Annotated in this window: 50 protein-coding genes, 1 tRNA gene and 1 pseudogene (2 of these 52 cut by a window edge); 18 read left to right on the forward strand and 34 right to left on the reverse strand. The window is 59.7% G+C overall.

Annotated features, from left to right (window positions below; all coding sequences use genetic code 11):
- The 11 genes and pseudogenes from pqqB to rpsU form a co-directional block, all read right to left on the reverse strand.
- On the reverse strand, positions 1-699 hold the 5' portion of the coding sequence (gene pqqB, locus BT199_RS21425) for a pyrroloquinoline quinone biosynthesis protein PqqB (protein WP_014720194.1). It extends 213 nt beyond the left edge of the window; only the first 699 of its 912 coding nucleotides appear in the window; the start codon lies at positions 697-699; its stop codon lies off the left edge, out of view.
- 71 nt (positions 700-770) lie between these two features.
- On the reverse strand, positions 771-845 hold the full coding sequence (gene pqqA / locus BT199_RS21430; protein ID WP_003194766.1) for a pyrroloquinoline quinone precursor peptide PqqA: 75 nt from the start codon (positions 843-845) through the stop codon (positions 771-773).
- A gap of 158 nt (positions 846-1,003) precedes the next feature.
- A complete protein-coding gene (pqqF, locus tag BT199_RS21435) occupies positions 1,004-3,379 on the reverse strand; it encodes a pyrroloquinoline quinone biosynthesis protein PqqF (RefSeq protein ID WP_072435430.1) in 2,376 nt (791 codons plus the stop codon).
- A 48-nt stretch (positions 3,380-3,427) separates the two neighbouring features.
- Positions 3,428-4,222, reverse strand: coding sequence for a carbon-nitrogen hydrolase family protein (locus tag BT199_RS21440; protein WP_072435431.1), 795 nt, complete (start codon positions 4,220-4,222; stop codon positions 3,428-3,430).
- A gap of 10 nt (positions 4,223-4,232) precedes the next feature.
- Positions 4,233-5,936, reverse strand: a complete 1,704-nt coding sequence (locus BT199_RS21445; protein WP_014720191.1) for a flavin monoamine oxidase family protein — start codon at positions 5,934-5,936, stop codon at positions 4,233-4,235.
- A 147-nt stretch (positions 5,937-6,083) separates the two neighbouring features.
- A complete protein-coding gene (locus tag BT199_RS21450; protein WP_072435432.1) occupies positions 6,084-6,530 on the reverse strand; it encodes an Lrp/AsnC family transcriptional regulator in 447 nt (148 codons plus the stop codon).
- A 111-nt stretch (positions 6,531-6,641) separates the two neighbouring features.
- Positions 6,642-6,718, reverse strand: a tRNA-Ile gene (locus BT199_RS21455).
- Between the two features lie 15 nt (positions 6,719-6,733).
- Positions 6,734-10,479: pseudogene (locus tag BT199_RS21460) on the reverse strand (EAL domain-containing protein).
- A 135-nt stretch (positions 10,480-10,614) separates the two neighbouring features.
- Entirely contained in the window at positions 10,615-12,462 is a 1,848-nt protein-coding gene (gene rpoD / locus BT199_RS21465; protein ID WP_020302171.1) for an RNA polymerase sigma factor RpoD, read from the reverse strand.
- 67 nt (positions 12,463-12,529) lie between these two features.
- Complete coding sequence (gene dnaG, locus BT199_RS21470; protein WP_014720188.1) at positions 12,530-14,500, reverse strand: DNA primase; 1,971 nt, start codon at positions 14,498-14,500, stop codon at positions 12,530-12,532.
- Positions 14,501-14,942: 442 nt separating this feature from the next.
- Entirely contained in the window at positions 14,943-15,158 is a 216-nt protein-coding gene (gene rpsU, locus BT199_RS21475) for a 30S ribosomal protein S21 (protein ID WP_002551877.1), read from the reverse strand.
- A 203-nt stretch (positions 15,159-15,361) separates the two neighbouring features.
- On the opposite strand from rpsU, the gene tsaD reads away from it, so the two are divergent.
- Positions 15,362-16,387, forward strand: a complete 1,026-nt coding sequence (tsaD, locus tag BT199_RS21480; protein WP_003194748.1) for a tRNA (adenosine(37)-N6)-threonylcarbamoyltransferase complex transferase subunit TsaD — start codon at positions 15,362-15,364, stop codon at positions 16,385-16,387.
- 31 nt (positions 16,388-16,418) lie between these two features.
- Here the strand turns inward: tsaD and plsY are convergent, their stop codons facing one another.
- Positions 16,419-16,988 (reverse strand): glycerol-3-phosphate 1-O-acyltransferase PlsY, encoded by a 570-nt coding sequence (plsY, locus tag BT199_RS21485; protein WP_014720187.1) that lies wholly within the window; start codon positions 16,986-16,988, stop codon positions 16,419-16,421.
- A 74-nt stretch (positions 16,989-17,062) separates the two neighbouring features.
- Here plsY and folB point away from each other — a divergent pair, with 74 nt between their 5' ends.
- Complete coding sequence (gene folB, locus BT199_RS21490) at positions 17,063-17,416, forward strand: dihydroneopterin aldolase (RefSeq protein WP_032895029.1); 354 nt, start codon at positions 17,063-17,065, stop codon at positions 17,414-17,416.
- The gene (gene folK, locus BT199_RS21495) at positions 17,407-17,925 is read left to right on the forward strand and encodes a 2-amino-4-hydroxy-6-hydroxymethyldihydropteridine diphosphokinase (protein WP_014720185.1); all 519 of its coding nucleotides are present in this window, start codon (positions 17,407-17,409) and stop codon (positions 17,923-17,925) included. Before folB ends, folK begins: the two co-directional genes overlap by 10 nt.
- A 72-nt stretch (positions 17,926-17,997) precedes the next feature.
- Here the strand turns inward: folK and BT199_RS21500 are convergent, their stop codons facing one another.
- The 11 genes from BT199_RS21500 to BT199_RS21550 form a co-directional block, all read right to left on the reverse strand.
- Positions 17,998-19,230: a multifunctional CCA addition/repair protein gene (locus BT199_RS21500; RefSeq protein WP_072435433.1), complete on the reverse strand. Its 1,233-nt coding sequence runs from the start codon at positions 19,228-19,230 to the stop codon at positions 17,998-18,000.
- A 63-nt stretch (positions 19,231-19,293) separates the two neighbouring features.
- Positions 19,294-20,859 carry a SpoVR family protein gene (locus BT199_RS21505; protein WP_003194736.1) on the reverse strand — a complete coding sequence of 522 codons (1,566 nt, stop codon included), beginning with the start codon at positions 20,857-20,859 and terminating at the stop codon, positions 19,294-19,296.
- On the reverse strand, positions 20,856-22,127 hold the full coding sequence (locus tag BT199_RS21510; protein WP_003194735.1) for a YeaH/YhbH family protein: 1,272 nt from the start codon (positions 22,125-22,127) through the stop codon (positions 20,856-20,858). Before BT199_RS21510 ends, BT199_RS21505 begins: the two co-directional genes overlap by 4 nt.
- A gap of 113 nt (positions 22,128-22,240) precedes the next feature.
- A complete protein-coding gene (locus tag BT199_RS21515) occupies positions 22,241-24,163 on the reverse strand; it encodes a PrkA family serine protein kinase (RefSeq protein ID WP_003194732.1) in 1,923 nt (640 codons plus the stop codon).
- A gap of 285 nt (positions 24,164-24,448) precedes the next feature.
- The gene (gene glpE / locus BT199_RS21520; RefSeq protein WP_014720183.1) at positions 24,449-24,778 is read right to left on the reverse strand and encodes a thiosulfate sulfurtransferase GlpE; all 330 of its coding nucleotides are present in this window, start codon (positions 24,776-24,778) and stop codon (positions 24,449-24,451) included.
- A 9-nt stretch (positions 24,779-24,787) separates the two neighbouring features.
- Positions 24,788-25,639 (reverse strand): symmetrical bis(5'-nucleosyl)-tetraphosphatase, encoded by an 852-nt coding sequence (locus BT199_RS21525; RefSeq protein ID WP_014720182.1) that lies wholly within the window; start codon positions 25,637-25,639, stop codon positions 24,788-24,790.
- Positions 25,639-26,019 carry a Co2+/Mg2+ efflux protein ApaG gene (gene apaG / locus BT199_RS21530; protein ID WP_003194726.1) on the reverse strand — a complete coding sequence of 127 codons (381 nt, stop codon included), beginning with the start codon at positions 26,017-26,019 and terminating at the stop codon, positions 25,639-25,641. The genes BT199_RS21525 and apaG overlap by 1 nt, the downstream gene beginning before the upstream one ends.
- 237 nt (positions 26,020-26,256) lie before the next feature.
- The gene (gene rsmA / locus BT199_RS21535; RefSeq protein ID WP_072435434.1) at positions 26,257-27,069 is read right to left on the reverse strand and encodes a 16S rRNA (adenine(1518)-N(6)/adenine(1519)-N(6))-dimethyltransferase RsmA; all 813 of its coding nucleotides are present in this window, start codon (positions 27,067-27,069) and stop codon (positions 26,257-26,259) included.
- On the reverse strand, positions 27,066-28,055 hold the full coding sequence (gene pdxA / locus BT199_RS21540) for a 4-hydroxythreonine-4-phosphate dehydrogenase PdxA (RefSeq protein ID WP_003194722.1): 990 nt from the start codon (positions 28,053-28,055) through the stop codon (positions 27,066-27,068). The genes rsmA and pdxA overlap by 4 nt, the downstream gene beginning before the upstream one ends.
- Positions 28,052-29,386 carry a peptidylprolyl isomerase gene (locus BT199_RS21545; RefSeq protein WP_137271085.1) on the reverse strand — a complete coding sequence of 445 codons (1,335 nt, stop codon included), beginning with the start codon at positions 29,384-29,386 and terminating at the stop codon, positions 28,052-28,054. Before BT199_RS21545 ends, pdxA begins: the two co-directional genes overlap by 4 nt.
- A complete protein-coding gene (locus tag BT199_RS21550; protein ID WP_072435435.1) occupies positions 29,367-32,141 on the reverse strand; it encodes an LPS-assembly protein LptD in 2,775 nt (924 codons plus the stop codon). Before BT199_RS21550 ends, BT199_RS21545 begins: the two co-directional genes overlap by 20 nt.
- A gap of 130 nt (positions 32,142-32,271) precedes the next feature.
- On the opposite strand from BT199_RS21550, the gene BT199_RS21555 reads away from it, so the two are divergent.
- Genes BT199_RS21555 through BT199_RS21565 form a run of 3 tightly spaced genes read left to right on the forward strand, consistent with a single transcriptional unit; the run spans position 32,272 to position 34,737 of the window.
- Entirely contained in the window at positions 32,272-33,297 is a 1,026-nt protein-coding gene (locus BT199_RS21555; protein WP_072435436.1) for an aminoglycoside phosphotransferase family protein, read from the forward strand.
- On the forward strand, positions 33,294-33,968 hold the full coding sequence (gene murU / locus BT199_RS21560; RefSeq protein ID WP_014720176.1) for an N-acetylmuramate alpha-1-phosphate uridylyltransferase MurU: 675 nt from the start codon (positions 33,294-33,296) through the stop codon (positions 33,966-33,968). The genes BT199_RS21555 and murU overlap by 4 nt, the downstream gene beginning before the upstream one ends.
- A 1-nt stretch (position 33,969) precedes the next feature.
- On the forward strand, positions 33,970-34,737 hold the full coding sequence (locus BT199_RS21565) for a TerB family tellurite resistance protein (RefSeq protein ID WP_014720175.1): 768 nt from the start codon (positions 33,970-33,972) through the stop codon (positions 34,735-34,737).
- A gap of 76 nt (positions 34,738-34,813) precedes the next feature.
- Here BT199_RS21565 and BT199_RS21570 read toward each other — a convergent pair whose 3' ends face one another.
- The gene (locus BT199_RS21570) at positions 34,814-35,788 is read right to left on the reverse strand and encodes an alpha/beta hydrolase family protein (RefSeq protein ID WP_019817794.1); all 975 of its coding nucleotides are present in this window, start codon (positions 35,786-35,788) and stop codon (positions 34,814-34,816) included.
- A 213-nt stretch (positions 35,789-36,001) separates the two neighbouring features.
- Between BT199_RS21570 and BT199_RS21575 the strand changes: the two genes are divergently transcribed.
- The 4 genes from BT199_RS21575 (at position 36,002) to trpE (ending at position 40,272) form a co-directional block, all read left to right on the forward strand.
- Complete coding sequence (locus BT199_RS21575; RefSeq protein WP_014720173.1) at positions 36,002-37,150, forward strand: iron-containing alcohol dehydrogenase; 1,149 nt, start codon at positions 36,002-36,004, stop codon at positions 37,148-37,150.
- An 84-nt stretch (positions 37,151-37,234) separates the two neighbouring features.
- On the forward strand, positions 37,235-37,909 hold the full coding sequence (gene rpe / locus BT199_RS21580) for a ribulose-phosphate 3-epimerase (RefSeq protein ID WP_003194703.1): 675 nt from the start codon (positions 37,235-37,237) through the stop codon (positions 37,907-37,909).
- Entirely contained in the window at positions 37,906-38,724 is an 819-nt protein-coding gene (locus BT199_RS21585) for a phosphoglycolate phosphatase (protein ID WP_044269436.1), read from the forward strand. The genes rpe and BT199_RS21585 overlap by 4 nt, the downstream gene beginning before the upstream one ends.
- Before the next feature lie 66 nt (positions 38,725-38,790).
- On the forward strand, positions 38,791-40,272 hold the full coding sequence (trpE, locus tag BT199_RS21590; protein WP_019817793.1) for an anthranilate synthase component I: 1,482 nt from the start codon (positions 38,791-38,793) through the stop codon (positions 40,270-40,272).
- Between the two features lie 132 nt (positions 40,273-40,404).
- On the opposite strand, the gene estP is transcribed toward trpE, so the two are convergent.
- A complete protein-coding gene (gene estP / locus BT199_RS21595) occupies positions 40,405-42,327 on the reverse strand; it encodes an esterase EstP (protein WP_072435437.1) in 1,923 nt (640 codons plus the stop codon).
- Between the two features lie 412 nt (positions 42,328-42,739).
- Between estP and BT199_RS21600 the strand changes: the two genes are divergently transcribed.
- From BT199_RS21600 to BT199_RS21615, 4 genes are all read left to right on the forward strand, one after another.
- The gene (locus BT199_RS21600) at positions 42,740-43,333 is read left to right on the forward strand and encodes an aminodeoxychorismate/anthranilate synthase component II (RefSeq protein WP_014720169.1); all 594 of its coding nucleotides are present in this window, start codon (positions 42,740-42,742) and stop codon (positions 43,331-43,333) included.
- Positions 43,334-43,342: 9 nt separating this feature from the next.
- A complete protein-coding gene (gene trpD / locus BT199_RS21605) occupies positions 43,343-44,392 on the forward strand; it encodes an anthranilate phosphoribosyltransferase (RefSeq protein WP_003194694.1) in 1,050 nt (349 codons plus the stop codon).
- Entirely contained in the window at positions 44,389-45,225 is an 837-nt protein-coding gene (gene trpC / locus BT199_RS21610) for an indole-3-glycerol phosphate synthase TrpC (protein WP_014720168.1), read from the forward strand. The genes trpD and trpC overlap by 4 nt, the downstream gene beginning before the upstream one ends.
- 143 nt (positions 45,226-45,368) lie before the next feature.
- The gene (locus BT199_RS21615; RefSeq protein ID WP_072435438.1) at positions 45,369-46,064 is read left to right on the forward strand and encodes a lipoate--protein ligase family protein; all 696 of its coding nucleotides are present in this window, start codon (positions 45,369-45,371) and stop codon (positions 46,062-46,064) included.
- Here BT199_RS21615 and crp read toward each other — a convergent pair.
- A complete protein-coding gene (crp, locus tag BT199_RS21620) occupies positions 46,061-46,705 on the reverse strand; it encodes a cAMP-activated global transcriptional regulator CRP (RefSeq protein ID WP_014720166.1) in 645 nt (214 codons plus the stop codon). The genes BT199_RS21615 and crp overlap by 4 nt on opposite strands.
- A 245-nt stretch (positions 46,706-46,950) precedes the next feature.
- Here crp and BT199_RS21625 point away from each other — a divergent pair, with 245 nt between their 5' ends.
- On the forward strand, positions 46,951-47,373 hold the full coding sequence (locus tag BT199_RS21625; RefSeq protein WP_003194686.1) for an OsmC family protein: 423 nt from the start codon (positions 46,951-46,953) through the stop codon (positions 47,371-47,373).
- 46 nt (positions 47,374-47,419) lie between these two features.
- Here the strand turns inward: BT199_RS21625 and coq7 are convergent, their stop codons facing one another.
- The 6 genes from coq7 to hemJ form a co-directional block, all read right to left on the reverse strand.
- A complete protein-coding gene (gene coq7 / locus BT199_RS21630; RefSeq protein WP_014720165.1) occupies positions 47,420-48,067 on the reverse strand; it encodes a 2-polyprenyl-3-methyl-6-methoxy-1,4-benzoquinone monooxygenase in 648 nt (215 codons plus the stop codon).
- A gap of 85 nt (positions 48,068-48,152) precedes the next feature.
- Positions 48,153-48,491, reverse strand: coding sequence for a histidine triad nucleotide-binding protein (locus BT199_RS21635; RefSeq protein ID WP_003194682.1), 339 nt, complete (start codon positions 48,489-48,491; stop codon positions 48,153-48,155).
- Between the two features lie 45 nt (positions 48,492-48,536).
- Entirely contained in the window at positions 48,537-49,325 is a 789-nt protein-coding gene (locus BT199_RS21640) for an SDR family NAD(P)-dependent oxidoreductase (protein WP_003194680.1), read from the reverse strand.
- Between the two features lie 61 nt (positions 49,326-49,386).
- Complete coding sequence (locus tag BT199_RS21645) at positions 49,387-50,343, reverse strand: DUF805 domain-containing protein (RefSeq protein ID WP_032903899.1); 957 nt, start codon at positions 50,341-50,343, stop codon at positions 49,387-49,389.
- A 68-nt stretch (positions 50,344-50,411) separates the two neighbouring features.
- On the reverse strand, positions 50,412-51,374 hold the full coding sequence (locus tag BT199_RS21650) for an NAD(P)H-dependent flavin oxidoreductase (protein ID WP_038451719.1): 963 nt from the start codon (positions 51,372-51,374) through the stop codon (positions 50,412-50,414).
- Between the two features lie 24 nt (positions 51,375-51,398).
- Positions 51,399-51,827 carry a protoporphyrinogen oxidase HemJ gene (gene hemJ, locus BT199_RS21655; protein ID WP_003194674.1) on the reverse strand — a complete coding sequence of 143 codons (429 nt, stop codon included), beginning with the start codon at positions 51,825-51,827 and terminating at the stop codon, positions 51,399-51,401.
- 134 nt (positions 51,828-51,961) lie between these two features.
- Between hemJ and argC the strand changes: the two genes are divergently transcribed.
- The gene (gene argC / locus BT199_RS21660) at positions 51,962-52,996 is read left to right on the forward strand and encodes an N-acetyl-gamma-glutamyl-phosphate reductase (RefSeq protein WP_072435439.1); all 1,035 of its coding nucleotides are present in this window, start codon (positions 51,962-51,964) and stop codon (positions 52,994-52,996) included.
- Between the two features lie 165 nt (positions 52,997-53,161).
- Positions 53,162-53,512: an iron-sulfur cluster insertion protein ErpA gene (erpA, locus tag BT199_RS21665; protein ID WP_014720161.1), complete on the forward strand. Its 351-nt coding sequence runs from the start codon at positions 53,162-53,164 to the stop codon at positions 53,510-53,512.
- Positions 53,513-53,577: 65 nt separating this feature from the next.
- On the opposite strand, the gene BT199_RS21670 is transcribed toward erpA, so the two are convergent.
- Positions 53,578-54,669: an anhydro-N-acetylmuramic acid kinase gene (locus BT199_RS21670; protein WP_014720160.1), complete on the reverse strand. Its 1,092-nt coding sequence runs from the start codon at positions 54,667-54,669 to the stop codon at positions 53,578-53,580.
- 3 nt (positions 54,670-54,672) lie between these two features.
- A complete protein-coding gene (locus BT199_RS21675; protein ID WP_014720159.1) occupies positions 54,673-56,085 on the reverse strand; it encodes a peptidoglycan DD-metalloendopeptidase family protein in 1,413 nt (470 codons plus the stop codon).
- A gap of 209 nt (positions 56,086-56,294) precedes the next feature.
- Between BT199_RS21675 and tyrS the strand changes: the two genes are divergently transcribed.
- Positions 56,295-56,956, forward strand: partial view of a tyrosine--tRNA ligase gene (gene tyrS, locus BT199_RS21680; protein ID WP_072435440.1) — the 5' portion only. Its footprint extends 538 nt past the window's final position; the window shows 662 of its 1,200 coding nt (coding positions 1-662); the start codon lies at positions 56,295-56,297; its stop codon lies off the right edge, out of view.

The raw sequence follows: 56,956 nt of genomic DNA on the forward strand, positions 1-56,956 counted from the left end.
GCCACGGCGCTGCATTTCATCGTCGTCCCACATCGTGCCGTCCACCAGCAGGCAGTCACTGCCGGCCATGATGTCCAGCAGCGGTGCGTCGACCTTGCCCAGGCCCGGGGCGTAGAACAATTTGCCGCCGGTGCGCAGGTCTTCGACGATCAGGCCAATGTTGTCACCGGGGTGCGGGTCGAAACGGTGCGGCGAATAGGGCGGTGCGGCGCTGCGCAACGGCAGCGGGGTGAAGCGCAGGTTGGGGCAGGCCGGGATGGTGAAGCTAGCGTCCAACTCGATGCGGTTCCAGGCCAGGCCACCGTTCCAGTGGGTCAGCATGGTGAACAACGGGAAACCGGTGCTCAGGTCTTCGTGGACCATGTCGGTGCACCACACCTGGTGCGGGCAGCCTTCGCGCAGGCTCAGCAGGCCAGTGGTGTGGTCGATCTGGCTGTCCATCAGGATGATTGCGCTGATGCCGGTATCGCGCAGGGCGCGGCCCGGTTGCATGGGCGCAAAGCCCTGGAGTTGCGCGCGGATATCCGGCGAGGCATTGCAGAGCACCCAATTCACGCCATCGTCGGAGATCGCGATGGACGACTGGGTACGCGCGTGGGCCCGCAGGCTGCCATCGCGAAAACCTGCGCAGTTCACGCAGTTGCAGTTCCACTGCGGGAAGCCACCGCCGGCGGCGGAACCTAGAATCTGGACAAACATGATCGCTCCATCAAGCACAGCTCAAAACAAAAACGCCCCGGGCGAACCGAGGCGTTGTATCACTCAGCCAATCAACGGCTGGCGAAGTACATGGTGACTTCGAAACCAATACGCAGATCAGTGTAAGCAGGTTTGGACCAGGTCATATTCTTACTCCTATCAAGGGATGGGACGTTCACTACCAAGTAATACATATAGTCCACCTCCTGTTGGAGATGTTCAGATATTGCTGCGCAATGTTACGCAATTTTATTCAAGTTAGCGCTGTCTCGGTGGAGAAAGCCTGTTGCAGGGTTGGCAATGATCACGGCGCTGCTTGCCAGTCGTCGCTGATACGCGGCCCGTTGGCCACGCATTGCCAGCCGCCTGCGGCGTCATTGAGTTGTTGCGCGGCGCGCTGCACATCCTCGCGTGTGCACGCTTGGATCAACTGTTGAAGCTGATCCAGATAACCCGACGAATGACCTGCCAGGTGCGCATGCCACAGCAAGTCGGCAGCTTCGTTGATGGGCAGCGTCTGGGCCGCGAACTGCTGTGCGAGGGCCTGGTTACCCAAGTCGGGGCTGCGTTCGATCAACGACGGCAGTTGCCCCAGGAAGGCCTGCAACTGTTGGACGATGCCGTCCAGGGAGGCGCTCGGCGATTGCACCCCAAACAGCAGGCCGGTTTGGCCGTTGATCTGTCGGATGCCGCTGAACACGGCGTAGCCGATTTGCAGTTCGACTCTCAAACGCTGGTAGAACGGCCCCTGGAGCACGTGCCCGAGCAACCGCCAGTGGGCTTCATCGGCGAGGGATTGAGTCGGCGTTGGGCAAAATAGCAGTAGCGCTGCTTCGCTGGATTCGGTGCTGACTGCGTGCCAGCGCTTTCGTCCGTCAAGGGACTGAGGTGTAGAAGGCACGCTTGCCGGTTGCCCAGGCAGCCGGACCGCTGCGGCTTTGATCGCGGCTTCACAGGCGGGTGGCAGGCCTGCGCCCAGCGCCTGCCAGCGCGCGGTAGCCCATGATGCTGTCGTCTCCTGAGGCTGGGGCTGAACACCCGCGCAGCAAGCGGGCAACGCCTTGAGCAGTTCCCGGATGGCGATCATCGGCACGGGAGCGGTCGGTGGCAAAGGTTCATCTGAGTCACTCAGACACCGCGCCAACGCTTCGAGCACCGCCGGCATGGGCTCGTGGAGGCCGTGCATCTTCACCTGCCAATCCGTGGCGCAGGTTTCGCAAGACAACTCGACGCCGGCCTGGCGTGCCTGCTCGCGCAACGGCCGCAACAGACTTTCCAGCCCGCTGGGTACCGCCGAGTCAAACCGCCAGTGCAGGTACAGCGCGCCTTCGCCAGTGTCATCCGCCAACGCCTGGCTGAAGGTCAACGCTGACAGCTCCCGTCGGCCCCGTGAGCGATCCTGGGCAAAGGTGCGCAAGCCACGGTGGGCGCTGGTTTGGCCACGAATCAGGCCAGCGCGTTCTTCCTTGGCGGGCGCACGAAGCAAGGGGTTATTGGGCGGCAGTTGCCAAGGGTGCCGGGAGGCGGGCAGGTGCAGTGAATCGAGCATGGCCTTGAGGGCTACGACGCCTTGTTCCGACAGGTCTTGGGCATCGTTGCGCGCCAACGCCAGGGCGCCTTGGACCTGTTGCTGGCGAGCATTGAGCAAGGCGAACTCTTCGCGTAACGCTGTCCAGTCGCTGTGTGCGAAGAAACCCAGCCAGTCGTGCAGCAACTCTTCAATCTGCGTAGCCGGTTCGCGTTCGCTGGCGAGGGTGAAGTTTATATCCAGCACGGCTTGATCCGCGAATTGGTACAGCACGGATGCCTGCAGCGCGGTGGCTAGTCGTCGCGCTTGCAGTTCAGCGAGCAACCCGCCGGGGGCCGAGGCGTTGAGCCAGGTGCAGAGAAACGCCAGCGCTTCCCGTGGCGCGTTACACGTAATGACCTGATGCAGGTGTTGGCCGGCGACGTGTTGATAGCTGCGTGCCGAGCCATGCATCAAGGCCGGTGGAGCGGCCTGCGGGTGCAATGGTCCGGGCGTCAGTTGGTCACTGAACTGCTGGGCCAAGGCCTGCAGGTCGGCCAGCGATTGTGGACCGGCGAGGCTCAGGGTCATCTGCCCGCTTTGATAAAAGCGTGCGTGGAACCCTCGCAAGGCGTGCTGAAACTCGTCGCTTTCCACCGGCAGGCTGTCGCGGTTGCCGGCATGAAAACCTCGTAGAGGATGATCCGCCGCCAAGCCTTGCAGCAGCGCCACTTGCTGTTGGGCCTTGGCATCCTGGGACCAGGCGATGAACTCCGCCTCCAGCACTTCGCGTTCACGTTGTTGATCGTCGAGGGCCAGGCGCGGGTGAGCCAGCATATCCGCCAAACGCGCCAGCCCGTCTGCAAAAGCCGGCACCGGCAGTTCAAAGAAGAACTCGGTGGTGCGCTCACGGGTGCTGGCGTTGACCTGCCCACCGTGGCGCTGCACGTAGGCCATCAGCCCTTCGCCGACTGGGAAACGTTCGGTACCGAGAAACAACAAGTGCTCAAGAAAATGCGCCAGGCCAGGCCAGGCCAATGGCACGTCATGGCTGCCGGCAGCCACGTGTAAAACGGCGGCGCAGCGCTTCAAGCGTGGTGCATGGCGCAGGCAAACCCGCAGGCCATTAGCGAGAGTCAGGTGAAGGGGATGAGGGTGAACCGGCGCAGGCATGGGCACTTCCGAGGCGTGGGAAGTGCCTATGCTAGCAAACCCAATGGGTCAGGGCTTGTGCAGTGCGCCGTAGAGTTCGGCGCGACGGTCTTGCAGGTAGTGGTTGGCGGCGCGGGCGTCGACGATAGATTGGCGATCCAGGGTGCCGACGATCAAGGCTTCATCCAGGCCGGCCTGGGCAATTCGCTGGCCGTCCGGCGCGGCAATGCTGCTTTGCCCGCAGTAGTGAATCTCGCCTTCGTGCCCGCAATAGTTGGCATAGGCCACGAAGCATTGGTTTTCAAAGGCTCGCGCCCGCACGGTGACGTCGGCAACGAAGTCGAACGGCACCATATTGGCGGTGGGCACCAGAATCAGTTCGGCACCGGCGAGGGCCAGGCGCCGGGTGTTTTCCGGAAACTCCAGGTCGTAGCAAATCAGCATGCCCACCTTCCACCCGTTCAATTCCACCACCGGGAAATCATCGGGGCCGGCGCTGAACATTGAGTGGTCAAGATCGCCAAACAAGTGGGTCTTGCGGTAGTTGCACAGGCGCTTGCCCTGGGCGTCGATCAACTGCACGGCGTTGTAGACCTGGCCGTCTTCGGCCCGCTCCGGGTAGCCATACAGGATCGCCAGCCCGGCACTTTGCGCCAGTTGGGCAATCGCCTGCGCCGATGGCCCATCCTGTGCCTCTGCCAGTGCGCCAACGGCTTCGGCGCCAATGTTATAGCCGCTGAGAAACATCTCTGGCAGCACCAGCACATCGGCGCCGTGTGCCTCATGGGCCAACTGGTGCAGGCGCTGCAGGTTAGCGGCCACATCCAGCGGCAGCGGCGGGCATTGGTACAGGGCGACACGCATGCTCAACTCCTTATTCTGCCAGGGCGATTGGCCCTATTTCATCGAATACGTCGCCTGGGCCTGGGTTCTCCGGGTGGGTGCTGCCACCGAAGTGATTCATGATGCCCCATACCGCGTTGAGCGAGGTTTGTACCGCGCCTTCGACCCAGGCGGGCGTCCACGATACATCATCACCCGCGATGAAGATCCCGCGTTGTTCGGCGGGCATATCCTTCTGCATGAAGTGCGCATACATCCGCTGGTTATAGCGATAGTGACCGGGCAAGGCGCCTTTGAAGGCCCCGAGGAAATGCGGATCGGCCTCCCAGGACACGGTGATCGGGTCGCCGATGATGCGCGCCTTGATATCAACGTTGGGGTAGATCTTCTTCAGCGCATCGAGGGCCAGTTTCACCCGCTTGTCGATAGGCTGGGGCAGCATCTTCAGTGCGTCGCTCATCCACGAGTAGGACAGGCAGATCACCCCCGGCTTGTCGTCACCGTTATCGAACAGGTAGGTGCCCCGGGTCAGGCGGTCGGTGAGGGTCATGCTCATCAGGTCGCGGCCGGTTTGCGGGTCTTTGTCTTTCCAGAATGGGCGATCAACCATCACGAAGGTTTTCGATGACTGCATGTAGCGAGTGCGATCCAGGGCCATCCACATTTTTTGTGAGAACAGGGTTTCGTCGCATTCGATCTGGGTGGTCAGCAACCAGCTTTGGCAGGTGGTCAGCACCGCTGCGTATTCACGGGTGTCGCCATAGTTGTCGGTAACGGCGAAGCGGCCATCGGCGGCGTGGGCAATGCGCTTCACGCCTGCCCGTGGTGCGCCTCTATGCAACGAGCTCAGGCTGGTGCCGGCCGGCCAATGGGCGCAGCGCTCTGGCACATGGCGCCAGATGCCCATGGGCACTTGTGCCACGCCACCGACGATCAGGTGTTGATGATCATCGCAGTTGGTCATTACCACACGGAAGATTTCCAGCATGGAGTTGGGAAAGTCAGAGTCCCAACCGCCGGTGCCGAAACCGACCTGGCCAAACACCTCGCGGTGGTGGAAGGACAATTTGGCGAAGGCTTTGGAGGTGGCGACGAAGTCGTAGAAGGTACGGTCATCCCACAGCGGCACGAGCTTGTTCCACAGTTCCTTGAGCCGTGGCACGTCGCGGTCGCGGATTGCCTGCTGGATATCGCCGAACTGCGAACCGGCTTCCAGGGCGTCGGCCCAGGCATCGGCGACTTCCTGGAACAGTGCCGGTAAATCGGAGAGTTTTTGCGCATAGTGAGTCTGGCCTTCCAGATCGATCACGGTGCTGCCGGACGCCGGTGTCAGCGGGTTGGGAAAGGGCTTGGTCTCCAGTCCAAGTTTGTCCACGTAATGGTAGAACGCCGTGGACGATACCGGGAACCGCATGCCGCCCAACTCGGCGATGATGCCTTCGGCGCCTTCAAAGGCCTGCGAGCGCAAGCGGCCACCCATCTTCGAGGCTTCATACACAACGGGCTTGAGCCCGAGTTTCATCAGCTCGTAGGCCGCAACCAGGCCCGCGATCCCGGCGCCGACGATCGCCACTTCAGCGCCATGATTGGCCGCAGGAATACTGCCCAGCCCGGCGGGGTGTTCGATCCAGTCATCAAAGGCAAACGGGAAGTCCGGGCCGAAAATGGTGATGGGTTTCTTACCGTCGCCCGGGTGGCGATTGGGCTTGCTGAGGGTGCTGGACGGAATGCTCATGGCTGACCTTACTGACGGCTCGGCGGGAGGAGGGCCCGTTGAGTATAGGAAAAGATGGCAGCCAGTTTAGGGAGCGTTGCGCTCGTTAATAAGACGCAATGTGTCGTCGGATTGTACTGGTTTTAGTCAATATGACGAAGGTAGTGATCAGATTGGTTGTCCGCGATCCAATTTGTTACTGAGGATGATCGAGGTGGTGGTTTTCTCCACGCCGTCGACACTGCCGATCTGGTCCAGCAATTGGTCCAGTTGCTCTGGCGAATCGGTGCGCAGCCAAGCCACGTAATCGAACTCTCCACTTACCGCGCACAACTGCTGCACTTGCGCCATGGCGCTCAGCCTGCGCAACACCTCTTTGCCCGAACGGGGTTGCACGGTAATGCCCACGTAAGCCTGCAACCCCCCATCCGCAAAGCGCTGGCCCAGGCGCACGCCGTAACCGGTGATGACCTGGGTTTTCTCCAGGCGGGCCAGACGCGACGTGACGGTGGTGCGCGCGATGCCCAACTGCCTGGCGAGCATGGCCACGCTTTCACGGGCGTTGAGCTGCAGAGCGGCGATTAGTTGGCGGTCGATTTCGTCTAGGGCGGGCAAGGGGGGGCTCCAGTGCGGGGGCAATGAGCAAGCATGGTACAGGCTTGGCCTGGCTGAAAGAACCGTGATGCCAGATACGCAAAAGCCGCGCAATGCGCGGCTTTTTTTGTGTGGTGGGCCCAGTAGGACTCGAACCTACGACCAAGGGATTATGAGTCCCCTGCTCTAACCAACTGAGCTATAGGCCCTCAGTAGGTCGCGGATTATAGCGATGGTTTGTTCACTGTGCCATCCGAAAAATCCTTGTGCCGTGTACGAAGGAAGCTGGCGGCAAAAAGCTCCGGCGGCAGGGGCAGGCTGACGATGTAGCCTTGCATCTGTTCACACCCCTCGCTTGCGAGGAATGCTTGTTGCGCCGGAGTCTCCACGCCTTCGGCGATGATGGTGAATTGCATGCTGTGGCCGAGGGCGATGATGGCGCGCACGATGGCTGCATCGTGAGGGTCGTCGGGCAAGCCGCGCACGAAGGATTGGTCGATTTTGAGGAAGTCCAGGGGCAGGCGTTTGAGGTAGCTGAGGGACGAGTAGCCGGTGCCGAAATCATCGATCGCCAATTGGACGCCCAGGCGCTTGAGTTGGTGCAACACCGCGAGCGCTTCTTCGGCTTGGCTCATGATGAAGTTTTCGGTGATTTCTAGTTGCAGGCAGCCGGGTTCGAGGCGGTAATCGTGCAGCAGTTGTTCGATGCGTGACAGCAGGTTGGGGTGACGCAGTTGCGCGCCTGCGAGGTTGACCGACAGGGGGCCGAAATCCTCGAAAGCCGCTTGCCAGGCGTGCAACTGCCGGCAGGCCTGTTCCAGTACCCAGTCGCCGATTTGCAGGATCATGCCGTTCTCTTCGGCCAAGGCGATAAAGTGTTCGGGCGGGACGTCGCCCAGAGTCGGGTGGTGCCAGCGGATCAAGGCTTCGGCGCCGATCAGTTGTTGGGTGACCAGGTTGCGCTTGGGTTGGTAATACAGGCTCAATTCTTCACGTTCGATGGCGCGGCGCAGTTCGTGCTCCAGCGCTACGCGTTCATTGGCTTGGGCAGTCAGGTCGCGGGTATAGCGCTCGACCCGGTTACGCCCCTTGGCCTTGGAGCGATACATTGCGGCGTCGGCATTTTTGACCAGGGTGGCGACGTCGGTACCGTCTTGCGGATACAGGCTGGTGCCGATACTGGCGCTGATAAAGAACTCATGCTCGCCGGCTTGGAATGGCGGGGTAAAACAGTCGAGCAGTTTGTTCGCCAAGTGCTGGGCGTCGCTGGCCTGTTGCAAGCCGGGCAACAGGATGATGAATTCGTCGCCGCCCAAGCGAGCAACGGTGTCTACGTCCCGCAACTGCTCCTTGAGGCGTACGGCGATGTCTTTGAGCAGCAGGTCGCCGACCGGGTGGCCGAGGCTGTCGTTGATGTGTTTGAAGCGATCAAGGTCGAGAAACAACACCGCGCCCTGTTTACCACTTTCCTGCTGGCCGTTGAGGGCGGCCTGCAGCCGGTTTTCAAACAGGGTGCGGTTGGGCAGGCCGGTCAATGGGTCGTGGTGGGCCTGATAATCCAGGCGTGCCTGGGCCAGCTTGAGGCTGGAGATGTCGGCGAACACGGCAACGAAGTGGGTGACCAATTGCTCGCGGTTACGCACGGCGCTGATGGTCAGCCAGCTCGGATACACCTCGCCGTTCTTGCGGCGGTTGGAGATCTCTCCTTGCCAATGACCGTGGGCCGTCAACTGGTGCCACATCGCCGCATAGAACGCGCTGTCATGCAGGCCGGAGGCGAGCAGGCGCGGGGTATGACCAAGGGCTTCAACCTCGCTGTAGCCGGTTATCTCAGTGAAGGCGCGGTTGACGGCGCTGATGTTCTGCCGTGTGTCGGTGATCAAGACGCCTTCGGCGGTGCTTTCGAACACCGTGGCGGCCTGCTGCAGTTTTTCCTGCATCAACTGGCGTTCGGTGATGTCCCGGGCGATGGTCAGCATGCAATCTTCGTCGCCAATCGGCAGTGGGCGGCTGGACACTTCGCACAGGCGAATTTGGCCGTCGGCACGACGGATATGACAGATGAAATCGCGGACAAAGCCGTCGCGCTGCATCAACTCCAGCATGTGCTTGCGTTCGTTGAGGTCGACCCAGATGCCTAGGTCCAGGGTTGATTGGTCAAGTGAGGAGGCGCTGGTGAAGCCGGTCAGGTGGCTGAAACCTTCGTTCACTTCAATCAGCAGGCCATCGCTTTGGCGACTCAGTAGTAAACCGTCAGGGGAAGCATGGAATGCCTTGGCGAATTTCTCTTCGGAGGTTTGCAGCTGCTGTTGGGTTTCCTTGAGCTCGGTGATATCGCGCACCACCACCACCAGGGCTTCAGTGGTATCGAGTTGGAACGGCTCAGCTGAGATCAGCCCGGTAAATGCCTGACCATTGCTGCGCAGAAAGGACATTTCCAGGTTACGGATACTGGTGGTCTGTACCCGCTGCAGCAAATCCGGACCGACGCCCTGAATGCCCCATATATTCAGATCTGAGGCGGTTTTGCCTACCACCTCGTCGGCGCGCAGCCCAATCTGGTCCTCGAATGCCTTGTTGACCTCCAGCAGGCAGCCATCAGACAACTGGGCAATCACCAGGATGTCTGGGCACTGCTGAAACACCGAGGCAAATTTCTGCTCGGACAGTTGCAGGGCTTCCTCGGTGCGCTTGGCTTCGCTGATGTCGATCATCAGGCCGCGCAGTACTGGCTCGTGGCCGTGTTCGATCAGGCTGACAATGTCACGTACCCACAGGCAGCGGCCATCAGCGGTGATGACCCGGTAATCAATGCTGTGATCACGGTTAGCACGAGTTTCCCGATAGCAATAGGCCTCGGCGCGGGTCAGGTCGGCGGGGTGGATGATGTTGCGCCAGAAGCCTGGAATCAACCAGTGGGCGCGGGGATAGCCGAGCAGGTCTTCGGCATGGGGCGACACGTAGCTGTAGGTGAAATCGCTGATGCTTGCTTCCCAGGCGATGGCGGACAAGCTCTCCACCAAGCCGCGATAGTGGTACTCGCTGCTTCGCAGTTCTTGTTCAAGGGCGACCCGGCGAGAAATTTCCGAACTGAGCCGGCGATTGATCCGAATAACGATGGCCAGCACCGTACTCAATAGCAGCACCGCTGGCAGGCCGTACGTGAGCAAGTCAGCCCAGAAGGTGCGGTGATCGGCGAAGCTGCCGACCCAATGTTGCTGGATTGCATCCGTTTCGGCTGAGCTGAGGTCGGCGAGGACTTTGTCCAGGATGCCCACCAGGACTTTTTTTCATCCCGCGGGACACCCATCGCCAGTTGGTAGCGGTAGGGCGTTTCGCCGCTGACGTATAAACCGTCGAGCTTGAGTTGGCGCAGGCTCCAGACGCTGGAGGCGAGGTCGCCGACCACGGCATCCACTTCATCGGTGGCCAGGGCTTGCAGCGTCGAACTGACGTTGGGCAGGGCGACCAGATTCAGGTCCGGATGGTGGGTGCGGAGCAATTCATGGGGCGCGTAGTTTTCCACCACGGCAATTTTAAGCCCGTACAGATCCTTGAGGCTGCGTGGTTTCGCGCCGCCTTCATGGGCCAGGATGACGATGGGAAAGTCGAGATAGGGGCGTGTGAACGCCAGGAAGTTTTGGCGTTCGGGGGTGGACATGATGCCAGGCAGCAGGTCGAGCTGATTATTGCGGGCTTGTTCAAGCACCGCAGTCCAGTTAACCGGTTCGATCAGTTTGATACGCACACCCAGGCGGTCCTGGAGCAGGCGTACGTAATCGGCTGCCAAGCCCTGATATCGGCCATTTTCATCGCGATATTCAAAAGGTGGCCAAGACGCATCCACGCCTAGGCGCAGCTCCTGATGGTCCGCCAACCAGCTACGCTCATCATCCGTAAGAGTCAACGCGCCAGCCGTTGCGGTCCAGGTCAGCAGCGACAGCAGTATCACGGTCGGCAATCTGGGCATAACGGTCTCGTTATGGCACGGGGAATGTCTCGAGTGTAGACGGGCATTGTGAGGGCGGGGTGGTGCGGGGCAGTTAATCTGTGCAAAGCAATCGGTAGAAAGCAAAACCCCCGGCCTGGGCCGGGGGTTCTGGTATCACTCGTCGAGGAAGGAGCGCAGATGCTCGCTTCGCGTCGGGTGGCGCAACTTGCGCAGCGCCTTGGCTTCGATCTGACGGATCCGCTCACGGGTCACGTCAAACTGCTTACCGACTTCCTCAAGGGTGTGGTCGGTATTCATGTCGATGCCGAAACGCATGCGCAGTACCTTGGCTTCACGGGCAGTGAGGCCGGACAGTACGTCGCGAGTCGCTTCTTTCAAGCTCTCAACAGTGGCGACATCGATTGGCGACTGCATGGTCGAGTCTTCGATGAAGTCACCCAGATGGGAGTCTTCGTCATCACCAATCGGCGTTTCCATGGAGATCGGCTCTTTGGCGATCTTCAGTACCTTGCGGATTTTATCCTCAGGCATTTCCATGCGTTCGCCCAGCTCTTCCGGGGTCGGTTCGCGACCCATTTCCTGCAACATCTGCCGGGAAATGCGGTTGAGCTTGTTGATGGTCTCGATCATGTGCACCGGAATACGGATGGTGCGGGCCTGGTCGGCGATCGAGCGAGTGATCGCCTGACGGATCCACCAGGTGGCATAAGTCGAGAACTTGTAGCCGCGACGGTATTCGAACTTGTCCACCGCCTTCATCAAACCGATGTTGCCTTCCTGGATCAGATCAAGGAATTGCAGGCCACGGTTGGTGTACTTCTTGGCGATGGAGATCACCAGACGCAAGTTCGCTTCAACCATCTCTTTTTTCGCGCGGCGGGCCTTGGCCTCACCGATCGACATGCGACGGTTGATGTCTTTGATTTCTGCAATCGTCAGGCCGGTTTCGGTCTCAAGCGCGGTCAGCTTCTGCTGGCAACGGATGATATCGGGCTGCAGGCGACCGATGGCTTCGGCGTATTTCGCCTTGCCCTTGGCCAGTGCGTCGCTCCAGCTTTCGTCAACTTCGTTGCCCGGGAACTGGCGCAGGAAATCGGTACGCGGCATGCGCGCATCACGCACACAGAGCTGCATGATCGCACGCTCTTGTGCACGCAGACGCTCAAGGGCGCTGCGAACACGCTCAACCAGGCCTTCGAATTGCTTGGGCACCAGCTTGATTGGCATGAACAGCTCAGCCAGGGCCACCAGCTCGGCAATCGCCTGCTTGTTGCCACGACCGTGCTTCTTCAGGGCCTTGCGGGTGATTTCCATTTGATCGGAAACCGCACCGAAGCGCTGGGCCGCGATGACCGGGTCTGGACCGCTTTCGGCTTCTTCTTCGTCGTCGCTGCTTTCAGCTTCGTCGTCGTCGGAGTCGTCGTCCGCTTTTGCGGCTTTCGCATCAACAGGCGGCGGTACTTCGGCGGCAGGCGGCGCAATGCCGTCGTCCGGGTCGATATAACCGCTCAGGACGTCAGACAGGCGGCCACCTTCGGTGGTGACGCGAGTGTACTCGGAGAGAATGTGGTCAACCGTGCCAGGGAAGTGCGCAATGGCGCCCATCACTTCACGGATGCCCTCTTCGATACGCTTGGCGATTTCGATCTCGCCTTCGCGTGTCAGCAGCTCGACGGTACCCATTTCGCGCATATACATGCGCACCGGGTCTGTCGTGCGACCGATATCGGTCTCCACCGCAGCCAACGCGGCGGCAGCTTCTTCAGCGGCGGCTTCGTCGGTATCGGCGTCGGCCAGCATAAGGGAATCCTTATCTGGCGCAGTTTCGAATACGTTGATCCCCATGTCGTTAATCATGCGGATGATGTCTTCCACCTGCTCAGGATCTGAAATATCCTCAGGCAGGTGGTCGTTGACCTCCGCGTAAGTCAGGTAACCCTGCTCACGACCAAGAAGTATCAACTCTTTGATACGAGACTGCTGTTGCGCTTTTCCGGACATAACACCCTATCCACTGAAGGTCTTGGCGGGCAAAAAACAAGCCGAGGATTATACCCGAGCTATGACCTCACACGCCAGCTGAGGTCGGGTTTGATGCGTAAACATTCTGTTTTAAGAGGTCGCGCATCTGTTTTGCTATCTGAATTTGCTCTTCAGCCGATAATCCCGGCTGCCTTGCTCTCTTGATAAGTTCGTCGAGGGTCTGAGTGTGTTGACCCGCGGATAACCTATTAATGGTGTCTAAAAACTGTTGTTCAAGGTTGTCGCCGTCAATTAGCCACTCCTTTTCCGCCAGTGCCCGCAATAAACGGCCCTGTTCCGTGCCATGCCAGCGAGCCATCAACTGGATTGAGTTTAGCTTAGGGTTTTTCTGCACGGCTTCGATCAGTGCAATAAGCACCTGAGCATAGGTATTGCTCTCGTTGGCAAAGTGGTCGGCACTTTCAACCTTGCCGGCCAATTGCGGGTGGTGAATCAGTGTGCGCAGTGCAATCAGTGTGGGGGCTTCCACCGCTACGGGCGTGCGTGGCGCGTAGGCTTCATCGCGATCACCGCGCTTGCCGTTTTTGCTCCACGGCTTTTTATCCCACTTCTTGCCACCTGCGCCGGGCTTCTTTGGCGTCCATTCCTGCTGGGGCGCGAAGGCCTCCTGAGGTTGGTGAAAGTCAGCGTAGTCCGGCATGGCGTCGTAATCCATGCCGGGGTCGTAGGCTGGCGGCGCCTCTTGCGGGGCGCTGTGCACCAGCTGGCTGACGGCTTCACCGCTCAAACCGGTGATCTCCAGCAGGCGCTGGCGCATCAGTGTGCGCAAATTGGCGCCGGGGACTTTGTCGATCAGCGGCGCCGCAAGGGTGGCCATATGGGCCTTGCCCTCCAGGGAGCGCGGGTCGGCTTCTTCGGTCAGTTGCTGGAAAAAATAATCCGCCAGCGGCTGTGCATGTTGATTGATGCGTGCACGGAACGCATCGGTACCTTCCGAGCGCACCAGCGTGTCCGGGTCTTCGCCTTCGGGCAGGAACAGGAAGCGTGCGCGACGCCCATCCTGCAGGCTCGACAGCGTGGCTTCGAGCGCGCGCCAGGCGGCGTTGCGGCCAGCCTGGTCGCCGTCGAAGCAAAACAGTACGCTGGGCACGACACGGAACAGGCGCTTCAGATGTTCTTCGCTGGTGGCGGTGCCGAGGGTCGCGACCGCGTTGCGCAGGCCTTGTTGGGCCAGGGCGATCACGTCCATATAACCCTCAACCACGATGATTTCGTCGAGGTTGCGGTTGTTCTTGCGCGCTTCGAACAGGCCGTAGAGTTCCTGGCCTTTGTGAAACACCGGGGTCTCCGGGGAGTTCAGGTACTTGGGTTTGTCATCACCAAGCACGCGGCCGCCAAAGGCGATGATGCGGCCACGGCTGTCGCGGATCGGGAACATCACGCGGTCGCGGAAGCGGTCATAGCGCTTGCCGGTCTCGGCGTTTTCCACCAGCAGGCCGGCGTCGATCATGGCCTTTTGCTGGAGGGTGTCGCTGCTAAGGTGTTTATACAGATTGTCCCAGCCCGGCGGAGCGAAGCCGAGACCGAAGTCCCGAGCGATTTCGCCGGTGAGGCCACGGCCTTTGAGGTAGTCGACAGCGGCCTTGCGCTGCGGATGGCTCTTGAGTGCCTGGCGGTAAAAATCGGCGGCAGCGGTAAGCAGCGGGTACAGCGGCGAATCGGTGGGTTGCCGGGGTTTGTGCGGGCGGCCACTTTCTTCGCGTGGCACTTCCATTCCTGCGGCTTTAGCCAAGTCCTCGACAGCCTGGGGGAAGTCCAGGTTGTCGTGGTCCATCAGGAAACCCAGGGCATTCCCGCCCGCCCCGCAACCGAAGCAGTAATAGAACTGCTTGTCGGGGCTGACGCTGAAGGATGGGGTTTTTTCTTTATGGAACGGGCAGCAGGCGGTGTAGTTTTTGCCGGCTTTTTTCAGCTGTACGCGTGAGCTGACAACATCGACGATGTCGGTGCGGTTCAGAAGGTCGTCAATAAAGCTCTGGGGAATCAGCCCGGCCATGGCGTTCTCGTCATCACTGCGTGTAAATGAGGACCCGTGAGGTGTTCAAGCGCACGTATAGGGGGCTTGATCATCATCGTCTGCATGGGTCATCAGGAAGTGTATCTGCCGAATATTCACTGAGGGTAGTTTCTGATCAGTCTTCGGCATGGAAATGTTGCCCGGGCGTCCGGTCTTGGCCAATGGCAGCCTCGGAAACGCATCGATGGGCACAGCCGACACGGTTGATCGTCTGTTTGAAGAATAGGTGTGCTCGTCAGTAGCCTTGTTAGGCTCGTCAGAAGAGACGTGCACCGCTGGCAAAAGAGCCAGCCCTGACGTGTGAAGCAGTGTCTCGGTCGCGTGTGCGGCGTCGACGGTGAAGCATCAAGCGATATCCGCAAATGCCAACAGCCCGGCTGAGGGCCGGGCTTGGCAGAAGCTTGCTACGAACGTCTGTGTATTAGTACAGACGAACGGCGCGGCGCTGTTCGCGCTGAACTTTCTTAGCGTGACGCTTAACAGCGGCTGCTGCTTTGCGCTTACGCTCAGAAGTTGGCTTCTCATAAAATTCGCGGCTACGAACTTCAGCCAGAACACCGGCTTTTTCGCAGGAGCGCTTGAAACGACGCAGAGCTACGTCGAAGGGTTCGTTCTCTTTTACTTTGACGGCTGGCATCCAGAGCTACCTTCTTTCATTACCGGGAATCAACGTTCTCGTCGCAAAAAATTCGCGGCTGAGGTCGTCGGTTTTTAAGGGTTGCGGATGTTAACCCCTCATTGCCCGGAATGCAAAGCCTCTGATCGAAAACCGCTAGTCGGGAGGGGGAGTGGCGACTATTATGCGCGCCTTCGAATTCAGCCTCTACAAGGCGCAAACCCATGCTAGTACTGGGACTTGAAACCTCCTGCGACGAAACCGGAGTCGCACTATACGACAGTGAACGCGGGCTTTTGGCCGATGCACTGTTCAGTCAGATCGACCTGCATCGCGCCTATGGCGGCGTGGTGCCGGAGCTTGCCAGCCGCGATCACGTCAAGCGCATGCTGCCATTGATCCGCCAGGTGCTGGATGAGGCCGGTTGTGTGGCAACCGAGATCGATGCCATTGCCTATACGGCAGGGCCCGGATTGGTCGGAGCCCTGCTGGTTGGGGCCTCTTGCGCCCAGGCGCTGGCCTTTGCCTGGGGTATTCCTGCTCTTGGTGTGCACCATATGGAAGGCCACTTATTGGCGCCCATGCTGGAAAAAACACCGCCGGAGTTCCCGTTCGTCGCTTTGTTGGTTTCGGGCGGGCATACGCAGCTGGTTCAGGTGGATGGGATCGGTCAATACACACTGTTGGGCGAGTCGCTGGACGATGCCGCCGGTGAAGCGTTCGACAAAACCGCGAAGATGATGGGGCTTAATTATCCGGGGGGGCCGGAAATCGCCCGTCTTGCCGAGAACGGCGTTGCCGGTCGCTACACCTTCCCGCGGCCGATGTGTGATCGTCCTGGCTTGATGTTCAGTTTCAGCGGTTTGAAAACCTCTGCCTTGAACACCTGGCAGCAGAGCGTCAGCGCCGGGGACGACGGCCAGCAAGCCCGTTGCGACATCGCGCTGGCGTTCCAGCAGGCTGTGGTGGAGACTTTGACCATCAAGTGCAAGCGCGCCCTGAAACAGGCGGGCATGAAGCGGCTGGTGATCGCAGGCGGCGTCAGCGCCAACAAGGCGTTGCGCAGTTCCCTGGAAAAAATGCTCGGCGACATGAATGGCAACGTGTTTTACGCACGCCCTGAGTTCTGCACTGACAACGGCGCGATGATTGCCTACGCCGGTTGCCAGCGCTTGCAGGCCGGGCAGCACGAAAGTCTGGCGATCAGCGTGCAGGCGCGCTGGCCGATGGAGCAATTGCCGCCGTTGTAAGGTTCAAGGGCACCGGGTCCAGGCGGGGTATTTAAAAATGCCGTTCGCGCCCGGCAAACAGGTCGCGTAGATTGCCGCGGTGGCGCCAGACGATCAGCAGTGTCAGCACGCTCATCGGTAGCAGCGCTTCTGGTTCCTGCCAGGCCAGCAGCGGCAGGGTCAGCGGCGTGGCAATCAGCGCGGCCAGCGAGCTGGTGCGGGTCAGGTAGAACGTCAGCAGCCAGGCGAGCATGGCCAGTAACGCCGCAGGGGGGTAAATGCCCAGCAGCATGCCGGCCGCCGTGGCGACGCCCTTGCCGCCGCGAAAGCGGAAGTACAACGGGAACAGGTGGCCCAGGACGGCACACAGGCCCACCCAGGCTTGCTGTTGCAAGCTAAGGCCGACGAGGCTGGCGATGAGCACGGGCAGCAGGCCCTTGCAGACGTCGCCCAGCAAGGTCAGGACGGCGAGTTTCTTGCCGGCCAGGCGCAACATATTGGTGGCGCCGGCATTGCCTGAGCCACTCATTCGCGGATCGGGATTTCCCGTCAAGCGGCTGAGCAAAATGGCGAAGGACAGCGAGCCGAGCAGGTAGGCGAAAATCGCCAGTGACCAAAACATGCTAACTATTCCGGGCGAGGACGCCCTGATTCTAACGGGGCATCGCGCCCTTGTCGTGCTGCGGAGAAAAGTGCTTGGACAGAGTGTTTATCGAAGGCCTGGAAGTCGACACCGTGATCGGGGCTTACGACTGGGAGCGCGGAATCCGGCAATGCCTGCGCCTGGACCTGAGCTTCGCCTGGGATAATCGCCCAGCTGCGGCAGGTGACGACCTGACCCTGGCACTGGATTACGCCAGGGTGTCTGCGCGTATCCAGGCCTTTGCCGAGCAGTCCCAGTACCAACTGGTGGAAACCTTTGCCGAGCGTTTGGCCGAAGTGCTGATGAGTGAGTTCCAGATTCCCTGGCTGCACCTCAAGTTGACCAAGCCCGGCGCGGTACCGGCTGCCAAGGGCGTGGGCGTGGAGATCGAGCGCGGATGTCGTTGACTCAGGTTTACCTCGGGCTTGGCAGCAATATCGACCGCGAGGCTCGTCTATGCGCCGGCTTGGATGCGTTGGCGGGCTTCTTGACGGATATGCGCTGTTCGGCGGTGTTCGAAAGCCAGCCGGTGGGGATCAAAAGTGGGCCGTTTTTCAATCTGGTGGTGTCGGCTTATACCGACCTGCCGTTGATGGAACTCGATCGCCGGTTGAAATCCATCGAGGCCGACAACGGCCGCTACGCGCCCGACCGCAAAGGCCTGCCGCTGGATATCGATGTGTTGTTGTATGGCGATTGGGTGGGCAATTTCGATGGCTTGATCTTGCCGCGAGCCGAAATTCTGAAAAACGCCTTTGTGTTGTGGCCGCTGTCGATGATGGCGCCGGAGCGTCTGCACCCGGAGGCGGGCAAGACAATGGCCGAGTTGTGGCGAGACGCGCAAATTGATCAGGTATTGGCGCCTGTGGCGTTCGAGTGGCAGGGTCAGCCACTCACGCCACAAGCTCTTTTGTAGGAGCCGAGCGTGCTCGCGAAAAACCTGAGGGCGCTGCGTCATCGTTGAGGTTCTTCGCGAGCAAGCTCGCTCCTACAAGGGCTTTTGCTGTTCTTTGTAGGCTTTAAGCGCCTTGAGCCGTTCGCGCTTGAGCGCCTCGCCCAGTTCGGGGCCTTTGAAACCCTTTTCTAGCAGCGGCGCGACCGGCACTTCGCGTGCCACCTTTGCCGCTCCGCGCAAATAATCGGCCTGTGGATAACTGCGTTGCTCAAAACCCTCGCGGCCACGAGCGTCCATTTCGCAGGCCGCCACGAACTCTTCAAAGCGTTGCGGCCGACGGTACACGTCGAAGCTTTGCAGCAACTCCAGCAATGTCGAGGCCTTGAGTTCAAGCGCGCGATGCCCGTGAGTATGATATTGCCCCACCAGCAAGGCCAACTCCTGGCAATCCCTCGGCACCTTGAAACGCTCGTTCACCGCTTTGATCAGCTTCAAGCCGCGATGTTCGTGGGCAATGTGCTGCGGCAACTTATCCACAGGCGTCAGGCCTTTGCCCAGGTCGTGCAGCAGGCAGGCCCAGCGCACGCTCAGCGGTTGCTTGTGCAGGGCTGCTTGCTGCAGCACGCTCAAGGTATGCAAGCCGGTGTCTATTTCCGGGTGGTGAGCTGCGGGCTGCGGCACGCCGAACAGCGCATCCACCTCCGGCATCAAGGTTTTCAGTGCGTCGCAGTCACGCAGTACTTGGATAAATACCTGGGGTTGATCTTCCATCAGCGCCCGCGAGATTTCCTTCCAACTGCGCTCGGGGGTAAGGGCCTCCAACTCGCCGGACTCACTGAGTTGGTGCATTAATTCGAGGGTCTCAGGGGCGACTGTGAAGCCGAGAGGCGCATAGCGCGCGGCGAAACGCGCAACGCGTAGTACGCGGAGGGGATCTTCGGCGAACGCGGGAGAAACATGCCGTAAAAGACGCGCTTCAAGATCACGTTGTCCCTGATAAGGATCAGTCAGGTTACCCTCGTCATCCTCCGCCATGGCATTGATGGTCAGGTCACGCCGGATCAGGTCTTCTTCCAGCGTAACGTCGGGGCTCGCATGGAATATAAAGCCACCGTAACCCCGGCCATTCTTGCGTTCGGTGCGAGCGAGGGCGTATTCGTCACCGTTTTTCGGATCGAGAAACACCGGAAAATCGGCGCCCACCGGTTTATAACCCTTGGCGAGCATCTCTTCAGCCGTCGCGCCAACGACGACGCGGTCTATATCGGTGACCTCGATGCCCAGAAGGCGATCACGCACGGCGCCGCCGACTTTGTAGATTTTCATGAAAAAGCCTCCATTAGCGGCACAGGATAACGCCTGAGCCTGGCCAATGGAGGCTTTGCTGTTTCAGAGATGCACGACGGCCATGTCCAGGCGGCCATAGTCGTTGTCGTTATGATCGCTGCGCGGTGGTACATGGTGGGTCTTCATCACTTGGTCGCCCTGCAGGGTTTCCAAATGAATATCAAAACCCCAGAGCCGATGCAGGTGCTTGAGCACTTCCTCAGTGGATTCGCCCAAGGGTTTGCGGTCGTGCTGCTGGTGACGCAAGGTCAGCGAACGGTCGCCACGCACATCGATGCTGTAGATCTGCACGTTAGGCTCGCGGTTACCCAGGTTGTATTGCGCGGCCAGGGTTTCGCGAATGATGCGGTAGCCGGGTTCGTCGTGGATGGCAGGTACGACCAGGTCGTCCTTGAGGTCGTCGTCCAGGATACTGAACAGCTTGAGGTCGCGGATCACCTGGGGCGACAGGTACTGCAGGATGAAACTCTCATCCTTGAAGCTGCTCATGGCGAACTTGATGGTCGATAGCCAGTCGCTGCCGGCGATTTCCGGGAACCAGCGGCGGTCTTCCTCCGTGGGGTGCTCGCACATGCGGCGGATATCGCGGTACATGGCAAAACCCAGTGCATAGGGGTTGATGCCGTTGTAGTACGGGCTGTCGAAGCCTGGCTGGAAGACCACGCTCGTATGGGACGTGAGGAACTCCATCATGAAGCCGTCAGTGACCAGGCCTTCGTCGTACAGGTCGTTCATCAGGGTGTAATGCCAGAAGGTTGCCCAGCCTTCGTTCATTACTTGGGTTTGGCGCTGGGGATAAAAATATTGCGCGATCTTGCGCACGATACGCACGATTTCGCGCTGCCAGGGCTCCAGCAGCGGTGCGTGCTTTTCGAGGAAATACAGGATGTTTTCCTGCGGTTCGGCGGGGAAGCGGGCATTGTCCTTGTCGCTGTTCTTGTCGGCGCGCTTGGGGATGGTGCGCCACAGGTCGTTGATCTGTTTCTGCAGGTGCTCCTCGCGCTCCTTCTGGCGCAGGCGTTCCTCTTCGGCGGAAATAGGATAGGGACGCTTATAGCGATCGACCCCATAATTCATCAGCGCGTGGCAGGAGTCCAACAGGTCTTCCACCGCATCGATACCGTGGCGCTCCTCGCACTGCATGATGTATTGCTTGGCGAACACCAGGTAATCAATGATCGAACTGGCATCGGTCCAGGTGCGAAACAGGTAGTTGCCCTTGAAGAAACTGTTATGCCCATAGCAGGCATGGGCCACTACCAGCGCCTGCATGCAGATGGTGTTTTCTTCCATCAGGTACGCGATGCACGGGTCGGAGTTGATCACGATCTCGTAGGCCAGGCCCATCTGGCCGCGTGTGTAGGACTTCTCGGTACTGAGAAAGTGTTTCCCGTAGGACCAATGGTGATAGCCCAGGGGCATGCCCACCGAGGCATAGGCATCCATCATCTGTTCAGCGGTGATGACTTCTATCTGATTGGGATAGGTGTCCAAGGCATAACCCGCCGCGATACGGCTGATTTCCCGGTCATAGGCCTGGATCAGTTCGAAGGTCCACTCGGAACCGGTGGAAATGGGTTGGCGCTTGTTCTCTTTTTTGGCGGTCATGTCACTAACCTGCGCTGGAAGAGTTCACGGAAGACCGGGTAGATATCGCCGGCCGAGACCAGTTGCTGCTGGGCGAACGTGTCGGCAAAGGCTTCGCCGATGCGCTCGTATTCGAACCACAGGGCCTGGTGCTCACGGGGGGTGATTTCGACGTAAGTGTAGTACTGCACGAACGGCATGATCTGGTTGATCAAAATGTCCCGGCAGATCGGCGAGTCGTCGTTCCAGTTGTCGCCGTCAGAGGCTTGGGCGGCGTAGATGTTCCACTCGTTGGCGGGGTAGCGCTCGGCCATGATCTCCTGCATCAGCTTCAGTGCGCTGGAAACAATGGTGCCGCCAGTTTCCCGCGAGTAGAAAAACTCCTCTTCGTCCACCTCTCGCGCGCTGGTGTGATGGCGGATGAACACTACGTCAATCTTGTCGTAGTTCCGTTTCAGGAACAGGTACAGCAGGATAAAGAAGCGCTTGGCGATGTCCTTGGTGGCCTGGGTCATGGAGCCGGAAACGTCCATCAGGCAGAACATCACCGCCTTGGAGCTGGGGTTGGGTTGCTTGACCAGCAGGTTGTATTTCAAGTCAAAGGTATCGAGGAACGGCACGCGGTGGATGCGCGCGCTGAGTTTTTCGATTTCCGCCTCGATTTCCTGGATATCGCCGAAGTTATCCGGTTCTTCGCGCTTCAAGCGTGCCAACTCTTCCTTGGCCTGCTTGAGTTTGGCACGGCTACTGCCGGACAGGGCGATACGCCGTGCGTGGGCTGAACGCAGGGTGCGGATGATGTTGATGCGCGACGGGTTGCCCTCGTTGCTGATCCCTGCACGTACGGTCTTGAAGGTATCGGTGCCGGTCAGGTTGCGTTTGACGAGGTTGGGCAGTTCGAGGTCTTCGAACATGAATTCGAGGAATTCTTCCTGAGTGATCTGGAATACGAATTCATCCATGCCTTCGCCAGAGTTGCCGGCTTTGCCCGGGCCTTTGCCGCCGCCACCGCCTTGTGGGCGCTGGATATGTTCGCCAGTGGTGAATTCCTTGTTACCCGGGTGCACCACGGTCTGTTTGCCGCCGCGGCCATGGTGAAGTACCGGTTCGTCGATGTCCCGTCCGGGAATGCTGATTTGTTCGCCATGCTCCATGTCGGTGATGGAACGGCGGCTGACGGCCTCTTCTACCGCCTTTTTGATGTGGTCACGGTAACGCCGCAGGAAACGCTGGCGGTTTACCGTGCTCTTGTTCTTGCCATTGAGGCGTCGGTCGATCACATAGCTCATGGGGAGCCCTCCGGGCAGCTTCACGTTACAAGCTTCAAGCCGCGGGCTGGAAGCTTAGAGACAAGCGGTCAACTGCCAGGCCGGATGCCTGGCAGTGCGCGCTTGCCGCTGCCTTACTGCGATTTGCGAACCCGCAGGTACCACTCGGAGAGCAGTCGTACCTGTTTGTCGGTGTAGCCTCGCTCGACCATGCGTGTGACGAAGTCGTTGTGTTTTTGCTGATCCTCCTTGCTGGCCTTGGCGTTGAAGCTGATGACGGGCAGCAGGTCCTCGGTGTTGGAGAACATTTTCTTCTCGATGACCACCCGCAGCTTCTCGTAGCTGAGCCAAGTGGGGTTCTTGCCGTTGTTGTTGGCACGGGCGCGCAGTACGAAATTGACGATTTCGTTGCGGAAGTCCTTCGGATTGCTGATGCCGGCGGGTTTCTCGATTTTTTCCAATTCTTCGTTGAGGGCCACGCGATTGAGGATTTCGCCGGTTTCCGGGTCGCGGTATTCCTGATCCTGGATCCAGAAATCGGCGTACAGGACGTAGCGGTCGAAAATGTTCTGGCCGTATTCGCTGTAGGACTCCAGGTAAGCGGTCTGGATTTCCTTGCCGATGAACTCGATGTAGCGCGGCGCCAGGTATTCCTTGAGGAAGCGCAGGTAGCGCTCACGAGTTTCCGCCTGGAATTGCTCCTGTTCAATCTGTTGTTCCAGCACATAGAGCAAGTGCACCGGGTTGGCGGCAATCTCGTGGGGATCGAAGTTGAAGACCTTGGACAAGATCTTGAACGCAAAGCGCGTCGACAGACCGTTCATGCCCTCGTCCACACCGGCTGTATCACGGTATTCCTGGATCGACTTAGCCTTGGGATCGGTGTCCTTGAGGTTTTCGCCGTCGTAGACGCGCATCTTCGAATAGATATTGGAGTTCTCCGGCTCCTTGAGGCGCGACAGTACGGTGAACTGGGCAAGCATTTTCAGGGTGTCGGGGGCGCAATGGGCCTTGGCCAGGGAGCTGTTGAACAGCAGTTTGTCGTAAATCTTGATTTCGTCACTGACCCGCAGGCAGTACGGCACCTTGACGATATAGATCCGGTCGATGAAGGCTTCGTTGTTCTTGTTATTGCGGAAGGTATGCCATTCCGATTCGTTGGAGTGAGCCAGCAAGATCCCGGTAAATGGAATCGCCCCCAGGCCTTCGGTACTGTTGTAGTTACCTTCCTGGGTAGCGGTGAGCAGTGGGTGCAGCACCTTGATCGGTGCCTTGAACATCTCCACGAACTCCATCAGGCCCTGGTTGGCCCGGCACAATGCGCCCGAATAGCTGTAGGCATCGGCATCGTTCTGCGGAAACTCTTCCAGTTTGCGGATATCGACCTTGCCCACCAGTGCCGAAATGTCCTGATTGTTTTCATCGCCGGGTTCGGTCTTGGCCACGCCGATCTGGTTGAGGATCGACGGGTAGAGTTTCACCACCCGGAACTGGCTGATATCACCGCCGAACTCGGCCAGGCGCTTGGTGGCCCAGGGCGACATGATGGTGTTGAGGTAGCGCCGCGGGATACCGAAGTCTTCCTCGAGGATCGCGCCATCTTCCGTGGCGTTGAACAGGCCCAGGGGCGACTCGAAGACGGGCGAGCCCTTGATCGCATAGAAGGGCACCTTCTCGATCAATTGCTTGAGCTTTTCCGCCAGGGACGATTTGCCGCCGCCGACCGGGCCGAGCAAATAGAGGATCTGCTTCTTCTCTTCCAGGCCTTGGGCGGCATGGCGGAAGTAGGAAACGATCTGGTCGATGCATTCTTCCATCCCATGGAAGTCTTCAAAGGCCGGATAGCGGCGGATCACCTTGTTGGAAAATATCCGCGACAGGCGCGAATTATTGGCGGTTTCCACCAGTTCTGGCTCGCCAATCGCCAATAGCAAGCGTTCGGCGGCAGAAGCGTAGGTGCTGCGGTCCTGTTTGCACAGCTCGAGATACTCCTGAAGCGTGAGTTCTTCCTGCTGTGTGGACGCGAAGCGTTGTTGGAAGTGGCTAAAGATACTCATGACGTCGTCACCTCGCTCGATACGTGGAGCCGACGCCGGATCAATCAGTCGATGCTGGCAGTCATTGACGCACGCCAATGGCTGTTTTCCCCCCAGAACACCCTGAAACGCTACCGATGACCCGTACGCCGGTGTACCGGCTCTCCCCTGATTCGGATGGCCTGCGCTTAAGGATAGTTCGGAATCCGGGAGGTCAAGGCGCGATGCGCAATTAGTTTAGCCGCGCCGTTCGTCAGAAACGGCGCAAGCCCAAGCGTCACGCGGGGTAGCGGGGTGTGAAAAAAATTATTGCGAATCGCCCGAGGAAATTTCCGCGGGATAGGTCGTACGCCACAGCTCAAACCCGCCGTCCAGGCTGTAGACGTCAGAGAAACCCTGGCTGATCAGATACGCGGCTGCACTCTGGCTGGAATTGCCGTGGTAGCAGGCGACGATCAGCGGTGCATCGAGGTCGGCGGCGCGGATGAAGTCGGCGATGTTGACGTTGTCCAAGTGCTGGGCGCCGGTGATGTGAGCGGCGGCATAAGTAGGCTGGTCGCGGATGTCGACGACTACGGCACCTTGCTCGCGCAGGGTCTGTGCTTCTTGGGGAGGGATACGTTTGAATTCGGTCATGGCGGGCTCCTATTGCTTGGCGGTGGCCGGCAGGGTAATGGAAAGGGGCGATTCGCACTGGCAGTCGAGGCGCTTGCCCGTGTCGATGTTCATCAGGGTCATGGCACCGCCCCACACGCAACCGGTGTCGAGGGCGAACACGCCGGGTTCATCGCACTTGCCTTCCAGCGCGGCCCAGTGGCCAAAGATGATCTTTGTGTCTCGGGTCTTGCGTTCCTTGTAGGCGAACCAGGGCTTGTAGCCGGGCAGGGCGGTGTCGGCGCCTTCCTTGCTCTTGAGGTCCAGTTTGCCTTCGGCCGTGCAGAAGCGCATCCGCGTGAAGTAGTTGGTGATGACTCGCAGGCGGGCCACGCCGGTGAGGTCGTTGTCCCACTTCACTGGGTCGTTGCCGTACATGCCGTCGAGGTAAGCGGTGTACAGGTTGTCATCAGCCAATGCACTTTCAACTTCGGCGGCGCACTTGAGGGCTTTTTTCAGCGTCCACTGCGGCGGGATACCGGCATGCACCAAGGCCATGTTGCGATCCTCGTCGTAGTGCATGAGTTTTTGCCGGCGCAGCCAGTCGAGCAGTTGAGCGCGGTCTGGGGCTTCGAGAATTTCCCGCAGGGTGTCGCCTTTTTTGAGGCGCTCGATATTGTTGCCGGCCGCAAGCAGATGCAGGTCATGGTTGCCCAGCACGCATACCAAGGAATCACGCAGGCCATAGAGGTAGCGCAGGGTTTCCAGGGACTGTGGGCCCCGGTTAACCAAGTCTCCCACCAACCACAAGCGATCATTTGCCGGGTCGAAGGCTACGCGCTCCAGCAGGCGCTTGAGAGGGTCCAGGCAGCCTTGCAGGTCGCCGACCGCGTACGTTGCCATCAGTGCAGGGCTCCTGGTACGGCCAGGCGGAAGGGCTTGATGATTGCATCGAACAGTTGGCCGTCGGTGGCCTTCATTTGATACGAGCCTTGCATGGTGCCGACCTTGGAGGTCATTACCGTGCCGCTGCTATAAGTGTGGCTGGCGCCGCTGTCGATCAACGGTTGCTGGCCGACAACGCCTGCCCCGCGCACTTCCTCGACCTGGCCGTCGCCATCGGTGATGACCCAGTGGCGCGACAGCAGCTTGGCCGGCACCAGCCCGTTGTTCTTCACTGTAATGGTGTAGGCAAAGGCGAAGCGGTTATGTTCGGGTTGCGATTGGTCCGCCAGGAAGCGGGTGACGACGCTGACGTCTATCTGATAGCGAGGATCGGACATGCAAGAGGCCTTAAAAGCGAAGGACAGCAGATGCGGGTCAGTCTAGGCCAAGAGGTGGGCACTAGGCCAGACATGCTGTCTGGGCTCTTGAACTTGATGAAACGACTCTATCAACGTAACGCGGTTAAACCTGTGGGAGCGGGCTTGCTCGCGAATGCGGTGCGTCAGTCAACTGATCTATAACTGATCCACCGCATTCGCGAGCAAGCCCGCTCCCACATTGGAGGGTGTTGAACCCTATTGCGCTGTTGGCGCTGGCTGGATGGCAAGCTGGTCAGCCAGGCGCACGAACGCGGCCAGGTCCAGTTGCTCGGGGCGCAGGCCGCCGTCGACGCCGGCGGCTTCGATTTCAGCATTGCTCAGCAGGGCTTTGAGTGTGTTACGCAAGGTCTTGCGGCGTTGGTTGAACGCTTCGCGTACCACACGTTCCAGCAGTTTGTGATCCTTGGCCGGGTGCGGCAGTACGGCATGCGGCACCAGGCGCACGATGGCTGAATCGACCTTCGGTGGCGGGTTGAACGCGCCCGGGCCGACGTTGAACAGGTGCTCTACGCGGCAGTGATACTGGACCATGATCGACAAGCGGCCCCAGTCACCACCGCCAGGGCCTGCGGCCAGGCGCTCCACCACTTCCTTTTGCAGCATGAAGTGCATGTCGCGGATGATCCCGGCGTTGTTCAGCAGGTGGAAAATCAACGGCGTGGAGATGTTGTACGGCAGGTTACCCACCACCCGCAGGCTGTTGGGCGCAGCGCCAAGGCTGTTGAAGTCGAACTTCAGCGCGTCGCCCTGGTGCAGGTTGAAGTTGGCTTTGCCGGCGAACTGCTGGTTGAGGATCGGGATCAGGTCCTTGTCCAGTTCCACGACGTCCAGTTGCCCGCCGCTGGCCAGCAGGCCCTGGGTCAGCGCGCCCTGGCCTGGGCCGATTTCCAGCAGGCGGTCTTCGGGCTTGGCATGGATGGAGCGCAGGATGCGATCGATCACGCCAGCGTCATGCAGGAAGTTCTGCCCGAAGCGCTTGCGCGCCCGGTGTTGGTAATGCTCAGTCATATACGGGTCTCGGCCATCTGATAGGCGGTTTCCAAGGCCACGTGCAGGCTGCCGGTATCGATCTTGCCGCTGCCTGCGAGGTCCAGGGCGGTGCCATGGTCGACGGAGGTGCGGATGATCGGCAGGCCCAGTGTCACGTTGACTGCGGCGCCGAAGCCTTTGTACTTCAGCACGGGCAGCCCCTGGTCGTGGTACATCGCCAGCACTGCATCGCAGTGCTCCAGATATTTGGGGGTGAACAGAGTGTCTGCAGGCAATGGGCCGCGTAGGTCCATGCCTTCTTGGCGCAGGCGCTCTAATGTCGGTTCAATGATGTCGATTTCTTCATGGCCCAAGTGGCCGCCTTCACCGGCGTGGGGGTTAAGCCCACAGACCAGGATACGCGGTTGGGCAATGCCGAATTTGTGTTGCAGGTCGCTGTGCAGTATGCGCGTGACACGCTCCACACGCTCGGCAGTGATGGCATCGGCGATTTCACGCAGCGGCAAGTGGGTGGTCACCAGCGCCACACGCAGGCCGCGGGTGGCGAGCATCATCACCACTTGAGCGGTATGGGTCAGTTCCGCGAGGAATTCGGTATGGCCGGAAAAGGCGATACCGGATTCGTTGATCACACCTTTGTGCACCGGTGCGGTAATCATGCCGGCGAAGTCGCCGTCGATGCAGCCTTGGCCCGCACGGGTCAACGTCTCCAGCACAAATGCCGCGTTGGCCGTATTCAACTGCCCTGCAACCACTTTGGCTTGCAGCGGGGTGTCCCACACATACAGGCTGCCGGCGGGGGCCGGCAGGTCGGGCCAGTTGCCCGGCGCCACGTCCAGCAGGTTGACGGCCACACCCAGTTGCGCGGCCCGCTCAAGGAGCAGGTCGCGGCTGGTAATGGCAATCAGGGGGTGTGGCTGGGGTTGCGAGGCGAGCAGCAGGCACAGGTCTGGACCAATGCCGGCTGGCTCGCCGGGTGTCACCGCGAAACGCTGGGGTTTCACTGGGGTGCCTGGTCGGTGCCTGTTTGCTCGGCGCCTGGCAGCTTGTTCTCTACATACGCTTCGTCACGGATCTGACGCAGCCAGGTTTGCAGCTCTTCGTCGTATTTGCGGTTACGCAGTACGCTCAGGGCTTGCTGCTCGCGGGCCTGGGTGGTGTTGTCCGTGGCGCGACGGCCAAGCACTTCCAGCACATGCCAGCCGTACTGAGTCTTGAACGGCTTGGACAATACGCCTTGCGGTGTCTCGGCCATAACCTGCTGGAACTCAGGCACCAGAGCTTTCGGGTCGATCCAGTTCAGATCGCCGCCGTTAAGGGCAGAACCTGGGTCTTCCGAGAAGCTTTTAGCCAGGGTGGCGAAGTCTTCACCGCTTTCAATGCGGTCGTAGATCTTCTGGGCCAGTTCCTTGGTTTGTGCCTCGGTGCGGATTTCGCTCGGTTTGACCAGGATGTGACGAACATGGACTTCGTCTTTCAGCGAAGTCTCGCCGCCGCGACGTTCCAGCAGCTTCAGGATGATGAAGCCACCCGGGGTGCGCGCTGGCTGGGTAATGCCACCGACTTCCATGGCGCTCAATTCGCGATCAAACGGAGGTGGCAATTGAGCGGCTTTACGCCAGCCCATGTCACCGCCTTCGAGGGCGTTGTCGCTGCCGGACTGAGCAATGGCCATCTGGGCAAAATCTGCACCCGCTTTCAGGCGCTCATAGATCGCCTGGGTTTTAGCGGCGGCGGCATTAAGCTGCTCAGAGTTGGCTCCGTCCGGGGTTGGGATCAGGATATTGGCCAAGTGCAACTCTTCGGAGAGCTGCATCTTGCCCAGGTCCGAGGCCAGGAAGTTCTTCACTTCCTGCTCGGACACCTGAACCCGCTCGGCCACACGGCGCTGGCGCACACGGCTGATGATCATTTCGCGCTTGATCTGGTCACGGGCGTCCTCGTAGGACAAACCATCGCGAGCCAGGGCGGCGCGGAACTGATCAATGCTCATGTTGTTACGCTGAGCGATGGTGCCAACGGCCTGGTTCAATTCTTCGTCTGAAATACGGATGCCAGAACGGTCGCCAATCTGCAATTGCAGGTTCTCGACGATCAGACGCTCCAGCACCTGGGGTTCCAGGACGCTGCTCGGTGGCACACCACCGCCACGCTTGGCGATGGTTTGCTGAACTTCCTTGACCCGTTGGTCCAGCTGGCTCTGCATGATCACGTCGTTGTCGACGATGGCCGCTACTTTATCCAGCTGTTGAACCGCGGCGTGTGCCGAAACAGTACCCAGGAACAGCGCGCCCAGCACTAGCGGGCGCAAACACTCAGAAAGCTTTGTCTTCACGTTCACGATAACCTTGAATGCCTTTGTCGAGGAAGCTCTCTACCTTGGCGCCGGTCAGGCCGCCGAGTCCTTTAAGGACGATCTGGAAGAAGAGCCCGTGGTCACCCTTTTCGTTAAGGGGGGCGATCTGGGTATATTCGTCGTTGGAAACCCAGTAACGGTTGATGACGCGCAGTTTCCAGCAGCAGTTGTCGTACTCGAAACCACCGAAGGCTTCCAGGGTACGGTTGCGGGCATAGTCATACTGCCAGCGGGTGATCAAATTCCACTGCGGAATGATCGGCCACATCATCGAGAAGTCGTGTTGCTGGATTTTGTAGTAATCCTTCACGAAGTTCGGATCGCCTGGTTGGCCGTAGTCGCCACCGAACTGCCATTTACCGGTCAACTGGTTGTAGACCACTTGGTCGTTGCGATAGCGATAACCGAGGTTGACGACCTTGTTCGGGTTGTCTTCCGGCTGGTAGTGGAACATTGCGCTGCCGGAACGTGGGGCATGGCTCTCAGTGTCCCAGTTGTAGTCAGCCGTGGCGCGCCAGTCGCGGTTGAAGCGGAACTCATATTCCAGAGCGATAGGCGAGACGTCTGTGCGAGCGTCGTCACGATCAGCGGCCAGTACACCCGGCAGTTGAACCTCGCGATCCTTGAAGTACAGCGCTTGGCCGACGGAAACACGTTGGCGTTCAAAGCCGTTTTCTTCGATCCAACGGCTGGTTACGCCCAGGGATAGTTTGTTCTCGTCACCGATCCGGTCGGAGCCGCTGAAGCGGTTGTCGCGGAACAGCGAGGAGTAGCTGAACGAGTATTCGCTGGTATCGAAGACCGGAATATCACTCTGGTCTTTGTTCGGTACGTAGAGGTAGTACGCCCGCGGTTCGAGGGTCTGGTTAAAGTCTTTGCCGAACCAATTGGTTTTACGGTCGAAGTACAGGCCGCTGTCTACGCTGGCGATAGGTACCGCACGGTCTTGGGAGCTTTTGAATTTATCTCCGGCAGCCAGTGAGTTTTTACCGATCGTATCAAGGTCCAAGTCATACTTTGTATAGACGTACTTGAGCTTCGGCGTAATAAAACCGTAAGTCCAGTTCATCGGGTATTCAACCGCTGGAGCAAGGTTTAAACGAGTGCCGTTTGCGCGGGTGAGCCCTCTGACATTGGTATCCAAACGAGGTGTCACTGCACCGTTCTCGTCGGTAAAGGTGCCATTTTCCAAGTCACGATCAAAGCGGACGGCTTCAGTCTCATAACTAAAGTTCAAGCCACCCGGATGGAATGGCAATTGACCGTTGAGAGTGAGCTGCGGCAACCGATCATACGGTGTGATCTGAGAAATCGTCGCTAACTGGTATGCCTGGAGATTCAGGCGAGCCTGATATGAGTCGCCCCGGTACGTCAGGGAACCTTGCTGATTCAGGAAGTCCTGGCTCTCAACCCCTTCCTCATACGACTTCAAATCCTGGAAGTAGTAAGGATCGCTGATCCGGGTGTAATCCACCTGTGACGTCAGACGTGAATCCAACCCACCTTTATGCTGCCAATTGAGCATATAGCGGGTCTTTTCGTAATCGGTCTGGTTCTTGCGCTCATCGTTATCGTCGTTGAGATACGCCCCACCAAACTGCCCTTCACTCGACTTGGTCAGATAGCGGAATTCGCCCTCCATCAACAAGCCGCGCTTGGTCATGTACTGCGGGTACAACGTGGCATCGTAGTTCGGTGCCAGGTTGAAGTAGTACGGCGTTACCAATGTAAAGCCAGTCTCGCTGCCGGTGCTGAAGCTCGGCGGCAGGAAGCCGGATTGACGACGGTCATCGATCGGGAAGTAGATGTACGGGGTGTACAGGATCGGGATGTTCTTGACCCGCAACGTCGCGTTGGTCGCCGTACCGAAACCGGTGGCCGGGTTCAACGTGATGTTGTTGCCCTTGAGCTGCCAGGCGTTGCTGTCCGGCTCGCAGGTGGTGTACGTACCGTCCTTGAGACGGATGATCGCGTTTTCTGCACGCTTGGCGTACAGCGCGTTACCGCGGATGCGTGACTTGTGCATCACGTATTCGGCGTTGTCGATCTGGGCGGCACCGGTGTCGAGCTGGACCTGGGCATGGTCACCCACGATCAGGGCGCCGTTGTCGCGCAGGCGCACCTTGCCATTCAGTTCGCCACGGTTCTCCGCCTGGTACAGGCTGGCTTCGTCCGATTCCAGCTGCATGCTGCCCTGGCGCATGACCACGTCACCGGCCAGGGTAGCGACCTGCTGCTCCTGCTCGTAACGCGAGGCCTTGGCGCCGATGAAGGTCGGCGCATCGCTCTTGTTCGTCTTGTCGTTCATGCCAGGACGAGTCGGCTCGATGTAGGCGCCGCCGCAGTAAGGGCCGGTTTCGGCCAGCTGTGCTGCGGTCAGCTTGTCGCGAGGTACCCAGTCAAGGTGGCTGTAGTCGGCACTGCGCGAACGCAGGCCACGGCCCTTGGCTTCGGTGACCAGCATGGTCTTGGGTTCGGCGTCGACGCTGCCGCCAGCTTTGCCTTGCGGCGTGCTGTTGGCCGAGCTGACGGCAGCACCGTCATGCACCGGGCGCGGTGGCAATGGGGCGGCGGCGGTCTTCGGCGCGCAATCCCAGGCACCCGAAGCAGAGACTGAGCAGTCATACTGTTCCGCGGCGACCACGAATGAGGTGGCGAAAGGTTGCAAGGCCAGCAGACTGCCGGTTACCAGCAACGGAAATTTTCTACGAAACGCGGGGGATTTCAATGCCATCTTATTAGTCCGGGCTTCCTGCGTGCCATCTGCCCGCGGTTTGGGCCGCACGCCTCTCGATGGTCTGAAAAAGATGCGTGATAATAAAGCATGCCCCGCTTGACGGCTAGCGCCGTCGGAGACCCTTGTAATGCCCGAGCAAGATCTACGTTTACAACAGCTGGAAGTCTGGCTGGATGAGCAGTTGCCGATCCTCTTCAACGCTCAGGACTGGGGCCCCGTGCCCCCGGCCACATTGACCGCGGCCAGCAGCGACGCGAGTTTCAGGCGTTACTTCCGATGGGAGGGCGGTGCCCATACGTTCGTCGTCATGGACGCGCCACCCCCCCAGGAAAACTGCAAACCTTTCGTCGATATTGCGCATTTGCTCGCGAAATCGGGAATAAATGTGCCAAAAATTTATGCAGAAGATTTGCCCCGTGGCTTTCTTTTGCTCAATGACCTAGGCACAAAAACCTATCTGGACGTGATTGACGGTGAAAATGCCGACCAATTATTTGCCGATGCCATCGACGCGCTGCTGGCTTTCCAGCAATTGCCGATGGATGCACCGTTGCCCAGCTATGACGTGGCTTTATTGCGTCGCGAGCTGGAACTGTTCCCGGAATGGTATGTGCGCCGTCACTTGGGCATCGACCTCGACCCTGAGCAACAAGCCCTCTGGCAACGTGCCAGCCAGCAGTTGATCGACAGCGCCCTGGCCCAGCCCAAGGTGCTGGTGCACCGCGACTACATGCCGCGCAACCTGATGATCAGTGAGCCGAGCCCTGGCGTGCTGGATTTCCAGGACGCGGTCTACGGCCCGGTGACCTACGACATTACCTGCCTGTTCAAGGACGCCTTCCTCAGCTGGCCCCAGGCCCGCGTGCGCGAATGGCAGCGTGGCTATTGGCAGCGTGCCGGACAGTTGGGGATTCCAGTACAGGACGACTTTGAGGAGTTCCTGCGTGCCAGCGACCTGATGGGCGTGCAGCGTCACCTCAAGGTTATCGGCATCTTTTCGCGTATCTGCCACCGCGACGGCAAACCACGCTACCTGGCCGACGTGCCGCGTTTCTTTGCTTATATAGAAGCGGTGCTGGCCGACCGACCCGAGTTGAGTGACCTGGGCGAGTTACTCGCCAGCCTGCGCGAACCTGCCGAGGCCAGCGTATGAAGGCGATGATCCTGGCGGCGGGCAAGGGCGAGCGCATGCGTCCGCTCACCCTGCATACGCCCAAGCCGCTGGTGCAAGCCGGCGGCAAGCGGCTGATCGAGTATCACCTTGAAGCCTTGGCGAAAGCCGGCTTTACCGAGATCGTGATCAACCACGCCTGGCTCGGCGAGCAGATCGAAAGCTACCTGGGCGACGGTGCCCAGTTCGGTCTGCGCATCCGCTACTCCCCGGAGGGTGAACCGCTGGAAACGGGGGGCGGGATATTCCAGGCGTTGCCGCTGCTGGGCGACGAACCGTTTCTGGTGGTCAATGGCGATATCTGGACTGACTATGATTTCATCCAGCTCAAGCAGCCGATCCGGGGCCTGGCGCACTTGGTGATGGTCGACAACCCAGCACACCACCCCTCGGGCGGGGATTTCTACCTGGATCACGGTGTGCTTCATGATGCCGCGCCCGGTGCCGATAACCTGACCTTCAGTGGCATTTCAGTGCTCGACCCTAAATTGTTCGCGGGTTGCAGCGCCGGTGCCTTCAAGCTGGCCCCGCTGTTGCGCGAGGCCATGGCCAAAGGTTTGGTAACGGGGGAGCACATGGCAGGACGCTGGGTGGATGTAGGGACGCTTGAGCGATTGGCGCAGGTCGAAACCTTGCTGACAGCGGGGCAGTAGGATGTTGTGGCCAGGGACGCTGATCGGCGCCGGGGCTGGCTTTGCCATTGCCAGTATCCCGGGGGCTCTGTTGGGGGCATTGCTGGGGCAGGCGCTGGATCGCCGTCTGCAACTGCACAGCTGGGCGCAGTTACGTGAACGCTTGGGTGGGCGCCCGGCCTTGCGCAACGACGAACTGTTGTTTGTGCTGCTGGGACGCCTGGCCAAGAGTAATGGCCGGGTTGTCGATGGGCATATCCAGCAAGCGCGCCAGGAGATGCGCGCACTGGACATGAGTGAGCCGGCCCAGCGCCGCGCGATCAGCGCCTTCAACCGTGGCAAGTCCGGCAGCGACCGGGTTCGCCGTTACCTTCGGGTGCTCAAGACGCAGCCCCATGCGGCGGAAGGCGTGCTGCGCGCCTGTTGGCGCATGGCGTGGGCGGACGGTCGAGCGGATGCTGCCGAGCGCGACCTGATCGACCAGTGGGGCAAGTGGTTGGGCTGGACGCCACAGCAGCTTCAGGCATTGGCGACCGATTACGCGCCGGAGCGCAAGCCATTGGCCAATCGTGGCGGTGCCTATCAGGAGGCGTTGCGTATCCTGGGGGTGACGGCAACCACTGAGCCTTCGGTGATCAAGCGCGCCTACCGCCGCCTGCTCAGCCGTCACCATCCGGACAAGATCGCCGGCACGGGTGCCAGCCCCGCGCAAGTGCGGGAGGCGACCGAACGAACCCGAGAGTTGCATAACGCCTATGCGCTGATTCGCGAGCGGCGGGATTTTCGTTGAGACTATCGCCACTCAACGCCATGTGGGAGGGGGCTTGCCCCTGCCACGTCGTTGTGCGACATGGTCGACTATGTGATCAGTCTGCGCTGCCCTGCGGGCTCAGCCACCCGCGAACCCTGCGGTACAACTGCTCTTGCTCCGCCGCGCTATTGCCGGGTAACGCCGTGAGCGACACCTGCTTATAGCTGTCATTCTTCGAGCGCTTGGCTGCCTGGAGTCGCTCCAGGGCGTTCTTGCGATCCTGGGCGCCCTCTTGATAGAACACATCCGCCGTGGGCACCTTCAAGGCCGGCGCCAGTTGTTGCAGGTCCGGTTGGCGAGCCGCAGGCGTCTTGCCGGCCACCATCACCAACCTCTGCACCTGGGAGGGTTGTTTCTCGCTGAGGTAGCGTGCCGCCCACCAGGCCCCGGTGCCATGGCCGAGCAACACCACACTGCGGGCGCTTTGGGTCTGGGCGAAGGCGACGGCGGCGTCGATACGGTCGAAGATGCGCTTGGCGTCGGTCTTGTCCTGCTCATCCGCCCCCGGCACCACCGCCGGGTCAGTGCCTTCGGCCTCGGCACTGGCGGCCTGTTCGACCGGCTTGGCAGCGGTGCTGCCTTCCTTGCTGCTGGTATCGACCGCCGCTTTCGGCGGTTCGATGAGTCGTGGCGGCAGGGTGTCCACACTGACGTCAGGCAATGACAGGCTGAGGGTGCCCCAGGCGGCGTCCGGTAACTTGCGCCGCAGAGGCGCGATGGCCTGCGGCCAGTCCGCGTTCTCCCCGGCACCTGGTATGAGAATCACCACACCCTCGGCTTCGGCGCTGTTGGCGGGTTTCCATAGCGCCAGGAACGAATCGCTACCAGCTTGCAATTGCTGTTGCTCCTGCTGCGGCACCTGCCGTTCGAGCGCACTGGCTTCTTGCTGGCTACGCTCGGGCAAGGCCTGGCGTTCAGCCGGTTTTTCGACGGCAGGCGAGGGTGCATCCTCGGCCTGAACAGGCAAGACGCTGGTAAACAGCAGTGACAGGCACAATGCTGGCAGTGCCGAACGGTGAAGAAAAAGCATCGTTGATTCCCGGCCAGAAGTGATTCCAGCAGCCTAATGGGTTGGTCGGTATTTGTCAGGGGTATGAGGCGCGGTTCTCGCTACCGACAGGCTATCGGCGGTTTGTTAGCTGTCTTGATGGTCGCGGCGCGGCCATTCAACCAATGAATGGCAGACAACACGCCAGGGGCAGCTATTCTTGTGCCAGCCCATCATTCATAAGAGGCCGCGCACATGAGTACTTCCTCATTCAAGATCGCCCACAAACTGCTGACCGGTGCAGGTGCCATCGAACAACTGGCTGCCGAACTCACGCGCCTGGATGTGGATAACCCACTGATCGTCACTGACGCCGCGCTGGTCCAGTCCGGTACCGTGGCGCTGGCCTTGGAGCATCTGGGTGATCGAGCCTACGAAATCTTCGACCGCGTGCTGCCCGATCCGGAAATTGCCATCGTCGAAGACTGCATGCGTGCGTACCGCGAAGGGGGGCATGACGGCCTGATCGGTGTGGGCGGCGGCAGTGCCATCGACATCGCCAAGAGCGTGGCGGCCTATGCCGGTTATCACGGCGCGCTGGCGGACTTGTTTGGCGTCGATCAGGTGCCGCGCAAAGGCCCGCCGTTGATCGCCATCCCCACCACGGCCGGTACCGGCTCGGAGGTGACCAATGTGGCGATACTGTCCGACAAGGCTGCACAGCTGAAAAAAGGCATCGTCAGCGATTACTTGCTGCCGGATGTCGCGCTGATCAGCCCGCAAATGACCTTGACCTGCCCGCGAGGTGTCACGGCCGCCAGTGGCGTGGACGCCTTGGTGCATGCCATCGAGTCCTACCTGTCGCTGCATGCCTCGCCGATTACCGACGCCCTGGCCATCGGTGCGATCAGATTGATTGCCAGCGCGTTGCCCAAGGCTTACGCCAACCCGGCCAACCTGCAGGCCCGTGACGACATGGCCACCGCCAGCCTGATGGCCGGCATGGCCTTTGGCAACGCGGGCGTCGGTGCCGTGCATGCGCTGGCGTACCCGTTGGGTGGGCGCTTCAATATTGCCCATGGCGTCAGTAATGCGCTGTTGCTGCCGTATGTCATGCACTGGAACAAATTGGCCTGCGTCGAGCGCATGCAGGACATCGCCCAGGCCATGGGCGTCAATATCGCCGGGCTGAGTGTGAATGACGCTGCCGACCAGGCTGTAGAGGCGATGACGCGGTTATGTGCGGCAGTGGAGATCCCGTCCGGCCTGCGCAGTTTCGGCGTGCCCGAGGACGCCATCCCGGCCATGGCCAGCGAAGCTGCAGGCATTGAACGCTTGATGCGTAACAACCCGCGCAAGCTCAGCGCCGCCGATATCGAAAAAATCTACCGGGCAGCTTACTAACCGTTGAGATAGGTCACGGTGCGCGCAGCAAAGCATGAGGTATACAATGCGCGCCATCGTGATTTAGCTCAAAAAAGGTGCGTCATGCAGCCCTTCGTCATTGCTCCATCGATTCTCTCTGCCGACTTCGCCCGCCTGGGTGAGGAAGTGGACAAGGTGTTGGCCGCCGGTGCCGACTTCGTGCACTTCGATGTCATGGACAACCACTACGTACCCAACCTGACCATCGGCCCGATGGTGTGCGCCGCGTTGCGCAAGTACGGCATCACCGCGCCGATTGATGCGCACCTGATGGTCAGCCCGGTGGACCGTATCGTCGGTGACTTCATCGAGGCGGGTGCGACTTACATCACCTTCCACCCGGAAGCTACGTTGCACGTTGACCGCACTTTGCAACTGATCCGCGAAGGCGGCTGCAAGGCGGGCCTGGTATTCAACCCGGCCACTCCGCTGAGCGTGCTTGAGTACGTGATGGACAAGGTCGACATGGTCTTGCTGATGAGCGTCAACCCAGGCTTCGGCGGGCAGAAGTTCATCCCTGGCACCTTGAACAAGCTGCGTGAGGCCCGTGCGCTGATCGATGCGTCGGGGCGTGACATTCGCCTGGAGATCGACGGCGGGGTCAACGTCAACAATATCCGTGAGATCGCTGCAGCGGGTGCCGATACCTTCGTGGCCGGCTCGGCGATCTTCAACGCCCCGGACTACCAGGCCGTCATCGACAAGATGCGTGCCGAACTGGCGCTGGCGCGTCCATGAGCGGTTTTGAGCAGTTGTTCCCCGGCAAATTGCCACGGCTGGTGATGTTCGATCTGGACGGTACCTTGATCGACTCGGTGCCCGACCTGGCGGCCGCGGTGGACCAGATGCTGCTCAAGCTGGGGCGCAAGCCGGCAGGCATCGAGTCGGTGCGCGAGTGGGTCGGCAATGGCGCGCCGATGTTGGTGCGTCGGGCCCTGGCCAACGACATCGATGCCACGGGCGTGGATGAGGTCGAGGCAGAACATGCCTTGGAGTTGTTCAATGCCGCTTACGAAAGCAGCCACGAACTGACCGTGGTTTACCCCGGCGTGCGTGACACCCTCAAGTGGTTGAGCAAGCAGGGCGTGGAAATGGCCCTGATCACCAACAAGCCGGAGCGCTTCGTTGCGCCGTTGTTGGACCAGATGAAAATCGGGCGCTATTTCCGCTGGATTATCGGCGGCGATACTTTGCCGCAGAAAAAACCAGACCCTGCGGCCCTGTTTTTCGTAATGAAAATGGCCAATATTCCGGCGTCTCAGTCGCTGTTTGTCGGCGATTCGCGCAGTGATGTGCTGGCGGCTAAAGCGGCGGGCGTGCAGTGCGTGGCCTTGAGTTATGGTTACAACCATGGCCGGCCGATTGCGGAGGAGTCCCCCGCGCTGGTCATTGATGACCTGCGACTGCTAATCCCCGGTTGCTTGGGCGCGGGCGCTGAGATAACGTTGCCCGACATTGATTCGTCCCCTTCTGGAAATTCCATCGTGGTGGTCACTCGCAAACTCTGGATGAAAGTCATCAAGGCCCTGGCCCGCTGGCGTTGGCGCGCCTGACTGATCCTGGCCGCGTGTGCGGCACGTTTGCCTACCTGACTTGACCCTCACACCACGAGGCACCTCATGACCCGCGAAGAATTCCTGCGTTTGGCCGCTGCCGGCTATAACCGTATCCCCATGGCTTGCGAAACCCTGGCCGACTTCGATACGCCGCTGTCGATCTACCTGAAGCTGGCCGATGAGCCCAACTCTTACCTGCTTGAGTCGGTACAAGGCGGCGAGAAGTGGGGCCGTTACTCGATCATTGGCCTGCCATGCCGCACGGTGCTGCGGGTGCACGACCATCATGTGAGCATCACCCATGACGGCGTGGAGATCGAAAGCCATGACGTAGAAGACCCGCTGGCCTTTGTCGAAACCTTCAAGGCGCGCTACAACGTGCCGACCATTGCTGGCCTGCCGCGCTTCAATGGCGGCCTGGTGGGGTACTTCGGCTATGACTGCGTGCGCTATGTGGAAAAACGCCTGGGCAAATGCCCGAACCCGGACCCGCTGGGGGTGCCGGACATTTTGCTGATGGTGTCCGACGCGGTGGTGGTGTTCGACAACCTCGCCGGCAAGATGCATGCGATTGTCCTCGCCGACCCCGCCCAGGCTGATGCCTTCGAACAAGGCCAGGCCAACCTGGAAGCGTTGCTGGAAAAACTTCGCCAGCCGATCACCCCGCGTCGCGGCCTGGACCTCAGCCGCCCCCCGGCGGCCGACCCGGTGTTCCGCTCCAGCTTTACCCAGGATGACTACGAGCGCGCCGTCGATACCATCAAGGAATACATCCTTGCCGGTGACTGCATGCAAGTGGTGCCGTCGCAACGCATGTCCATCGACTTCAAGGCGGCACCGATTGACCTGTACCGCGCACTGCGTTGCTTCAACCCGACGCCGTATATGTACTTCTTCAACTTCGGCGACTTCCACGTCGTGGGCAGTTCGCCGGAAGTGCTGGTGCGGGTTGAAGACAACCTGATCACCGTGCGCCCGATTGCCGGCACGCGCCCCCGTGGGGCGACCGAAGAAGCCGACGTGGCGCTGGAAGAAGACCTGCTCAGCGACGAAAAGGAAATTGCCGAACACCTGATGCTGATCGACCTGGGGCGCAACGACACCGGGCGTGTCTCGGAAATCGGCTCGGTGAAACTGACCGAGAAGATGGTCATCGAACGGTATTCCAATGTGATGCATATCGTGTCCAACGTCACCGGCGAGCTGAAGGCCGGGCTGACGGCGATGGACGCCCTGCGAGCGATTTTGCCGGCGGGCACATTGTCGGGGGCGCCGAAGATCCGTGCGATGGAAATTATCGACGAACTGGAGCCGGTCAAGCGTGGTGTCTACGGCGGCGCCGTCGGGTATTTTGCTTGGAACGGCAATATGGACACCGCCATTGCGATCCGCACGGCCGTGATCAAGGACGGCGAACTGCATGTGCAGGCGGGCGGCGGGATTGTGGCGGACTCGGTGCCGGCCCTTGAATGGGAAGAAACCCTCAACAAGCGTCGGGCGATGTTCCGTGCCGTGGCATTGGCAGAGCAAACTCCACAAGACTGAAGCTGGAATAAAAAATGTGGGAGCAGGCTTGCTCGCGAATACAGAGTGTCAGTCGATACATGTGTGACTGATACACCGTATTCGCGAGCAAGCCCGCTCCCACATTAGTTTTTCACCGGTCTTGGGATTTGTTTAGAAATCCAGACTGACTCCGACATTGATGCCTTGCTGGGTCAAGTTGTCATCCTTTCTCACGTTATACGCCGCCCGCAACGCCAGGTCCTGAGTCAGCTTGTGGCTGACACCCAGGCTCAAGCGGTCAGAATTACTGCGAGGCGTATACCCGTCGAGCTTGAAGTCGATCCCCTGCACGCTGTTGAGCGAAATGTTCACCTTCTGGGTGTCATTTTCAAACTCATGCTCGTGGGCCACTTCGCCAAAAACCTGGGTTTGCGGCGTGATGCGGTAGCTGCCTTGCAGGCCGACGCCCAGGCGTTTGGAGTCGCGTTGTTGATCGTCAAAGGTCAGGGCGGTGGAGCGGCTGCTTTTCTCCGAGTAACCATTGACTTCAACCCGCGCGTAATCGGCGCTGATGAACGGCGAGAGGTGCCAGTCGCTGCCCGGCGCGGCGATGTCATACCCCACGCGGCCGCTCAGGGCCCAGAGCCAGCCATCGGTGTCACCTTTCTCCGAGCCTTCGCTGATACCCAGGGCAAACTTGCGTTTGAGGCTGTCGAAGTCCAGCTTGCCGCCGGTCAATGCGGCATCGGCCCACCAGTGGTTCTGCTGATACTGGGCGAATGCCGTGCCCATATAGCTGTTGAGCTTGTAGTCTGAATCATTGGCGCCGGCTTCGAGTGTCTGCCGATACAGGCCGGCGGCAACGCCCACGCGCCAGTTTTCATCGAGCCGGTAGCTGCCACCGATATTCAGGTTATAGCCGCTGCCGTCGCCACTGGCCGAGCTGCTCTGATCATCGAAATCCAGGCGTTGGCCTCCGCCGGCCACTATGGCGCGCCATTGGCCGACGGCTTGCCAGCTGCCGTTGTCTGCTTGCCATTGGTTACGCAGCTCGTCCTGGTGGGCGCGCAATGTGCCTTGGGCCATTTCCGGCAGCAAGGTCAGTTCCCACGGCGCGGCGAGTAGCGAATAGGCGTAGTCGGCAATCAAGCGTTGCCCGGCCACGGTAGGGTGGACCGAGTCGTTGTAGATCAGCTTGGTTGGGTCCGGGTTGGTGCCGCCGATGCCATAGGTTGGGTTGGCGGTGCAACTGTTACCGCTGAAGCAGGTGCCCGTCAGGTTCTGCCCGGTGGCTAGGCCGAAGCGCGCTGGATCGGCGAAGGCCTCGTTCAACAGCAGCGGGATGTTCAGCGGGATAACCTGTGCATCCACTTGTGACAGACGCTGTACCAGGGACTGGTTGAAAATAGTGCTCAGGGCCGAAGTCGCTGCTTGCTGTGGGGTGCCGTTGATGGCCGGCGTCAGGCCCAGGTCGGGTAGCATCCACACCATAATGTAACGCGCGCCGGCTTGTTGCAGGGCCTGGGCGCTGTCCGCCAGCCTGCCGCCGGCGGCGACCGCTTGAGCGGGGCTGAGTACCCGGCCTTGCAGGAAGTCATTGCCGCCACCGGAAAGGAAGTAAAGTGCGTTCGGGTCGGCTCTCCCACCATTAGCCGGCAGATAGCCCTGCCGACTGCGCAACACAGTGCCGCCCCCGGGGTTGCCTGGGGGAATCGCAGCATTGGAGACTGAGGTAATGGAGTCGAGGATATTGTCGGTACGGTAGCCACCCACTGCCCAGTTGTTGCCGTCTGGCAAACCCTGGGCTGCGCGAACCGGTGAGGTGGAAGCATTCAGGTCGTTGGGAGCGACGCCCAGTTTCGTGCCCAGCAGGGTCGATGAGACCAGGCCGTATTCACCCTGGAAGGTCGGCCCGGTTCGGTTGGTAAAGCGCAATGTGGCGCCGGCCGAACCGTCGGGAAACTGGCCTGCATCCGCCAGGCTGTCGCCGAAAACCACCATGGTTGAATAAGGTGACGGGGCTGCGAACGCCTGGGCGCAGGCCAATGACAGGAGGCAGCCGGCAAGGGGCGCGAAAAACGCTGGTCTGAGCATGCAAGATTCCATTGGGTTGTTTTTATGTCGGAAGTGAAACACTAGCAAAATTTCTGGCATTTTCTGTAGGGAAATCCGGAATCCACCTACGTTGCGTCCCCGTATTTGCGGCTCCATATTGCACCGCTGGCGAGCCTACGTTACTGTGCCTGAACGTATGAATGAGACCCTCCCCGTGTTGATCATCAGCAAACTCTTGATGCGAGTAGTCAAGGCACACGCCCGTTGGCGTTGGCGCGCCTGACATTTTTCTCTGCCGGCCTGGCCGGACCTGTACCGATTTGCCTTCTTCACCCGTTGTCTGACGCCCCTTGCCAACTCACCCTGGCAACCGGAACGTGCGTCTGGCAGCGGGTCACACGCTTGGAAGGCGGTCATTTGAAATCAGTGAATTCAAGAGGTTTGAACCCACATGTTGCTGATGATTGATAACTACGACTCCTTTACCTACAACGTTGTGCAGTACCTGGGCGAACTGGGTGCCGAGGTCAAGGTGGTGCGCAACGATGAACTTACCGTTGCTGAAATCGCTGCGCTGAACCCCGAGCGCATCGTGGTTTCGCCTGGCCCGTGCACGCCGACCGAGGCGGGCATCTCTCTGGAAGCTATCCAGTATTTCGCCGGCAAGCTGCCGATCCTGGGCGTCTGCCTGGGCCATCAGTCCATCGGCCAGGCGTTTGGCGGTGATGTGGTGCGCGCGCGCGAGGTCATGCACGGCAAGACCAGCCCGGTGTTCCATCGGGATTTGGGTGTATTCCATGGCTTGAACCTGCCGGTGACCGTGACCCGTTACCACTCTCTGGTGGTCAAGCGTGAAACCTTGCCCGAATGCCTGGAACTGACCGCCTGGACCCAATTGGAAGACGGCTCGGTCGACGAGATCATGGGCCTGCGCCACAAGACACTGAACGTCGAAGGGGTGCAATTTCACCCTGAATCAATCCTGACCGAGCAGGGCTACGAGCTGTTCGCCAACTTTCTCAAGCAGAGCGGCGGCACGCGCTAAGGACTTTTCATGGATATCAAGACTGCCCTGAGCCGTATCGTCGGCCATCTGGACCTGAGCACCGCGGAAATGAGCGATGTGATGCGCGAGATCATGACCGGTCAATGCACCGATGCTCAGATCGGCGCTTTTATGATGGCGATGCGCATGAAGAGCGAAAGCATCGACGAAATCGTCGGTGCGGTGTCGGTGATGCGTGAGCTGGCGGACAAGGTCGAACTCAAGACCCTCGACGGCGTCGTCGATGTAGTGGGCACCGGCGGTGACGGTGCGAATATTTTCAACGTGTCGACCGCCTCATCCTTCGTGGTGGCCGCCGCTGGTTGCACCGTCGCCAAGCACGGGAACCGCGCAGTGTCTGGCAAGAGCGGCAGTGCCGACTTGCTGGAAGCTGCCGGTATTTACCTGAACCTCACGCCGGTGCAAGTAGCGCGCTGCATCGACAGCGTTGGCATTGGCTTCATGTTTGCTCAGTCCCATCACGGCGCGATGAAGCACGCTGCCGGCCCGCGCAAGGACCTTGGCCTGCGTACCCTGTTCAACATGCTCGGCCCGCTTACGAATCCGGCCGGTGTGAAGCATCAGGTGGTGGGCGTGTTCAGCCAGGCGCTGTGCCGGCCGCTGGCCGAAGTATTACAACGCTTGGGCAGCAAGCATGTGCTGGTGGTGCACTCCAAGGATGGCCTCGACGAATTCAGCCTGGCGGCGCCGACCTTCGTGGCGGAGCTGAAGAACGACGAGGTCACCGAATATTGGGTCGAACCTGAAGACCTGGGTATGAAAAGCCAGAGCTTGCACGGCCTGGCGGTGGAAAGCCCGGCGGCTTCGTTGGAGTTGATTCGTGATGCTCTGGGGCGTCGTAAGACCGAAAACGGTCAGAAAGCTGCGGAAATGATTGTGCTCAACGCTGGCGCAGCACTTTACGCCGCCGACCATGCCTATAGTCTCAAGGAAGGTGTCGCCTTGGCCCACGATGCGCTGCACACCGGCCTGGCTCGTGAGAAGCTCGAAGAGCTGGGAGCATTCACCGCCGTATTCAAGATGGAGAATGAAGGATGAGTGTGCCAACCGTTCTGGAAAAGATCCTGGCCCGTAAGGCTGAAGAAGTGGCCGAGCGCCGCGCCCGCGTGGGCCTGGCCGAGTTGGAAGCCCAGGCGAAAAGCGCCGATGCGCCACGCGGCTTTGCCAATGCCTTGATCGCCCAGGCCAAGCTCAAGCAGCCGGCCGTGATCGCCGAGGTCAAGAAAGCCTCGCCGAGCAAGGGGGTGATTCGCGAGAACTTTGTACCCGCCGAGATCGCCGCCAGTTATGAGAAGGGTGGGGCGACTTGCCTGTCCGTACTGACGGATATCGACTACTTCCAAGGTTCAGACCTGTTTCTGCAACAGGCGCGCGCCGCGTGCAAGTTGCCGGTGATCCGCAAGGATTTCATGGTGGACCCGTACCAGATCGTTGAAGCCCGAGCCTTGGGTGCCGACTGCGTGTTGCTGATTGTCTCCGCATTGGATGACGTGAAGATGGCCGAGCTGGCGGCCGTGGCCAAAAGCGTCGGCCTGGACGTGCTGGTCGAAGTACACGACGGCGACGAGCTGGAGCGCGCATTGAAGACCCTCGATACTCCGCTGGTGGGCGTCAACAACCGTAACCTGCATACCTTCGACGTCAGCCTCGAAACCACCCTCGACCTGCTGCCGCGTATCCCGCGCGATCGTCTGGTGATTACCGAGAGTGGCATCGTCAACCGCGCCGATGTGGAACTGATGGAAATCAGTGGCGTGTACTCGTTCCTGGTGGGCGAGACGTTTATGCGCGCAGAGAACCCGGGGGCGGAGCTGCAGCGCTTGTTCTTCCCGGAGCGCGGTACGACGATCAGCGGTTCGACACTAGACTGATTTGAAATACGCTCGGAACTGTAGGAGCTGGCTTGCCTGCGATAGCGGCGGGTCAGCCAACCTCTGTGTAGCTGACACACCGCTATCGCAGGCAAGCCAGCTCCCACATTGGTTTTGTGTTTATTCAGGTAGGTAGGTGTTCGATGCTCCAGCCCGTGATCATGACTGTCGAAGCAGGCCTTGCCGCCGAGCAAGACCTATTGGCAGCCGTTTGCGCGGGTGAGCAGGCATTCGGATTGCTGTTCTGGCAGCCCAGTGACCAAGCACTGGTCATGCCGCGCCGTTTGAGCCGGCTGTCGGCATTCGCGGTGGCGAGCCAGGTTTCGGCCGATGCGGGTTGGCCGGTATTGCTGCGTGAAACCGGTGGTGAGCCGGTGCCGCAGTCCGGCGCCACGGTCAATATCGCCCTGGTCTATGCCCCACCGCGCAGTGAAAGCGACCAGGGGCGCATCGAAACCGGCTATCAGCGCTTGTGCCAACCGATTTGTGATCTGTTGATCGAGTTGGGTGGCGATGCGTCCGTCGGCGAAATTGACGGTGCCTTTTGCGACGGCCGTTACAACGTCAACCTCAATGGCCGCAAAATGGTGGGCACTGCCCAGCGTTGGCGACAAAGCGGTGGCCGCCCGGTCGGGTTGGTGCACGGGGCGATGTTGCTGGAGAATGATCGTGAGCAATTGATTGCGGCGGTCAACCGCTTCAATCAAGCCTGCGGTTTGGAGCAGCGGGTTCGCGCCGATAGCCATATCGCACTGCACGAAGCGTTTACGGCGCCGGATGCGATCCGTCGGCTCGACACGTTGTACCGTCAGATGCTGGCTGGCTTCCTGCCGGTTTAACGGGTACCGAACACCACCATCGTCTTGCCTTTGACGTGCACCAAGTTGCGTTCTTCCAAGTCCTTGAGCACGCGGCCGACCATTTCTCGTGAACACCCGACAATACGTCCGATCTCCTGGCGCGTGACTTTGATCTGCATGCCGTCGGGATGGGTCATGGCATCGGGTTGCTTGCATAGGTCCAACAGGCAGCGAGCGACGCGGCCGGTGACATCAAAGAACGCCAGGTCGCCGACTTTGCGGGTGGTGTCGCGCAGGCGCTGGGCGATCTGACCGCTCAGGGCGTACAAGATGTCCGGATCATGCTGGGCCAATTCGCGAAATTTTGCATAGCTGATTTCGGCCACTTCGCACTCAACTTTGGCTCGTACCCAAGCACTGCGTTCCTGCTCTTTGCCTGCTTGTTCAAACAAACCCAGCTCCCCGAAGAAGTCTCCGGCGTTGAGATAGGCAATGATCATCTCACGGCCATCCTCATCCTCGATCAGGATGGTGACTGAGCCCTTGATGATGAAAAACAGGGTTTCTGAGCGCTCGCCGGCGCAGATGATGTTGTGCTTGGCCGGATGACGTCGGCGCTGGCAATGCAGCAACAGCTTGTCGAGGTTCTTGATCTTGGGTGTGGGAGTAAGAGCAACCATGGTTGTATCCCGAAAAGACTGCGCGGTGTAGTTGGCGTTGTTTTTATCCAGCGGCATCTCATTGATATACGCTGTACAAGTCATGGCAATGCGCCATTCATTTGGCGCCAGCTTACCAGACACCTTCTGTCGCGATTAGCCAATTTAGCGGCAAACGCTGTCATTTATCGAATTTATGCAGAGCGCTGTTGTTTCAAGGCCCTGTGCTAAGCTGGCGACCCTTTTTTAGCAGTGGAGTCTGGGCGATGAAGGCACGCATCCAATGGGCGGGCGAAGCCATGTTCCTCGGTGAGTCGGGCAGCGGCCATGTGGTGGTCATGGACGGTCCGCCGGAAGCCGGCGGTCGTAACCTGGGTGTACGCCCCATGGAAATGTTGCTGCTGGGTGTGGGCGGTTGCAGCAATTTTGACGTGGTCAGCATCTTGAAGAAGTCCCGCCAGGCCGTAGAAAGCTGCGAAGCCTTCCTGGAAGCTGAACGCGCCACTGAAGACCCCAAGGTTTTTACCAAGATCCATATGCATTTCGTGGTCAAGGGCCGGGCGCTAAAAGAAGCCCAGGTCAAGCGTGCCATCGAGCTGTCGGCAGAGAAGTACTGCTCAGCATCGATCATGCTGGGGGCTGCGGGCGTGGTCATTACCCACGACTACGAAATCATCGAGCTGGGTTGATTACAGCAGGCAAAAGAAAGGGCGCTTCGGGCGCCCTTTTTTCGGTTCAGATTCGATAAGTGCTTTTGGTCATGACCTTGGCCAACAGGCTCATGCCGAACCGTACCGGGGCTGGAAAGCGGAAGCCGCCCGCGTCCAGCGCGCTTTCTGCATGGTGCTCTTCGTCAATGCGCATCTGCTCAAGAATGGCCCGTGACTTTTCGTCTTCGGCCGGCAGTTGCTCCAGGTGTTCATCCAGGTGCTTGCACACCTGATGTTCTGTCGCGGCCACAAACCCCAGGCTGACTTTGTCACTGATCAGCCCGGCAGCCGCGCCGATACCAAACGACAAGCCATAAAACAGTGGGTTGAGCACGCTGGGATGGCTGCCCAACTGGCGGATGCGTTGTTCGCACCAGGCCAGGTGGTCGATCTCTTCCTCGGCCGCATGCTCCATCGCCACGCGCACTTGCGGCAACTTGGCGGTCAGCGCCTGGCCCTGGTACAGCGCCTGGGCACAGACTTCACCGGTATGGTTGATGCGCATCAGGCCTGCGACGTGACGGGTGTCGGTCTCGCTCAACTGTACATCCGGCTGCACGATGGCGGGCGATGGGCGGTAGGGCTGGCCACTGAACGGCAGCAGGGTGCGCATGGCCATGTCGGCTTGCAGCAACAGACGGTCAATCGGCGAGTAGTGACGTTGGGTAGTCATGCTGACCTCCGGGAAGAATCTCGGCGGCCAGTTTACCGCAAGAGAGCGTCCAGCGTTTGTGCTGAGTCAATTTGCCCTTGTGCACTCAGCCCGGTGGCCAGTTCATCTGGCGCTGACCCAGCACGTGCATATGGATGTGGTAAACGGTTTGCCCGCCGTCTTCATTGCAATTCATCACCACACGAAAGCCTTTTTCGCAGCCTTGTTCCACGGCCAGGCGTTGGGCGGTGAACAGGATATGGCCGGCCAGCGCCTTATCGTCCTCGGTCAGGTCGTTGAGGGTACGAATGGGTTTTTTCGGGATAACCAGGAAATGCACTGGTGCCTGGGGGGCGATATCGTGAAAAGCCAGGACTTGGTCATCTTCATAGATGATCTTCGCCGGTATTTCCCTGTTGATGATCTTGGTGAACAGAGTATCCACAGCTGTATCTCCATCGTGAAAAGTGAGGTAAGTGTACGTAGGCCGTCAGCGCGGGCAATAGGCCTTGTTGATGGCTCCGGCAATTTTGCGGGTCAGCCAGCGGGGGCTCAGGCGTGGGCTGAACGTCAGCCAACGATTGCGGCGCCCGGGAATGATGATGGCCTTGTTCTTTTCCAGCGCCCGCACGGTGTAGAGCGCGACTTCTTCCGGGCTCATCAGTTGCTGGCTGCGGTCGAGTTTCGCCGTATCCATCTGCGCGGTGCCGAAGAATGCGGTGCGCGTAGGGCCAGGGCACAGCACTGAAACCTTGATGCCGCAGGTCTTCAATTCCTCGCGCAACCCTTCGGAGAAGTGCAGCACGTAGGCTTTGCTGGCGTAGTAGCTGCTCATCCACGGCCCAGGCTGGAAGGCCGCGACCGAAGCCACATTGAGGATTTGCCCGCCGCCATGCAGGGCCATGGCATTGCCCAGTGCGTGGCACATGCGGGTCAAGGCCAGGATGTTGACTTCGATGAGGTCCTGCTCGGTCATCCAGTCCTGGGCCAGGAACGGCCCGCTGGTGCCGATGCCGGCGCAGTTGACCAGCAGGTCGATCTGTCGCTCACCCTCTTCGAGCTCCAGCAAAAAGCCGGACAAGCGCAGCGGCTCGCCCAAATCACAGGCGCGAAACAGTACCTCGACGCCGAAGCGTTGGGTCAATTCCAATGCAATGCTTTCCAACTGATCACGCTGGCGGGCCACCAGAATCAAGCTACGGCCACGCCGTGCCAAGGCTTCGGCCAATGCCAGGCCGATGCCACTGGAGGCGCCGGTGATCAGAGCGTAACGGGTCATGCCTTTCTCCATCGCAACGCCGCCGGCCCATGACAGTGCGTCACAGGCGGCGGGCGTTTCTTCACTGTTCTGGAGAGTCTACAGGTTCGGCTGCATCGTCAGCACTTTGCGCTGCGGCTTCGTCAACGATAGCGCTTTGATCGGCGTCTGCATCGGAGGTGATGGAGCTGCTTTCGTAGCTGCTGTCCATGTTGGCTTCAAGCTGGTCCAGGTAGCCGTTCATGCCCAGGGTGACGACGATGATGAGCATCAAGGGAATGAACGCCAGCCACAGCGAGGCCAGGATTTTCACCGCAGTGGAGTTGCGTGGTGGTGGCGCGCCGTATTGGTTGGCGCCCGTGTTGCCTGGCAATACCAGCAACAGCAGCGGGAAAACACTGTTAACCAGCGGAACCAGGTTGAGCAGGTAAAGCCAGCCAGACCAGCCCAGGTCATGCAGGCGCTGCACGCCGATTTGCACGCTCACCACTACCAGTGCCACAAACAGCGCGAAACCCAGCAGTGAGCCAATAATGATGGCGATGGTTGGCGAGGCTGTCGCCACCGCGAAGCCCACCGTACTGATGATGCCCGCTGCCACCAACATCGCGACGGTCAGTGCCAGCGTCCAGGCCAGGTAGCGCAGGCGCCCGATGCGCCCGTGGATGGTGAAGACCTTGAGGGTTGCGAACTCCGGCAGGTCGTCGCCAACGGCAGCGCGTGGGGGAGCATAAGGTGAGGCGGCGGCGCGGTCAGCGGTTGACGAGCTTGTTTCGTGGGTTTCTGCCAGGCTGAATGCCACAGGTTGTTCGGCCTCGATGCGAGCGTCGACCCCGGCGTTGTGCAGTGCCGTGAGGTAAGTTTGCGCGTCGGGGTGGGACAGGTCGCGCTTGAGCGCGACGGGGCGGCCGGTGAAGAGCTTTTCGATCGCTTCAACATCGCTTTTGAATAACTCGGCGAGGTTCAGCTTGGCGGTGGTGCTTTCGACACCTGGGCGCAAGGCTCCGTCAAACACAATCTTGAAACGGCTGTCGCTCATGCGGGCATCCTTGTCACTTAATCAGGGAGAGTATGCAGGCCTGTCCAATCGGCAGGCCTGCCAGTGGGTCAGCGTGGCCAGCGCAGTTGCGCGGCGTGCTCGCGTGCTTTGCGGTATTCGGCATCCAGGCGGGCAACGAGGTCATCCACACTGGGTACATCATTGATCTCACCGACGCCTTGGCCAGCAGACCATACAGTTTTCCACGCTTTGGCCTCATCGCTCAATGGCTTGAGCTTGGAACCGAAGTTGACTTCACCTTTGCCTTGAAGCGCAGCGAGGTCAAACCCGGCATTTTCCAGGCTCTGGCGCATGAAGCTGGCAGGTACGCCGGAGACTGCTGGAGTGTGCACGATGTCGGCGGCGCGCGATGTGAGCAGCATCTCCTTATACGCATCCGGTGCCTGGCTTTCGGTGGTGCCGATAAAGCGCGTGCCGAAATATGCCAGGTCTGCCCCCAGCACCTGGGCGGCGAGGATTTCGTGCCCATGGTTAAGGCAGCCCGCCAGCAGTAGGGTTTTGTCGAAGAACTGGCGAATTTCGGCAATCAGTGAAAAGGGGCTCCAGGTGCCAGCGTGGCCACCCGCACCAGCGGCGACGGCAATGAGGCCATCAACACCCGCTTCAGCGGCTTTCTCGGCATGGCGTCGGGTAGTGACGTCATGAAATACCAGGCCGCCGTAGCTATGAACCGCGTCCACCAACTCCTTTACCGCACCGAGACTGGTGATGACGATGGGCACCTTGTGCTCGACGCAGATCGCCAGGTCTGCCTCCAGGCGCGGGTTGCTGTTGTGCACGATCAGGTTCACGGCATAGGGCGCAGGGTTGTCCAACTGAGCCAGGCCCGCTTCGATTTCTTCCAGCCAGGCCTTGAAGCCACAGCTTTCGCGTTGGTTGAGCGCCGGGAAACTCCCAACTACCCCGTTGCGACAGCAGGCCAGGACCAGTTGCGGATTAGAGATCAGAAACATCGGCGCGGCCACCACGGGCAGGCGCAGACGTTGTTCCAGCAGAGCGGGCAGCGACATTGGAGGTTCCCCGAGTAATTGACGTTAGAACGGTTTGACCACGACCAAAATTACGATAGCCAGCAATATCAGAACCGGGACTTCATTGAACCAGCGATAAAAGACATGGCTGCGGGTGTTTTCGCCACGGGCGAAGCGCTTTACCTGTGCGCCGCACATGTGATGGTAGCCAATCAGCAGGACGACCAGGGTCAACTTGGCGTGGATCCAGGCGCCCGACTGGAAAATGCCGGGGTTGAGGGCCAGCATCCAGATGCCGAAAACCAGTGTGGCAACCATCGCAGGGCCCATGATGCCCCGGTACAACTTGCGCTCCATGATGCTGAAGCGTTCCTTGCTGACGGTGTCTTCGCTTTGGGCGTGGTAGACAAACAGGCGCGGCAGGTAGAACAGCCCGGCAAACCAGCAAACGATGCTGACGATATGGAAGGCTTTGACCCATAGATAGAGCATTTTAGTTATTCCCAGGTTCACGGTAGCGAAGATAGTAGTGGCTCATGCGCCCGTACGTCACGTTGACGGTTGTCGCAGGACGATACGGCCCCTATTATCGACGGCTTTCCAGTGGGTTCGTTGAGGGCAGGTTTATGGTCAAGGTCGGTATCGTCGGCGGCACGGGTTACACCGGTGTCGAATTGCTGCGTCTGTTGGCTCAGCATCCGCAAGCTGAGGTGGTGGTCATCACTTCCCGATCCGAAGCCGGGCTGGCCGTGGCCGATATGTACCCGAACCTGCGAGGCCACTATGACGGTCTGGCGTTCAGTGTGCCGGACACCAAGACTCTGGGTGCCTGCGACGTGGTGTTCTTCGCCACGCCTCACGGTGTCGCCCATGCTCTGGCCGGTGAGTTGCTGGCGGCCGGTACCAAGGTTATCGACTTGTCGGCAGACTTCCGCCTGCAAGACGCCGATGAGTGGGCCAAGTGGTACGGCCAGCCCCATGGTGCGCCGCAGCTGTTGGAAGAGGCGGTTTACGGCCTGCCGGAAGTCAATCGCGAGCAGATCAAGCAAGCACGCCTGATTGCGGTGCCGGGTTGCTATCCGACGGCGACGCAATTGGGCCTCCTGCCATTGCTGGAAGCTGGCCTGGCGGATGCGTCGCGGCTGATCGCCGACTGTAAGTCGGGCGTCAGTGGTGCGGGCCGTGGCGCGGCGGTCGGTTCTCTATACTCCGAAACGTCGGAAAGCATGAAAGCCTATGCGGTAAAAGGTCATCGTCACTTGCCGGAAATTCGCCAGGGCCTGCGCCGCGCTGCCGGCCAGGATGTGGGTCTGACCTTCGTGCCGCACCTGACGCCGATGATCCGCGGGATTCACTCCACGCTGTATGCGACTGTCACTGATCGCTCGGTAGACCTGCAGGCGTTGTTTGAAAAACGTTATGCCAATGAGCCGTTCGTCGATGTGATGCCGGCCGGCAGCCATCCGGAAACGCGCAGCGTGCGTGGTGCCAATGTGTGCCGTATTGCGGTGCATCGTCCGCAGGATGGCGACCTGGTGGTGGTGTTGTCGGTGATCGACAATTTGGTCAAGGGCGCTTCGGGCCAGGCGGTGCAGAACATGAATATCCTGTTCGGCCTGGACGAGAAGTTGGGCCTGTCCCACGCGGGGATGTTGCCTTAACGCGGGATCACCGTTGCGCAAAAGGCCCTTTGATCGGGCCTTTTGCATTTTTAATGGTCGCTGGGCGGATTGATATACCGTAACAATAGTTGACCGCTTTTCTAGGAGAAGCGGATAATACCCGCCATTACGCATATGGCGGCGCTACGCCGGGAGATTATCAGCATGAGCGTTGAGTCCTTCACCCCCACGTCTTTGCAATTCACCCACGGTGCTGCGCACAAGGTGAAGAGCCTGGTCGATGAAGAGGGTAATGATCGCTTGAAGCTGCGCGTATTCGTTACGGGCGGCGGTTGTTCAGGGTTTCAGTACGGTTTTACCTTCGATGAAGATGTGGCCGATGACGACACTATCGTTGAGCGCGAGGGTGTAAGCCTGGTCGTGGATCCGATGAGCTTCCAATACCTGGCAGGTGCCGAGGTGGATTATCAGGAAGGTCTGGAAGGCTCGCGTTTCGTGATCAAGAACCCTAATGCCACCACGACGTGTGGTTGCGGGTCTTCGTTCTCGATCTGATCGGTAGCAGATACAAAAACGCCGCTTGGCTTTTACGGGCCAAGCGGCGTTTTGCTGTCTGGGGTTCAGGCGGGGTAGATCGCGCCAAGCACTCGAAGCCCACGTGCGCCAGTGACGCTGGGACGATTGGCGGCAATGCCTTCAAGGCAGCAATGGGCCAGCCAGGCGAAGGCCATTGCCTCTACCCAGTCAGGGTCTACGCCATAGGCCGCTGTAGTGCTGACATGGGTAGAAGGCAGCAACGTTGTCAGCCTGCCCATCAGTGCCCCGTTATGGGCGCCGCCGCCGCAGATCAGCAAGGTTGTTGTGTCAGTCTGGGCGCTTTGCAGGGACTCGACGATGGTCAGGGCCGTCAGCTCCAGCAGGGTGGCCTGTACGTCTTGGGGTTCAAAGGTGGGCAAACGGCCAAGGTGCTGCTGCAGCCAGGCCAGGTTGAACACCTCTCGGCCCGTGCTTTTCGGGCCTTTGGTCATGAAGAACGGATCGCTGAGCAGCGTATTGAGCAGCTGGGGCTGGACCTTGCCGCTGGCCGCCCATTGCCCGTCCCGATCAAAGTGTTCTCCGCGCTGCAGGTGAATCCAGGCATCGAGCAGCACGTTCCCCGGGCCGCAGTCGAAACCGGCGACAGGCTTGCCCGTCTCGATCAGGCTGAGGTTGCTGAACCCGCCGACATTCAATACCGCGCGATTGCCCGTCTGCTCGCCGAACAAGGCTTCATGAAAGGCTGGAACCAAAGGAGCGCCTTGGCCGCCGGCAGCGACATCGCGGCTGCGGAAGTCGCTGACGACAGTGATGCCTGTCAGTTCGGTGAGTAGGGCAGGGTTGCCGATCTGAACGGTGAAGCCTCGGGCGGGTTCATGGCGAATCGTCTGGCCATGACTACCAATCGCCCGAATGTCCTGAGGCTTGAGGTTTTGTTGCTCCAGCAAGGCGATGATCCCTTGTGCAGCGAGCGTCACCCATTGCTGCTGGGCAATTGCCGAACGGGCGATTTCATCCGGGCCGCTGGCGCATAGGCTCAGCAGTTCTGTGCGCAAGGCGTCGGGCATTGGGATATAGCGAGTGGCGATCAGATTGATCGCCGCGCCTTGTTCGATAAGGGCGATATCCAGGCCGTCGAGGCTGGTCCCGGACATCACACCGATATAGAGCGGCATACCTTAACGCTTCGCCGAAGCCAGCAAGGTGGAGCGCTCTTGATCCATCCGTGCCATCAGCGGCTGGCTCTGCTGCATGAAGCGCGCGCGTTCGGCCTTGGCAATCGGGTCAGCCATTGGGAGCTTCTGGCCCAGTGGGTCGACGTGTACGCCGTTGACCTGGAACTCATAGTGCAAGTGCGGGCCGGTGGAGAGGCCGGTGGTACCGATGTAACCGATCACTTGGCCCTGTTTCACGTTGCCGCCAGTCTTGACGCCCTTGGCAAAACCTTGCATGTGGCCGTACAGCGTGCGGTACGTGTTGCCGTGCTGGATGATCACCGTATTGCCGTAACCACCACGACGCCCCGCCAACAAGACCTTGCCGTCGCCTGCCGCTTTGATTGGCGTGCCACGCGGCGCGGCATAGTCGACACCCTTGTGCGCGCGAATTTTGTTCAGAATTGGATGCTTGCGGCCCATGGAGAAACGCGAGCTAATACGGGCAAAGTCAACGGGGGTACGGATGAAGGCCTTGCGCATGCTGTTGCCATCAGCTGTGTAGTAGCTGCTGTTGCCCTGTTTGTTGGTGTAGCGCACGGCGGTGTAGGTTTTGCCACGGTTGGTGAAGCGTGCAGACAGAATGTTGCCAGTGCCGACCACTTTTCCGTTGGCTACTTTCTGCTCGTAGATCACGTCGAATTCGTCGCCTTGACGGATGTCCTGAGCGAAGTCGATGTCGTAGCCAAATACGCTGGCCATGTCCATGGTCATGCTATGCGAGAGGCCCGCACGCGCGGCCGATTGCGACAGGGAGCTGTTGATCACGCCGTGTACGTAGGCGGAACGCATGACGGGTTTGGTGGTGATTCGGTTGAATGCGAAGCCTTTGGCGCCTTTGCTCAGGCTGATACTTTCCAGGTCACTGATGCTGGTGTGCAGGTTGTTCAACTGGCCGTCTGGCGTCAGCTCAAATTCAAGCTTCTGGCCACGTTTGAGCTGAGTGAATTGCTTGGCTTGCTTATCGCTGGCGAGCACTTCATTTACAGCGGCGGCAGGCAACCCAACCTTTTCGAACAGGGTAGATAGTGTATCGCCTTTGCCCACGATGACTTCGCGATGCTGGGGATTCTTGGCTGCGGCTGCTGCAGGTGCTTCCTGGGCGGCTTGCTGGGTGTCTTCGGGAGTGCTTTCGATCTGTGCGAAAGGTGACTCAGTTGCAGTGTTTGTGGCTTGTTGAGCGTCGGAAGCGTCTTGATCTTGTGTCAGTTGTTCAACTGGGCTTTCCAGATCGAGGCTCAGGGATGTTCGTTTGGCTTCAACGTCACTGGAAGGGAATACCAGCAGTGCCAGGCTGAGAAGGGCGGCGATACCACTTGCGGCGAGCAGGTGGGTCTTCGGGTAAAGCGGCGGCGCTTTAGACGGTTCAGTGGTCATAAGTAATTTTGACTTTGAAGATGAAATGGAAAAGATGAATGACATGATGAAGATGAAATAACTGTATAAAATATAACCAAATCATCTGTGGCGCAAGCTCGCGAACGCTGGGCTTGCTGAACGGTGTCCGTGCGCAGGGCAAAACTTGTAATTAGTCCCTGATCTTGTATGGTTGGTTCCCTTTTGAATCTGAGCCTTGCGGGTCTGTTATGAAGTCGGTTGAAGAGCAGCTAGCGCTGATAAAACGTGGTGCGGAAGAACTGTTGGTCGAGGCCGAGCTGATCGAAAAGCTCAAGCGTGGCCAACCCCTGCGTATCAAGGCTGGCTTTGATCCGACCGCGCCGGATCTGCACCTGGGTCATACCGTGCTTATTAATAAGCTGCGTCAGTTCCAGGAGTTGGGCCATCAGGTCATCTTCCTTATAGGTGACTTCACCGGGATGATCGGTGATCCAAGCGGCAAGAGCGCTACGCGCCCGCCGCTGACTCGCGAACAGGTGCTCGATAATGCCGAGACCTATAAGACCCAGGTATTCAAGATTCTTGACCCAGCCAAGACCGAGGTGGCGTTCAACTCCACCTGGATGGACAAAATGGGGCCGGCAGATTTCATTCGCCTGACGTCCCAGTACACTGTGGCGCGCATGCTCGAGCGCGATGACTTCGACAAGCGCTACTCGACCAATCAGCCAATCGCCATTCATGAGTTCCTTTACCCGCTGGTTCAAGGGTACGACTCGGTGGCGCTGCGTGCGGATGTCGAGCTGGGTGGCACCGATCAGAAGTTCAACCTGCTGATGGGGCGTGAATTGCAGCGCGCCTATGGTCAGGAGGCTCAGTGCATTCTGACCATGCCATTGCTGGAGGGCTT

It is taken from the genome of Pseudomonas sp. NFR02 (assembly GCF_900119375.1).
Classification (GTDB): domain Bacteria; phylum Pseudomonadota; class Gammaproteobacteria; order Pseudomonadales; family Pseudomonadaceae; genus Aquipseudomonas; species Aquipseudomonas paracarnis.

Excerpts from the sequence above, each read along its gene's own strand:
- pqqF (WP_072435430.1), bottom strand. The coding sequence starts at position 3,379 with ATGCCTGCGCCGGTTCACCCTCATCCCCTTCACCTGACTCTCGCTAAT.
- BT199_RS21440 (WP_072435431.1), bottom strand. The coding sequence starts at position 4,222 with ATGCGTGTCGCCCTGTACCAATGCCCGCCGCTGCCGCTGGATGTGGCC.
- BT199_RS21445 (WP_014720191.1), bottom strand. The coding sequence starts at position 5,936 with ATGAGCATTCCGTCCAGCACCCTCAGCAAGCCCAATCGCCACCCGGGC.
- rpoD (WP_020302171.1), bottom strand. The coding sequence starts at position 12,462 with ATGTCCGGAAAAGCGCAACAGCAGTCTCGTATCAAAGAGTTGATACTT.
- dnaG (WP_014720188.1), bottom strand. The coding sequence starts at position 14,500 with ATGGCCGGGCTGATTCCCCAGAGCTTTATTGACGACCTTCTGAACCGC.
- rpsU (WP_002551877.1), bottom strand. The coding sequence starts at position 15,158 with ATGCCAGCCGTCAAAGTAAAAGAGAACGAACCCTTCGACGTAGCTCTG.
- tsaD (WP_003194748.1), top strand. The coding sequence starts at position 15,362 with ATGCTAGTACTGGGACTTGAAACCTCCTGCGACGAAACCGGAGTCGCA.
- plsY (WP_014720187.1), bottom strand. The coding sequence starts at position 16,988 with ATGTTTTGGTCACTGGCGATTTTCGCCTACCTGCTCGGCTCGCTGTCC.
- folK (WP_014720185.1), top strand. The coding sequence starts at position 17,407 with ATGTCGTTGACTCAGGTTTACCTCGGGCTTGGCAGCAATATCGACCGC.
- BT199_RS21500 (WP_072435433.1), bottom strand. The coding sequence starts at position 19,230 with ATGAAAATCTACAAAGTCGGCGGCGCCGTGCGTGATCGCCTTCTGGGC.
- BT199_RS21505 (WP_003194736.1), bottom strand. The coding sequence starts at position 20,859 with ATGACCGCCAAAAAAGAGAACAAGCGCCAACCCATTTCCACCGGTTCC.
- BT199_RS21510 (WP_003194735.1), bottom strand. The coding sequence starts at position 22,127 with ATGAGCTATGTGATCGACCGACGCCTCAATGGCAAGAACAAGAGCACG.
- BT199_RS21515 (WP_003194732.1), bottom strand. The coding sequence starts at position 24,163 with ATGAGTATCTTTAGCCACTTCCAACAACGCTTCGCGTCCACACAGCAG.
- glpE (WP_014720183.1), bottom strand. The coding sequence starts at position 24,778 with ATGACCGAATTCAAACGTATCCCTCCCCAAGAAGCACAGACCCTGCGC.
- BT199_RS21525 (WP_014720182.1), bottom strand. The coding sequence starts at position 25,639 with ATGGCAACGTACGCGGTCGGCGACCTGCAAGGCTGCCTGGACCCTCTC.
- apaG (WP_003194726.1), bottom strand. The coding sequence starts at position 26,019 with ATGTCCGATCCTCGCTATCAGATAGACGTCAGCGTCGTCACCCGCTTC.
- rsmA (WP_072435434.1), bottom strand. The coding sequence starts at position 27,069 with ATGACTGAGCATTACCAACACCGGGCGCGCAAGCGCTTCGGGCAGAAC.
- BT199_RS21550 (WP_072435435.1), bottom strand. The coding sequence starts at position 32,141 with ATGGCATTGAAATCCCCCGCGTTTCGTAGAAAATTTCCGTTGCTGGTA.
- BT199_RS21555 (WP_072435436.1), top strand. The coding sequence starts at position 32,272 with ATGCCCGAGCAAGATCTACGTTTACAACAGCTGGAAGTCTGGCTGGAT.
- murU (WP_014720176.1), top strand. The coding sequence starts at position 33,294 with ATGAAGGCGATGATCCTGGCGGCGGGCAAGGGCGAGCGCATGCGTCCG.
- BT199_RS21565 (WP_014720175.1), top strand. The coding sequence starts at position 33,970 with ATGTTGTGGCCAGGGACGCTGATCGGCGCCGGGGCTGGCTTTGCCATT.
- BT199_RS21570 (WP_019817794.1), bottom strand. The coding sequence starts at position 35,788 with ATGCTTTTTCTTCACCGTTCGGCACTGCCAGCATTGTGCCTGTCACTG.
- BT199_RS21575 (WP_014720173.1), top strand. The coding sequence starts at position 36,002 with ATGAGTACTTCCTCATTCAAGATCGCCCACAAACTGCTGACCGGTGCA.
- rpe (WP_003194703.1), top strand. The coding sequence starts at position 37,235 with ATGCAGCCCTTCGTCATTGCTCCATCGATTCTCTCTGCCGACTTCGCC.
- BT199_RS21585 (WP_044269436.1), top strand. The coding sequence starts at position 37,906 with ATGAGCGGTTTTGAGCAGTTGTTCCCCGGCAAATTGCCACGGCTGGTG.
- trpE (WP_019817793.1), top strand. The coding sequence starts at position 38,791 with ATGACCCGCGAAGAATTCCTGCGTTTGGCCGCTGCCGGCTATAACCGT.
- estP (WP_072435437.1), bottom strand. The coding sequence starts at position 42,327 with ATGCTCAGACCAGCGTTTTTCGCGCCCCTTGCCGGCTGCCTCCTGTCA.
- BT199_RS21600 (WP_014720169.1), top strand. The coding sequence starts at position 42,740 with ATGTTGCTGATGATTGATAACTACGACTCCTTTACCTACAACGTTGTG.
- trpD (WP_003194694.1), top strand. The coding sequence starts at position 43,343 with ATGGATATCAAGACTGCCCTGAGCCGTATCGTCGGCCATCTGGACCTG.
- trpC (WP_014720168.1), top strand. The coding sequence starts at position 44,389 with ATGAGTGTGCCAACCGTTCTGGAAAAGATCCTGGCCCGTAAGGCTGAA.
- BT199_RS21615 (WP_072435438.1), top strand. The coding sequence starts at position 45,369 with ATGCTCCAGCCCGTGATCATGACTGTCGAAGCAGGCCTTGCCGCCGAG.
- crp (WP_014720166.1), bottom strand. The coding sequence starts at position 46,705 with ATGGTTGCTCTTACTCCCACACCCAAGATCAAGAACCTCGACAAGCTG.
- BT199_RS21625 (WP_003194686.1), top strand. The coding sequence starts at position 46,951 with ATGAAGGCACGCATCCAATGGGCGGGCGAAGCCATGTTCCTCGGTGAG.
- coq7 (WP_014720165.1), bottom strand. The coding sequence starts at position 48,067 with ATGACTACCCAACGTCACTACTCGCCGATTGACCGTCTGTTGCTGCAA.
- BT199_RS21640 (WP_003194680.1), bottom strand. The coding sequence starts at position 49,325 with ATGACCCGTTACGCTCTGATCACCGGCGCCTCCAGTGGCATCGGCCTG.
- BT199_RS21645 (WP_032903899.1), bottom strand. The coding sequence starts at position 50,343 with ATGAGCGACAGCCGTTTCAAGATTGTGTTTGACGGAGCCTTGCGCCCA.
- BT199_RS21650 (WP_038451719.1), bottom strand. The coding sequence starts at position 51,374 with ATGTCGCTGCCCGCTCTGCTGGAACAACGTCTGCGCCTGCCCGTGGTG.
- hemJ (WP_003194674.1), bottom strand. The coding sequence starts at position 51,827 with ATGCTCTATCTATGGGTCAAAGCCTTCCATATCGTCAGCATCGTTTGC.
- argC (WP_072435439.1), top strand. The coding sequence starts at position 51,962 with ATGGTCAAGGTCGGTATCGTCGGCGGCACGGGTTACACCGGTGTCGAA.
- erpA (WP_014720161.1), top strand. The coding sequence starts at position 53,162 with ATGAGCGTTGAGTCCTTCACCCCCACGTCTTTGCAATTCACCCACGGT.
- BT199_RS21670 (WP_014720160.1), bottom strand. The coding sequence starts at position 54,669 with ATGCCGCTCTATATCGGTGTGATGTCCGGGACCAGCCTCGACGGCCTG.
- BT199_RS21675 (WP_014720159.1), bottom strand. The coding sequence starts at position 56,085 with ATGACCACTGAACCGTCTAAAGCGCCGCCGCTTTACCCGAAGACCCAC.